Source organism: Nocardia grenadensis NBRC 108939, assembly GCF_001613445.1.
Classification (GTDB): domain Bacteria; phylum Actinomycetota; class Actinomycetes; order Mycobacteriales; family Mycobacteriaceae; genus Nocardia; species Nocardia grenadensis.
Genome location: NZ_BDCJ01000010.1, coordinates 57,672 through 114,637, shown reverse-complemented (window position 1 = coordinate 114,637; position 56,966 = coordinate 57,672). Strand labels below are relative to the sequence as shown.

56 protein-coding genes and 1 tRNA gene (2 of these 57 cut by a window edge) are annotated in these 56,966 nt (G+C 67.9%); 40 read left to right on the top strand and 17 right to left on the bottom strand.

Annotated elements, in window-relative coordinates:
* From trpC to NGR01S_RS12780, 7 genes are all read left to right on the top strand, one after another.
* Positions 1-286, top strand: the 3' end of a protein-coding gene (gene trpC / locus NGR01S_RS12810) for an indole-3-glycerol phosphate synthase TrpC (protein ID WP_030523755.1). Its footprint begins 533 nt before the window's first position; the window shows 286 of its 819 coding nt (coding positions 534-819); the start codon falls outside the window, past its left edge; the stop codon is at positions 284-286.
* Positions 283-1,578 (top strand): tryptophan synthase subunit beta, encoded by a 1,296-nt coding sequence (gene trpB, locus NGR01S_RS12805; protein ID WP_157107240.1) that lies wholly within the window; start codon positions 283-285, stop codon positions 1,576-1,578. Before trpC ends, trpB begins: the two co-directional genes overlap by 4 nt.
* Positions 1,575-2,375 (top strand): tryptophan synthase subunit alpha, encoded by an 801-nt coding sequence (gene trpA / locus NGR01S_RS12800; RefSeq protein WP_063036419.1) that lies wholly within the window; start codon positions 1,575-1,577, stop codon positions 2,373-2,375. The genes trpB and trpA overlap by 4 nt, the downstream gene beginning before the upstream one ends.
* Positions 2,376-2,525: 150 nt before the next feature.
* Positions 2,526-3,752, top strand: coding sequence for a prolipoprotein diacylglyceryl transferase (lgt, locus tag NGR01S_RS12795; RefSeq protein WP_063036577.1), 1,227 nt, complete (start codon positions 2,526-2,528; stop codon positions 3,750-3,752).
* A gap of 103 nt (positions 3,753-3,855) precedes the next feature.
* Positions 3,856-4,377, top strand: coding sequence for a TM2 domain-containing protein (locus NGR01S_RS12790; RefSeq protein WP_063036418.1), 522 nt, complete (start codon positions 3,856-3,858; stop codon positions 4,375-4,377).
* A 288-nt stretch (positions 4,378-4,665) separates the two neighbouring features.
* Positions 4,666-6,084, top strand: a complete 1,419-nt coding sequence (gene pyk, locus NGR01S_RS12785) for a pyruvate kinase (protein WP_084480807.1) — start codon at positions 4,666-4,668, stop codon at positions 6,082-6,084.
* 25 nt (positions 6,085-6,109) lie between these two features.
* Positions 6,110-7,003, top strand: a complete 894-nt coding sequence (locus tag NGR01S_RS12780; RefSeq protein ID WP_063036417.1) for an acyl-CoA thioesterase — start codon at positions 6,110-6,112, stop codon at positions 7,001-7,003.
* 19 nt (positions 7,004-7,022) lie between these two features.
* Here the strand turns inward: NGR01S_RS12780 and NGR01S_RS12775 are convergent, their stop codons facing one another.
* Together NGR01S_RS12775 and NGR01S_RS12770 are read right to left on the bottom strand one after the other, a co-directional pair.
* Complete coding sequence (locus NGR01S_RS12775) at positions 7,023-7,391, bottom strand: type 1 periplasmic-binding domain-containing protein (protein WP_245563973.1); 369 nt, start codon at positions 7,389-7,391, stop codon at positions 7,023-7,025.
* 258 nt (positions 7,392-7,649) lie between these two features.
* The gene (locus NGR01S_RS12770; RefSeq protein ID WP_063036416.1) at positions 7,650-8,279 is read right to left on the bottom strand and encodes an arsenate reductase/protein-tyrosine-phosphatase family protein; all 630 of its coding nucleotides are present in this window, start codon (positions 8,277-8,279) and stop codon (positions 7,650-7,652) included.
* 230 nt (positions 8,280-8,509) lie between these two features.
* On the opposite strand from NGR01S_RS12770, the gene NGR01S_RS12765 reads away from it, so the two are divergent.
* Both NGR01S_RS12765 and NGR01S_RS12760 read left to right on the top strand, forming a co-directional pair.
* Positions 8,510-9,685, top strand: coding sequence for an FAD-binding oxidoreductase (locus tag NGR01S_RS12765; RefSeq protein ID WP_157107239.1), 1,176 nt, complete (start codon positions 8,510-8,512; stop codon positions 9,683-9,685).
* A gap of 175 nt (positions 9,686-9,860) precedes the next feature.
* A complete protein-coding gene (locus NGR01S_RS12760) occupies positions 9,861-11,225 on the top strand; it encodes a DUF1214 domain-containing protein (RefSeq protein WP_063036414.1) in 1,365 nt (454 codons plus the stop codon).
* A gap of 152 nt (positions 11,226-11,377) precedes the next feature.
* On the opposite strand, the gene NGR01S_RS12755 is transcribed toward NGR01S_RS12760, so the two are convergent.
* Positions 11,378-11,464: transfer RNA gene (locus NGR01S_RS12755), tRNA-Leu, on the bottom strand.
* A 221-nt stretch (positions 11,465-11,685) separates the two neighbouring features.
* On the opposite strand from NGR01S_RS12755, the gene NGR01S_RS12750 reads away from it, so the two are divergent.
* From NGR01S_RS12750 to NGR01S_RS12710, 9 genes are all read left to right on the top strand, one after another.
* A complete protein-coding gene (locus NGR01S_RS12750) occupies positions 11,686-12,282 on the top strand; it encodes an ANTAR domain-containing response regulator (RefSeq protein ID WP_030523743.1) in 597 nt (198 codons plus the stop codon).
* 242 nt (positions 12,283-12,524) lie between these two features.
* Positions 12,525-13,715 (top strand): branched-chain amino acid ABC transporter substrate-binding protein, encoded by a 1,191-nt coding sequence (locus tag NGR01S_RS12745; protein ID WP_084480845.1) that lies wholly within the window; start codon positions 12,525-12,527, stop codon positions 13,713-13,715.
* Between the two features lie 93 nt (positions 13,716-13,808).
* Complete coding sequence (locus tag NGR01S_RS12740) at positions 13,809-14,846, top strand: branched-chain amino acid ABC transporter permease (protein ID WP_063036413.1); 1,038 nt, start codon at positions 13,809-13,811, stop codon at positions 14,844-14,846.
* A complete protein-coding gene (locus NGR01S_RS12735; protein WP_063036412.1) occupies positions 14,843-16,237 on the top strand; it encodes a branched-chain amino acid ABC transporter permease in 1,395 nt (464 codons plus the stop codon). Before NGR01S_RS12740 ends, NGR01S_RS12735 begins: the two co-directional genes overlap by 4 nt.
* Positions 16,238-16,332: 95 nt before the next feature.
* Complete coding sequence (locus tag NGR01S_RS12730; protein WP_433493003.1) at positions 16,333-17,280, top strand: ABC transporter ATP-binding protein; 948 nt, start codon at positions 16,333-16,335, stop codon at positions 17,278-17,280.
* Entirely contained in the window at positions 17,277-18,038 is a 762-nt protein-coding gene (locus NGR01S_RS12725) for an ABC transporter ATP-binding protein (protein WP_063036411.1), read from the top strand. The genes NGR01S_RS12730 and NGR01S_RS12725 overlap by 4 nt, the downstream gene beginning before the upstream one ends.
* Before the next feature lie 151 nt (positions 18,039-18,189).
* A complete protein-coding gene (polA, locus tag NGR01S_RS12720) occupies positions 18,190-20,931 on the top strand; it encodes a DNA polymerase I (protein ID WP_063036410.1) in 2,742 nt (913 codons plus the stop codon).
* Positions 20,932-21,448: 517 nt separating this feature from the next.
* On the top strand, positions 21,449-22,165 hold the full coding sequence (locus tag NGR01S_RS12715; protein WP_063036409.1) for an MspA family porin: 717 nt from the start codon (positions 21,449-21,451) through the stop codon (positions 22,163-22,165).
* A gap of 714 nt (positions 22,166-22,879) precedes the next feature.
* Complete coding sequence (locus tag NGR01S_RS12710) at positions 22,880-23,320, top strand: 2-isopropylmalate synthase (protein WP_063036408.1); 441 nt, start codon at positions 22,880-22,882, stop codon at positions 23,318-23,320.
* A gap of 88 nt (positions 23,321-23,408) precedes the next feature.
* Here NGR01S_RS12710 and trxA read toward each other — a convergent pair whose 3' ends face one another.
* The 3 genes from trxA to NGR01S_RS32490 form a co-directional block, all read right to left on the bottom strand.
* Positions 23,409-23,792: a thioredoxin gene (trxA, locus tag NGR01S_RS12705; RefSeq protein ID WP_063036407.1), complete on the bottom strand. Its 384-nt coding sequence runs from the start codon at positions 23,790-23,792 to the stop codon at positions 23,409-23,411.
* A gap of 122 nt (positions 23,793-23,914) precedes the next feature.
* Positions 23,915-24,124 carry a hypothetical protein gene (locus NGR01S_RS32495; protein WP_245664564.1) on the bottom strand — a complete coding sequence of 70 codons (210 nt, stop codon included), beginning with the start codon at positions 24,122-24,124 and terminating at the stop codon, positions 23,915-23,917.
* An 18-nt stretch (positions 24,125-24,142) separates the two neighbouring features.
* Positions 24,143-24,448, bottom strand: a complete 306-nt coding sequence (locus NGR01S_RS32490) for a 2'-5' RNA ligase family protein (RefSeq protein ID WP_245664563.1) — start codon at positions 24,446-24,448, stop codon at positions 24,143-24,145.
* A 205-nt stretch (positions 24,449-24,653) separates the two neighbouring features.
* Here NGR01S_RS32490 and NGR01S_RS12695 point away from each other — a divergent pair, with 205 nt between their 5' ends.
* Genes NGR01S_RS12695 through NGR01S_RS12685 form a run of 3 tightly spaced genes read left to right on the top strand, consistent with a single transcriptional unit; the run spans position 24,654 to position 27,219 of the window.
* A complete protein-coding gene (locus NGR01S_RS12695) occupies positions 24,654-25,535 on the top strand; it encodes an ABC transporter substrate-binding protein (RefSeq protein ID WP_063036406.1) in 882 nt (293 codons plus the stop codon).
* The gene (locus NGR01S_RS12690) at positions 25,532-26,452 is read left to right on the top strand and encodes an amino acid ABC transporter permease (RefSeq protein WP_063036405.1); all 921 of its coding nucleotides are present in this window, start codon (positions 25,532-25,534) and stop codon (positions 26,450-26,452) included. The genes NGR01S_RS12695 and NGR01S_RS12690 overlap by 4 nt, the downstream gene beginning before the upstream one ends.
* Positions 26,449-27,219 carry an amino acid ABC transporter ATP-binding protein gene (locus NGR01S_RS12685; protein WP_063036404.1) on the top strand — a complete coding sequence of 257 codons (771 nt, stop codon included), beginning with the start codon at positions 26,449-26,451 and terminating at the stop codon, positions 27,217-27,219. Before NGR01S_RS12690 ends, NGR01S_RS12685 begins: the two co-directional genes overlap by 4 nt.
* A 29-nt stretch (positions 27,220-27,248) precedes the next feature.
* Here NGR01S_RS12685 and NGR01S_RS12680 read toward each other — a convergent pair whose 3' ends face one another.
* Complete coding sequence (locus tag NGR01S_RS12680) at positions 27,249-28,334, bottom strand: isocitrate/isopropylmalate dehydrogenase family protein (RefSeq protein WP_063036571.1); 1,086 nt, start codon at positions 28,332-28,334, stop codon at positions 27,249-27,251.
* Between the two features lie 131 nt (positions 28,335-28,465).
* Between NGR01S_RS12680 and NGR01S_RS12675 the strand changes: the two genes are divergently transcribed.
* Positions 28,466-29,350, top strand: a complete 885-nt coding sequence (locus NGR01S_RS12675) for an SPFH domain-containing protein (protein WP_063036403.1) — start codon at positions 28,466-28,468, stop codon at positions 29,348-29,350.
* Positions 29,350-29,523, top strand: coding sequence for a type II toxin-antitoxin system antitoxin (locus tag NGR01S_RS31525; protein ID WP_169811905.1), 174 nt, complete (start codon positions 29,350-29,352; stop codon positions 29,521-29,523). The genes NGR01S_RS12675 and NGR01S_RS31525 overlap by 1 nt, the downstream gene beginning before the upstream one ends.
* A gap of 127 nt (positions 29,524-29,650) precedes the next feature.
* On the opposite strand, the gene NGR01S_RS12670 is transcribed toward NGR01S_RS31525, so the two are convergent.
* Positions 29,651-30,520 carry a class I SAM-dependent methyltransferase gene (locus NGR01S_RS12670; protein WP_063036402.1) on the bottom strand — a complete coding sequence of 290 codons (870 nt, stop codon included), beginning with the start codon at positions 30,518-30,520 and terminating at the stop codon, positions 29,651-29,653.
* A gap of 167 nt (positions 30,521-30,687) precedes the next feature.
* Between NGR01S_RS12670 and rpsA the strand changes: the two genes are divergently transcribed.
* Positions 30,688-32,154, top strand: coding sequence for a 30S ribosomal protein S1 (gene rpsA, locus NGR01S_RS12665; protein WP_063036401.1), 1,467 nt, complete (start codon positions 30,688-30,690; stop codon positions 32,152-32,154).
* Positions 32,155-32,327: 173 nt separating this feature from the next.
* On the opposite strand, the gene NGR01S_RS30215 is transcribed toward rpsA, so the two are convergent.
* A complete protein-coding gene (locus tag NGR01S_RS30215; RefSeq protein WP_084480794.1) occupies positions 32,328-32,540 on the bottom strand; it encodes a hypothetical protein in 213 nt (70 codons plus the stop codon).
* A gap of 181 nt (positions 32,541-32,721) precedes the next feature.
* Between NGR01S_RS30215 and coaE the strand changes: the two genes are divergently transcribed.
* On the top strand, positions 32,722-33,924 hold the full coding sequence (gene coaE / locus NGR01S_RS12660; RefSeq protein ID WP_063036400.1) for a dephospho-CoA kinase: 1,203 nt from the start codon (positions 32,722-32,724) through the stop codon (positions 33,922-33,924).
* 83 nt (positions 33,925-34,007) lie between these two features.
* Here coaE and NGR01S_RS12655 read toward each other — a convergent pair whose 3' ends face one another.
* Complete coding sequence (locus tag NGR01S_RS12655; RefSeq protein WP_063036399.1) at positions 34,008-34,532, bottom strand: ribonuclease FAU-1 family protein; 525 nt, start codon at positions 34,530-34,532, stop codon at positions 34,008-34,010.
* Positions 34,533-34,667: 135 nt separating this feature from the next.
* Here NGR01S_RS12655 and uvrB point away from each other — a divergent pair, with 135 nt between their 5' ends.
* A complete protein-coding gene (gene uvrB, locus NGR01S_RS12650; RefSeq protein WP_281179742.1) occupies positions 34,668-36,860 on the top strand; it encodes an excinuclease ABC subunit UvrB in 2,193 nt (730 codons plus the stop codon).
* 29 nt (positions 36,861-36,889) lie between these two features.
* Here the strand turns inward: uvrB and NGR01S_RS12645 are convergent, their stop codons facing one another.
* The gene (locus tag NGR01S_RS12645) at positions 36,890-37,360 is read right to left on the bottom strand and encodes a VOC family protein (RefSeq protein ID WP_063036567.1); all 471 of its coding nucleotides are present in this window, start codon (positions 37,358-37,360) and stop codon (positions 36,890-36,892) included.
* 91 nt (positions 37,361-37,451) lie between these two features.
* On the opposite strand from NGR01S_RS12645, the gene NGR01S_RS12640 reads away from it, so the two are divergent.
* The 3 genes from NGR01S_RS12640 (at position 37,452) to NGR01S_RS12630 (ending at position 39,586) form a co-directional block, all read left to right on the top strand.
* Entirely contained in the window at positions 37,452-38,330 is an 879-nt protein-coding gene (locus NGR01S_RS12640; protein ID WP_245664562.1) for a DUF6597 domain-containing transcriptional factor, read from the top strand.
* Positions 38,331-38,387: 57 nt separating this feature from the next.
* A complete protein-coding gene (locus NGR01S_RS12635) occupies positions 38,388-38,801 on the top strand; it encodes a DoxX family protein (protein ID WP_063036398.1) in 414 nt (137 codons plus the stop codon).
* Positions 38,802-39,133: 332 nt separating this feature from the next.
* Complete coding sequence (locus NGR01S_RS12630; RefSeq protein WP_063036397.1) at positions 39,134-39,586, top strand: universal stress protein; 453 nt, start codon at positions 39,134-39,136, stop codon at positions 39,584-39,586.
* A 79-nt stretch (positions 39,587-39,665) separates the two neighbouring features.
* Here the strand turns inward: NGR01S_RS12630 and NGR01S_RS12625 are convergent, their stop codons facing one another.
* On the bottom strand, positions 39,666-41,996 hold the full coding sequence (locus tag NGR01S_RS12625; RefSeq protein WP_084480792.1) for a HelD family protein: 2,331 nt from the start codon (positions 41,994-41,996) through the stop codon (positions 39,666-39,668).
* 126 nt (positions 41,997-42,122) lie between these two features.
* Positions 42,123-43,454, bottom strand: a complete 1,332-nt coding sequence (locus NGR01S_RS12620; protein WP_063036396.1) for a diguanylate cyclase domain-containing protein — start codon at positions 43,452-43,454, stop codon at positions 42,123-42,125.
* A gap of 155 nt (positions 43,455-43,609) precedes the next feature.
* On the opposite strand from NGR01S_RS12620, the gene NGR01S_RS12615 reads away from it, so the two are divergent.
* Complete coding sequence (locus NGR01S_RS12615) at positions 43,610-44,782, top strand: beta-ketoacyl synthase N-terminal-like domain-containing protein (RefSeq protein WP_245664561.1); 1,173 nt, start codon at positions 43,610-43,612, stop codon at positions 44,780-44,782.
* A gap of 369 nt (positions 44,783-45,151) precedes the next feature.
* Positions 45,152-48,157, top strand: coding sequence for an excinuclease ABC subunit UvrA (gene uvrA / locus NGR01S_RS12610; RefSeq protein WP_063036395.1), 3,006 nt, complete (start codon positions 45,152-45,154; stop codon positions 48,155-48,157).
* A 192-nt stretch (positions 48,158-48,349) separates the two neighbouring features.
* Here the strand turns inward: uvrA and NGR01S_RS12605 are convergent, their stop codons facing one another.
* Positions 48,350-48,691: a DUF1844 domain-containing protein gene (locus tag NGR01S_RS12605; RefSeq protein ID WP_030523712.1), complete on the bottom strand. Its 342-nt coding sequence runs from the start codon at positions 48,689-48,691 to the stop codon at positions 48,350-48,352.
* A 9-nt stretch (positions 48,692-48,700) separates the two neighbouring features.
* Complete coding sequence (locus NGR01S_RS12600; protein WP_063036394.1) at positions 48,701-49,249, bottom strand: DinB family protein; 549 nt, start codon at positions 49,247-49,249, stop codon at positions 48,701-48,703.
* Between the two features lie 336 nt (positions 49,250-49,585).
* Between NGR01S_RS12600 and infC the strand changes: the two genes are divergently transcribed.
* The 8 genes from infC to NGR01S_RS12565 all read left to right on the top strand — a co-directional run bounded on the left by infC (position 49,586) and on the right by NGR01S_RS12565 (position 53,942).
* A complete protein-coding gene (gene infC, locus NGR01S_RS12595) occupies positions 49,586-50,230 on the top strand; it encodes a translation initiation factor IF-3 (protein ID WP_063036558.1) in 645 nt (214 codons plus the stop codon).
* A 143-nt stretch (positions 50,231-50,373) separates the two neighbouring features.
* Complete coding sequence (gene rpmI / locus NGR01S_RS12590) at positions 50,374-50,568, top strand: 50S ribosomal protein L35 (RefSeq protein ID WP_030523709.1); 195 nt, start codon at positions 50,374-50,376, stop codon at positions 50,566-50,568.
* Between the two features lie 113 nt (positions 50,569-50,681).
* Complete coding sequence (gene rplT, locus NGR01S_RS12585) at positions 50,682-51,062, top strand: 50S ribosomal protein L20 (protein WP_039823954.1); 381 nt, start codon at positions 50,682-50,684, stop codon at positions 51,060-51,062.
* A 196-nt stretch (positions 51,063-51,258) separates the two neighbouring features.
* Positions 51,259-51,678, top strand: coding sequence for an ArsR/SmtB family transcription factor (locus tag NGR01S_RS12580; protein ID WP_084480790.1), 420 nt, complete (start codon positions 51,259-51,261; stop codon positions 51,676-51,678).
* Positions 51,593-52,066: an SRPBCC domain-containing protein gene (locus NGR01S_RS12575; RefSeq protein WP_063036393.1), complete on the top strand. Its 474-nt coding sequence runs from the start codon at positions 51,593-51,595 to the stop codon at positions 52,064-52,066. Before NGR01S_RS12580 ends, NGR01S_RS12575 begins: the two co-directional genes overlap by 86 nt.
* On the top strand, positions 52,063-52,689 hold the full coding sequence (locus NGR01S_RS12570; protein ID WP_063036392.1) for a dihydrofolate reductase family protein: 627 nt from the start codon (positions 52,063-52,065) through the stop codon (positions 52,687-52,689). The genes NGR01S_RS12575 and NGR01S_RS12570 overlap by 4 nt, the downstream gene beginning before the upstream one ends.
* Positions 52,690-52,794: 105 nt before the next feature.
* A complete protein-coding gene (locus NGR01S_RS30935; RefSeq protein ID WP_157107238.1) occupies positions 52,795-52,995 on the top strand; it encodes a hypothetical protein in 201 nt (66 codons plus the stop codon).
* A 119-nt stretch (positions 52,996-53,114) separates the two neighbouring features.
* Entirely contained in the window at positions 53,115-53,942 is an 828-nt protein-coding gene (locus tag NGR01S_RS12565; protein WP_063036391.1) for a TrmH family RNA methyltransferase, read from the top strand.
* Positions 53,943-53,982: 40 nt separating this feature from the next.
* On the opposite strand, the gene NGR01S_RS12560 is transcribed toward NGR01S_RS12565, so the two are convergent.
* Positions 53,983-54,552: a TetR/AcrR family transcriptional regulator gene (locus tag NGR01S_RS12560; RefSeq protein ID WP_063036390.1), complete on the bottom strand. Its 570-nt coding sequence runs from the start codon at positions 54,550-54,552 to the stop codon at positions 53,983-53,985.
* A gap of 96 nt (positions 54,553-54,648) precedes the next feature.
* On the opposite strand from NGR01S_RS12560, the gene NGR01S_RS12555 reads away from it, so the two are divergent.
* Positions 54,649-56,100, top strand: a complete 1,452-nt coding sequence (locus NGR01S_RS12555; RefSeq protein ID WP_084480786.1) for an MFS transporter — start codon at positions 54,649-54,651, stop codon at positions 56,098-56,100.
* 78 nt (positions 56,101-56,178) lie between these two features.
* On the opposite strand, the gene NGR01S_RS12550 is transcribed toward NGR01S_RS12555, so the two are convergent.
* Positions 56,179-56,966, bottom strand: partial view of a glycosyltransferase 87 family protein gene (locus tag NGR01S_RS12550; protein ID WP_063036389.1) — the 3' portion only. 499 nt of this gene lie beyond the right edge of the window; only the last 788 of its 1,287 coding nucleotides appear in the window; the start codon falls outside the window, past its right edge — the gene reads right to left on this strand; the stop codon is at positions 56,179-56,181.

Here is a 56,966-nt window from a genome sequence, read left to right as displayed (position 1 = left end):
GGGTGCGACGGTCATCGGGGTCAATGCCCGGAACCTCAAAACTCTCGAGGTCGATCGGGACTGCTTCTCCCGGATCGCCCCCGGCCTGCCCACCGAGGTCATCCGGATCGCCGAATCCGGGGTCCGCGGGACCGCCGATCTGCTCGCCTACGCCGGCGCCGGCGCGGACGCGGTACTGGTCGGGGAGGGGCTGGTCACCAGTGGTGATCCGCGCGCGGCGGTATCCGAACTGGTCACCGCGGGCACGCACCCCTCCTGCCCCAAACCGGCCCGGCGGGGGCGATGATGCCCGCGGGCGGCCCCTCGTCCACCAGTGCTCCGCTGCCCGCCGCCAGCCGGGGGGTCGCACAGCGTAGCGAGCACGAACCCGACGAGGGCGGCCATTTCGGCGTCTACGGCGGCCGGCATGTGCCCGAGGCGCTGATGGCCGTGATCGAGGAGGTCACCGCCGAATACGACAAGGCACGGCTGGACCCGGACTTCCTCGCCGAACTGGACCGGCTGCAGCGCGACTACACCGGCCGGCCCTCGCCGGTCTTCGAATGCGTGAACCTGGCCGAGCATGCCGGGGGTGCGCGGATCCTGCTCAAACGCGAGGATCTGAACCACACCGGCTCCCACAAGATCAACAATGTGCTGGGCCAGGCACTGCTCGCCAAGCGGATGGGCAAGACCCGGATCATCGCCGAAACGGGCGCCGGGCAGCACGGTGTCGCCACCGCTACCGCGTGCGCGCTGCTGGGCCTGAAGTGCATCGTCTATATGGGCGCGGTGGATACCGCGCGGCAGGCGCTCAATGTGGCCCGGATGCGGTTGCTCGGTGCCGAGGTCATCTCGGTGACCCTGGGCTCGAAGACGCTCAAGGACGCTATCAACGAGGCGCTGCGTGACTGGGTCACCAATGCCGACGACACCTACTACTGCTTCGGTACCGCCGCCGGACCCCACCCCTTCCCGGTGATGGTTCGCGATTTTCAGCGGGTCGTCGGACTCGAGGCCCGCGCCCAGGTGCAGTCGCTGACCGGGCGCCTCCCCGATGCGGTGACCGCCTGCGTGGGCGGTGGCTCCAATGCCATCGGGATCTTCCACGCCTTCATCGACGACCCCGGGGTCCGGCTGATCGGCTACGAAGCGGCCGGTGACGGTGTGGAGACCGGACGGCACGCGGCCACTTTCGCCGGCGGCTCGCCAGGTGCCTTCCAGGGCGCCTACTCGTACCTGCTGCAGGACGAGGACGGCCAGACCATCGACTCGCATTCCATCTCCGCCGGGCTGGACTACCCCGGGGTCGGCCCGGAGCACGCCTTCCTGAAGGATATCGGCCGCGCCGAGTATCTCCCGGTCACCGATACCGCCGCGATGGACGCCCTCCTGCTGCTGAGCCGCGCCGAGGGCATCATCCCGGCCATCGAATCGGCGCACGCGGTCGCCGGGGCGATCGAACTCGGCCGGGAACTCGGCGAGGGTGCGATCATCCTGGTGAACCTGTCCGGTCGCGGGGACAAGGATATGGACACCGCCGCCCGCTGGTTCGGGCTTTTCGACGATCCGGATACCGGCAAGGAGAACGGTCAGTGAGTTCCGATTCCCGACTCGGCCCCACCTTCGCCGCCTGCCGGGCCGAAAACCGGGCCGCGCTCATCGGATATCTGCCCGCCGGATACCCGGATCTCGAAGGATCGCGCCGGGTCGTGCGCGCGATGGTCGAATCCGGTTGCGATATCGTCGAAGTCGGCGTCGCCTACTCCGATCCGGTGATGGACGGGCCCACCATCCAGGCCGCGGCCGATCAGGCGCTGCGCGGCGGGGTCCGGGTGCGCGATGTGTTCTCCGTGGTCGAGTCCGTGACGAGCGCGGGCGCGCAGGCCGTGGTGATGACCTACTGGAACCCGGTGCTCAAGTACGGTGTGGACCGTTTCGCCCGCGATCTGGCCGCGGCCGGCGGCGCCGGGCTGATCACCCCGAACCTGATCCCGGAGGAGGCCGGTGACTGGTTCGCCGCCTCCGAGGCCCATCATCTCGACCGGATCTTCCTGGTCGCCCCGTCCTCTACCGAGGAGCGGCTGGCGTCCACTCTCGAGGCCGGCTCCGGTTTCGTCTATGCCGCGTCGACCATGGGTGTCACCGGCGCCCGGGACGCCGTCTCGACGATGGCGCCCGCCCTGTGTGCCCGGATCCGCGAGCACAGCGAGATTCCGATCGGTGTGGGCCTGGGAGTGCGCTCCGGCGCGCAAGCCGCCGAGATCGCCGCGTACGCCGACGGCGTGATCGTCGGGTCCGCCCTCGTCACGGCGGCCGCGCAGGGTCTGGACGCGGTCCGCGCCCTGACCGGCGAGCTGGCCGGCGGGGTCCGCGGGGCGGCTGTCGCGTCCTGATCGGCGTGCGGCCCGGGACACACGGGTGGAGCCCGTACTTGCCTGGATAACCGGCTCGACTACGGTTGCCCCGTGACCGTTATCGCCGCACCGGAAACCGTCGCGACCGCCGGAACCCCCGGCGGCGCCGTACCGCACGCCGCCGATCTACTGGCCTATCTGCCCAGTCCGCCGCAGGGTGTCTGGGAAATCGGACCGTTCCCGCTGCGGGCGTATGCGATCTGCATCATCATCGGCATCATCGTCGCCATCTGGTGGGGCGAGAAACGCTGGCAGGCCCGCGGCGGCGAAGCCGGCACCGTGCTGGATGTCGCGGTCTTCGCCGTCCCGTTCGGGCTGATCGGTGGACGCCTCTACCACGTCGCCACCGACTGGCAGAAGTACTTCGGCGCCGACGGCAACCCGATGGACGCGCTGAAGATCTATCAGGGCGGGCTCGGCATCTGGGGCGCGGTCTTCTTCGGCGCCATCGGTGCGTGGATCGCCTGCCGGATCTACAAGATCCCGTTGCCCGCCCTCGGCGACGCCGTCGCCCCGGCGATTCTGCTGGCACAGGCCATCGGGCGGCTCGGCAACTACTTCAACCAGGAGCTCTACGGCCGGGAAACCGATCTGCCGTGGGGCCTGGAGATCTATCTCCGGTTCGATGATTCCGGCCGGCTCGACATGATGAACGGTGTCTCCTCCGGCGAGGTGTATTCGATCGTGCATCCCACGTTCCTCTACGAGCTGATCTGGAACGTGCTGGTGGTCGTCGCGCTGGTGCTGATCGATCGGCGTTTCCGTATCGGCCACGGCCGGCTGTTCGCTCTGTACGTGGCCGGCTACTGCTTCGGCCGGTTCTTCGTCGAACTCATGCGGGACGACGAGGCCACCCAGATCGCGGGTATCCGGATCAACTCGTTCACCTCTGGTTTGGTGTTCCTCGCCGCGATCGCCTATGTCCTGTTCGCGACCAAGGGCCGTGAAACCCCTGAGCAGCTGAGCCCGGACGCGGCCCCCCGGCCGTGGCCGTGGCAGCTGGGTGCCATGCGGGCGGCGGCAGCCGCCGGCGGGGCGGGTCCGGCGGACGGGCCCATCGACGCGGCGGACGAGGACCGCACGGGTGACGCGGCCGACGCCGTCGCGCCGGAGGAGGCCGCGGATACCGGAACCGCCGGTGCCGCATCGCCTTCCGAGCCGATGGTCGACAACGAAGCGTCCGGCGAGCCCGGGAAGACCGACTCGGGCAGCGCGGACTCCGGTGCGGCGGAGGCGAAGCCCGATTCCGGCGCGACCGCGGCGGAATCGGCGGCGACCGCGACCGAGTCATCCGATGATTCTGTGGCGGAGCAGGACGGCGAAGCGGCCGAATCCGCTGCTCCGCGAGGCAAATAGGACTCCGTTCGGCGGTCGGTGCGGGCGTCTGGCAGCATCTTGTCGCAGGGGAGGCGACATCAGGTTGTCTTCCGCTGCCGGGGGCACCGACCAAGGAGGAACGATGACCGATCCGTACCAGCAGGGCGGGCCGCAGTACGGCCCACCGGGAACCGGGCCGGACCTGAGTAAATCGCCCGGTGCGCCGGGCTACCCGTCGCAGCCACAACCGCAGCCCTACCAGTCCTACCCGTCGCAGCCGCAGCCGTATCCGTCGCAGCCGTACCCGCCGCAGGGCGGCCAGTACGGTGCCCCTCCCGGCTACGGCCAGCCGCCGGCGGGCTACGGCCCTCCGATGGGCCCCGGCGGATACAACCCGATGGACCCCGAGGCGCCCTACGGCCGGGATATGAACGGTGTGCCGTACTCGGACAAGCAGAAACTGACAGCCGGCCTGCTGCAGATCTTCCTGGGCGCGTTCGGTGCGGGCCGCTTCTACATCGGCGATACCGGTATCGCGATCGCCCAGATCGCGGTCACTTGGCTCACCTGCGGTTTCGGCGGGATCTGGCCGCTCATCGACGGCATCATGATGCTCACCGGCAGCGTGCAGGATCCGCAGGGACGCCCGCTGCGCGAGAACTGACCTGTCACACACTTTCCACAGACCCCCGGCACCCCGGGGGTCTGTTCCGTTTCCCGGGCGGCTCGCGTATCGCGATGCGGCGGGGCCGCGGCCCCGCCCGGGACGCGGCCGCGGGCATGCCGATTCCGGGTGCCGTAGCGTGGAGTTCAGCATTGTGTAGCAATGCAGTTAAATCCATATGGCAGACTTAGCTTCGCAGGTCTGCCCGCTGATTCGCCGTATGCTGTTGCCGGCGGATCGCCCGGGGGCGGACGGAACGGGACAACTCGGCAGGATTAGGCTCGACACGTGATGCGACGGACGAAGATTGTGTGCACCCTCGGCCCGGCCACTGCCACCGAGGAACGTATTCGAGAGCTCGTCGAGAGTGGTATGGATGTCGCCCGGCTCAATTTCAGCCACGGTGAGCATTCCGACCACGCCGAAAACTACAAGAAGGTGCGGCAGGCCTGCGACGATCTCGGCCGCGCCGTCGGCATACTCGCCGATCTGCAGGGCCCCAAGATCCGGTTGGGTCGCTTCGCCGAGGACAAGACGGTCTGGGCGACCGGTGAGACGGTGCGTATCACCGTCGACGATATCGTCGGCAGTCACGACCGCGTCTCCACCACCTACAAGCAGCTCGCCGACGACGCCAAATCCGGCGACCGGCTGCTGGTCGACGACGGCAAGGTCGGGCTCGAGGTCATTCGCGTCGAGGGCAACGACGTGGTCTGCGAAGTGACCGAGGGCGGCCCGGTCAGCAACAACAAGGGTGTTTCGCTGCCGGGTATGGACGTCTCGGTGCCCGCGCTGTCCGACAAGGACATCGAAGATCTGGAATTCGCCCTCAACCTGGGCGTGGACTTCATCGCACTGTCGTTCGTGCGCTCGCCCTCCGATATCGAACTCGTCCACGATGTGATGGACCGGGTCGGCCGCCGGGTGCCGGTGATCGGCAAATTGGAGAAGCCCGAGGCCATCGACAATCTCGAGGCCGTGGTTTTGGCGTTCGACGCGGTGATGGTGGCCCGCGGCGATCTCGGTGTGGAACTGCCGCTCGAGCAGGTGCCGATCGTGCAGAAGCGGGCGATCCAGATGGCGCGGGAGAACGCCAAACCGGTCATCGTGGCCACTCAGATGCTCGAATCGATGATCGAGAACTCCCGGCCCACCCGCGCGGAGGCCTCGGATGTGGCCAATGCGGTGCTCGACGGCGCGGATGCGGTCATGCTGTCCGGGGAGACCTCGGTCGGTAAGTACCCGATCGAAACCGTGCGCACCATGGCCCGCATCGTGCACGCGGTGGAGACCGAATCCACCAATGTCCCGCCGCTCACCCACACCCCGCGGACCAAACGCGGAGTGATCTCCTACGCGGCCCGCGATATCGGGGAACGTCTCAACGCCAAGGCGCTGGTGGCCTTCACCCAGTCCGGTGACACGGTGCGCCGGCTGGCCCGGTTGCACACGCCGCTGCCGCTGCTCGCGTTCACCCCCCTTCCGGAAGTGCGCAGCCAGCTGGCGCTGACATGGGGTACCGAAACCTTCATCGTGCCCACCGTGGACAGCACCGACGCCATGATCAAACAGGTCGATCAGGCGCTGCTGAGCATGAACCGATACCGCAAGGGCGACCTCGTGGTCATCGTCGCAGGCTCTCCTCCCGGTACCGTCGGTTCCACCAACCTGATCCATGTGCACCGCATCGGCGAGGAGGACCACTGATGACCGAGGATCGCGGAGCCGCCCGGTGAGCGCGCCGGTCGACGAAACGGAGACGGACAACCACACCGATCTCGACACCCTGCTGGAACTGCTGGATCTCGACGAGGTGTCCGAGGACGTCTTCCTCGGGCACCACCCGGAGAAGGTGTCCAGCCGGACCTTCGGCGGCCAGCTCGTCTCCCAGGCGGTGATCGCGGCGGGCCGGACCGCCGGACATCGCCCGATCCACGCGCTGAACGCTCATTTCGTGCGTGGCGGCGATGTGAAGAAGCCGATCGAGTACCACGTGGAGCGGCATCGCGACGGCCGGGCATTCGCCAACCGCACGGTCACCGCCACCCAGGACGGCCAGGAACTGTTCGTCATGCTGGCCTCGTTCCAGGAATGGGGTAAAGGCCTCGAGCACGCGCACGAGCGGCCCGAGGTGCCCGATCCGGAGACCCTGCCGCGGATCCAGGAGAGTTTCGCCGGCTTCGAGGACAAACTCGAGATGTTCGTGAACGCCCCGCATCCGATCGATATGCGGTACACGAACGATCCGGCCTGGATTCTCAAGGGCACCGGGGCAAAGCTCAACCACAACCGGGTGTGGATGCGTGCCGACGGCACCCTGCCCGACAATCCGCTGATCCATGTCGCGGCACTGAGCTATTCCTCCGACACCACCGTGCTCGATTCGATCCTCACCACGCACGGTCTGTCGTGGGGCCTGGACCGGATCGTGGCCGCCACGGTGAACCATTCCATCTGGTTCCACCGGCCGTTCCGTTTCGACGACTGGGCGCTGTACGCCACCGAGTCCCCGGTCGCCGCGGGATCGCGTGGGCTGGCCACCGGCCGGTTCTACTCCCGCACGGGTGACCTGCTGGCCACCACCGTGCAGGAGGGCGTGATCCGGCACTTCCCGGCCCGCCGCTGAGTGGACGCGAACTGCCGGGTCAGAGTCGCTCCGGCAGCAGCGGCTCCCATTCGAGATCGGTGCGCTGTTCGGCACTGAAGGTGAATGGTGCGCCGGGGCCGTGCGCGTCCAGGCCGCGGAGCAGCCGGTGTTCGAGGGCGGCGAGATAGCCGTCGGTGAGTTCGGCCGGATCGCCGGCCAGACTCAGCGCGATCTCGAAGGTGGCGTGCCCCTGCGGTTGCGCCCCCGGATTCGCGGTGCGCCAGCGATTGTCGAACTCGCGGTGCCGGGAATCGTCCTCGGCGACGGGCAGGGTGAAGCGCCACGCGCAGATATCACCGTCGCCCAGATGCTCGTCCAGTTCCGCTCTGACGGTGTCGACGAGATCGTCCAGGATTTCCGGTGTCACATAAACATGAAGCGAAACATCCGAAATGCGTTTCGGCATGCCTGATTCCTGTCGTGTGTCGAAACTCAGGGATCGGATTCTTCGGATCGGTGGTCCGGTTGGCGAGTGTAGTGCCCGGACCATGGAAAGTCAGGACCCGTGTCGTATTCGTAGCCGTCCGCGGACGGCGGCGGTCCGGCCGGGGCCTCGCGGCGCTCGATATGCCGCTGTCCGGTGGGGGCCCGCGCGCCGCTCAGACCGCTATCCGGGCTCGAGTTCTCATGCGTACCAGCCGGTGTGCTGGGCCGCGACCAGCGGTGAGAGCCGGGGCGTGGCGGCATTCGGCTGGACCACCACCGCCGGCCGACCCCACTGCCGATCTCCGGGCGTGGCGGTGGGGGCCAGGGCGACCAGCAGCGGTACCAGCGCATCGGCGATCCGGTCACCGACCTCGCAGTACGCCTCGGCCGACAGGCCCACGGGGTCGGCGATGTTCTCCCGCCCGACCCGGGACAGGTTGTGCCGGTGGCGATGCAGGTCTGCCACGGTGCGGGCGCCGGTGACGCGGGCGACCCGGTAGGCCTCGAGCAGGGTGAAGGTCCGTGAGTTCGAACCGGCCGCCGTGTCGCCCACCTCGTCGCGAATGTTCTCGGTCATGGTGAGTACGAGATCCGCGCGGTCGATATGCTCGGGCCTGAGTTTGCGAGCACGGAAACCGCCGGGATCCCCACCGAGCCCGGTGATGGCCTCGGCCGCCCGCGGTTCCACCGGAAACCCCACCAGGGCCCGGGTGCCGGCACTTTCAGCGGTGATGTCGGTGAGTCGGTATTCGACCGCGATGGAACGGGTGAGCCGTTCGGCGATCGCCGATCGGCACACGTTTCCATTGCAGACGAACAGGATATGCATAGCGCAAAGGTAATTCGCGCTGCCTGCGTCGGGCACCGGTCTCTGTGCAATATCACAGCACTTCGGGTGTTAATTCATCCGCGTGTAGTGCCGTACACGAATCCCGCCCGAGTTTTCCGTGTGGTACAGAAAATGTTTCAGACGAATCCACCAGCTGCGAGGTTCCCATAGACGAGTTCGCTACCGACTTCGGCGGCAGTCGGCGCATTACCCCGCGCGTCGTGCACCGTATGCCCACCGCGTTCCCCTCCGCCGTGCTCGGGGCCGGTCGCCCATTGACGCTGCGTGGCGCCGGACATTCCTGCGACGGGCAGACCGTCGCCGGAAACGAGCTCCTCGTCACCTACGATCCGGCCGGTACCGAACACCAGGTCCGGGAAGTCGGCGAAGACGCGGTCGAAGTGCCGGCCGGAACCAGCTGGCGTGTGGTGGAGCGATATCTGAATGCCCGCGGACGGACTGTTCCTGTCCTGACCGATCACCTACCGGTGAGTGTGGGCGGAACCCTGTCGGTAGGTGGTCTGGGCGCCACCTCGCTGCGGTACGGCATGCAGGTGGACCAGGTGGAGCGGATCCAGTTGACCGACGGCGCCGGGGTCAGCCGGTGGTGTTCGCGCACCGAACATTCCGAGCTCTTCCGCTTCGCGCTGGGCGGACTGGGCACTCTCGGGTTGATCGAGCGAGCCGTGCTGCGCACAGTGCCCTTGCCGCGGACCCTCCGTCTGCACCGCCGATCGCATCCTCGGCTCGACGACCTCGTCGCGTACACCGAACAGATCGCCGCGCGCGACGATGTCGACAGCTTCTGTGCTTCGCTACGGCGGGGCGAGCTCTCCTCGACCATCGGGCTGCCCGACACCTTTTCTCGATCCGGTGGCGATCGGTGGGTGACGGTCCGCCACACGGCGCGTGCGGAGCTTGCTCATGGGCGTCCGGTCGCGCCACCCGATGGCTGGGTCCGCATGTGGTCGGACTATGTGGTGCCCGCCGGGCGGCTCGCGCCGCTGGTCGGGGTACTACGATCGCGCGTACCGCTGGCTCGCCTTCCCGTCATGCTGTACTTCCTCGTCCTGCGTCGTCCGGCCGATGCGACGGCCTTCGCCTTCGCCCCGATCGGTGCCGCCGAGGTCTCCATCGGAATGGGCGTGTACATGTCGGTGCGCCGGACCCCGGCCGCGGTCGAGTCCGCCCGGCGGGTGTTCGGCGCCCTGCTGGAAGCATGCGCGGAACTGGGTGGGCGGCCCTATCTCTACGGCGTGCACGATTTCGAGGGTTCGCTCGTCGAGCCGCTCTACGGACCGGATCCGGCGCGGCTCGCGCAGTTGCGATCCGCCTACGGCCTGGAGCATGTCAACGCACATCTGCCCCTCGTCCGCGCCGCGGTGTCTGCGGCAGGGCAGCGGTGAGAGTGGCGTGCAAAGCGGTACCAGGTCCGACGGTGAGCCGGCCGGTGCACTTCGAGCGGCGTACGAGCAGTCACCCGGTTCACCCGATCCGGGTGACTCGGGGTTCCCGATCCGCGGCGTACGGTCGGCGCAGTACGCCCGGAGAAACTGCCGACCGAGGGAGAGGAGACCGCTGGTGGCCGATTCCGGCGCCCCGGTTCGTGGTGTGACTCCGGCGTACGCGCGGACGGTGGCGCGGACGGCGTACCTGTGGGGCTGGCCGCTGGTCAATATGCACAATCGCCGCGTCGCGATGAATCAGCTCGCCGAGCCCGGGCTGATGGCCGGGGTTGTGCCCGCCGGCCCGCCCGGCACGCTGAGCATGCTGGGCGATTACCTCCGGCCCGAGGAACGGCTGGTCGCGTGCCCGGATCAGGACGTGGTCCACGGGTTCGGGGTATTGGACGCGCGGCTGGAGCCCGCGGTGGTGCAGGTGCCCGAATTCGGTGACCGGTTCTGGGTGTATCGGGCGGTGGATCAGCGCACCGATTCGTTCGCCCGGCTCGGTGCCGTGTACCGGACCGCGCCCGGGTTCTACCTGCTCGCCCATGAATCGTGGACGGGTACGGTGCCCGCCGGAATCACCGAGGTCTTCCGCTACGACACCCGCTGCGCGGCGGTGCTCCCCCGGGTCTTCCTCGACGACACCGCGCGTGACCGTGCGCTGATCGCGCCGCTGGTGGACCGGATCACCATGTATCCGCTGTCGGAGTTCGACGGGAGGGTTCGAATCGCCGACCGGTCGTCGGCGCCCGCCTTCGGCGCCGGTTCCGTGACCCGCGGCCGGCATGAGCGGCAGTGGGTGGATCCGGAACAGTTCTTCTGCGTCCTCGGTGAGGTGCTCGACGAGGTGCCGGCGCGGCCGGGTGAGCAGGGCCTGTACGCGCGGTTTCGCGCAGTGCTCGCCGCGGCCGCGCACGATCGCGCGATCGCGGAGGTGCTACGCGAGGCGGCGGTCGATACCGATGCCGTGGTGGGAGAGCTGTTCGAATTCCGCAATATCGGGATCCCGGTGGCCGCGCACTGGACCACTCCGCACAACGGCGCGGCGTTCGGGGCCGACTACCTGTCCCGGACCGCGCTGGCGAAAACGGATATCTTCGCCGGCCCCCTGAACGAAACCGCCTATTTCTACCAGGATCTCGATGCCGTCGGCGATCGCCTGCACGGTGGCCGCGCCTACACGGTGCACTTTCCTGCCGGGCAGCTGCCACCGGTCCGGGGTATCTGGTCGTTGACGGTCTACAACAGCCGGCACTTCCTCTACTCGAACGAACTGGACCGGTATTCGCTGGGAACCAGGAATCAGGACCTCACCCACGGCGACGACGGGTCACTCACCCTCATCGTCGGTGGCGCGGGCCCCAGCGATCCGAAACAGCTCGCCAACTGGCTACCCGCGCCTGATGGCCACTTCTCGCTCGTCCTGCGCGCCTACTGGCCCGTATCCGGCATTCTCGATGGCAGCTGGTCGCCGCCCGCGGTCACGCCGCAGATCTGACCGCCCTTCCCGGCACCGGCGGGTCTGCCACCGTGCGATGGCCGCATCTCCCCGCCCCTTATCGCGGTAGCAACCTGGTGGGCAGCTGCGGACCACCGCGGACCGTGCGTGATGGAGGGGAATGAGCCGGACTCGGAATTACCGTCCGACCTTGGTGCCGAGTGTGGGACTCGAACCCACACGTCCTTTCGGACAACGGTTTTTGAGACCGTCGCGTCTGCCAGTTCCGCCAACTCGGCGCACCGGGTGCACATAGTATCCGCTGCTCGCCCGGAACACCCAATCGCGGGGGCCGCGATCACGGCGGAACCCGGTTACGCAGGGTATATGCACCGTCTATGACGGTGAAAGGTAGTCTTTACACCACCCGATCGCGTGACGGCGGATCGACGGCCGTGCCCCGGCCGGGATCCGTCGTCCGTGCTCTCGGGACGAGGCATCGGAACCAGAGGGGTCGTTTATGAGCACTAGTGCGGACGCCGCGGCGAAACGCGTGGTCGTCGCCGAAGACGAGGCGTTGATCCGGATGGATCTGGTCGAGATGCTGACCGAAGAGGGCTACCAGGTGGTGGGGGAGGCCGGGGACGGTCAGCAGGCGGTGGACCTCGCGGTGGAGCATCGGCCGGATCTGGTCATCATGGATGTGAAGATGCCGCGCCGGGACGGTATCGACGCCGCGGCCGAGATCGCCTCCAAACGTGTTGCACCCGTGGTCATCCTGACCGCGTTCAGTCAGCGCGATCTGGTGGAGCGGGCGCGCGACGCCGGTGCGATGGCCTACCTCGTGAAACCGTTCACCAAATCCGATCTCGTTCCGGCGATCGAACTGGCGGCCAGCCGCTTCCACGAGATCACCGCGCTGGAGAGCGAGGTCGCCGGCCTGTCCGAGCGGTTGGAGACACGTAAACTCGTCGAACGGGCCAAGGGCGTGCTCATGCAGACGCAGGGGCTCAGTGAACCGCAGGCCTTCAAGTGGATCCAGCGCACCGCCATGGACCGTCGCACCACGATGAAGGCGGTGGCCGAGGTCGTTCTGGAGAACCTCACCCCGCAGTGAGCCCGCGGCGGGCGCGTACCGGCCTTAACAACCCGGAAACACAAGCCGGAAAATAATTTGCGACGACATCATCCCGATGATCCGAATGTGACACGGGATCAACATGCCGGAGTTATGTTTCTCACGAGTCGGAGTCTTCGGCTCCCTCGGCCGGCCGAGGTTGATGAGGAACATAGGGGTAGATCGTGCTCGGTTCGATATGGCTGTCGGGTGCCCCCCGACGCGGACGCACGGTACGCGGAATACTGAGTGTCGGGGCTGCCGCCGTGCTGGTCCTGACCGGTTGCGGTGACAAGACCACAGACAACACGGAGACGTCGGGAGCGGGGGGACTGTCCATCCAGCCGCTGATGCAGATCGACTCGGCGGGTAGGGAAGTTCCGGCCGCCGATACCGGCGCCGCGGCCGATCCGGCCGGGAACGGGGCGGCGACCTGCCCACCGACCACCACCATCGCCATGGCCGGCGCGCTGACCGGCCCCGACGCGGCGCTGGGCATCAATATCGTCAATGGCGTAAAACTGGCCCTCGACCAGCACAACAAGGCGAATCCGGGCTGCCGGATCAAGCTGAAGGAATACGACACCGAGGGCGATCCGCAGAAGGCCAGCCAGGTGATCCCGCAGATCGTGAACGATCCGTCGGTGCTCGGCGTGGTCGGTCCGGCGTTCTCCGGGGAGACCAAGGCCACCGGTCAGATCCTCAGCGATGCCGGCCTGGTCGCGGTCTCCTCTTCGGCCACCAATGCCACCCTGACCAAGAACGGCTGGAAGACTTTCTTCCGCGGCCTGGCCAATGACGACGTGCAGGGTCCGTCGGTGGCGAAGTACCTGGTCGGCACGGCCGGCTACAAGAAGGTGTGCGTGGTCCGGGACAACACCGATTACGGAGTGGGCCTGGCCCAGAGCATCACCGCCGGCCTGGGCGCGGCCGCCGATCCGGCCTGCGCGGCCAGTATCAAGAAGGGCGACAAGGACTTCTCCGCCACCGTCACCAAGATCTCCGGCGCCCAGCCGGACGCGATCTTCTACTCCGGGTATTACGCCGAGGCGGCACCGCTGGTACAGCAGTTGCGGTCCGGTGGAGTGGACGCGACCTTCGTCTCCGCCGACGGCACCAACGATCCGCAGTTCGTCTCCCAGGCGGGCGGCTCCTCGGAGGGCGCGCTGCTGTCGTGCCCGTGCGGTCCCGGTCCGGACGAGTTCGCGCGGGCCTACGAGGAACTGAACGGCCAGGCGCCGGGCGTGTACTCGGTGGAGGGCTACGACCTGGCCACCATCCTCGCGGCCGGTATCGATGCCGGCAAACTCACCCGCCCCGACCTGCTGGAGTTCGTCCGCGGGTACAGCGGTGACGGCCTGGCCCGGCACTACCAGTGGAATGCCGACGGGGAACTGTCCGCCGCGCTGATCTGGGTCTACAAGGTCGGCTAACGGCCGGCGGGCGGTACGCGCCCCGGCATTCGCCGGGGCGCGCACCGCGCGCTGCTCGGGTGAGGGTCCGATGACGATGAGGGCGGATTTCCAATGACAGCATCCTTGCCGGCCGCCGCGGCCGTTCTCGCGCAGGGATCGATCGACTTCAACTACCAGGGTGTTATCGATCAGTTCTGGCGGCTCACGGTCGACGGTTTGTCCTACGGTGCGATATATGCGCTGGTGGCGGTGGGGTACACCCTGGTCTACGGGGTACTCCGGTTGATCAATTTCGCGCATTCCGAGGTGTTCATGCTCGGTATGTTCGGACAGTACGTGGGCCTGATGTTGCTGGGGTTCGCGCCCAGCGGCAATGTCTACAGCCAGGGCGTGATCCTCACGGTGACCTATATGGGCCTGGCGATGATCTTCGGAATGGCGGTGTCGGGCGCGGCCGCGGTCGGATTGGAGCGCGCGGCCTATCGGCCGCTGCGCCGCCGCGGTGCCAAACCGTTGACCTTCCTGATCACCGCGATCGGAATGTCCTTCGTACTCCAGGAATTCGTGCACTTCGTGCTGCCGAAGCTGTGGCCGGACCTGGGCGGTACCAATGCGCAGCAGCCGATCATGCTGGTCGAACCGACGGTGCAGTTCACCATCGGCGGCGCCGACGTCACCAATGTGACGTTGGTGATCGTGGTGTCGGCGGTGACACTGGCGGTCCTGGCCGAGGTGCTCATCAACCGCACCCGGTTCGGACGCGGTATCCGCGCGGTGGCCCAGGATCCCGATACCGCCACACTGATGGGGGTTTCGCGGGAACGGGTCATCATGTTGACGTTCCTCATCGGCGGTCTGCTGGCCGGTGCCGCCGCGATGCTGTACGTGATGAAGATCCCCAACGCCATCATCTTCTCCGGCGGGTTCGTGCTCGGTATCAAGGCGTTCAGCGCCGCGGTGCTGGGTGGTATCGGGAACCTGCGCGGTGCCCTGCTCGGTGGTCTGCTGCTCGGTCTGGTCGAGAGCTACGGCCAGATGCTGTTCGGCACCGAATGGCGGGATGTGGTGGCGTTCGTGGTGCTGGTGCTGGTGTTGTTCTTCCGGCCCACCGGCATTCTCGGCGAAAGTCTCGGGAGGGCCCGCACATGAGCACGGTGCAGATCGAGAAAACCGCGGGGCACGGCCTGGGCGACGAGATCCGTGCCTGGTGGGCCGGGCTGAGCCGCCCGGCGCAGTGGGCGGTGGGTATCCCCGCCCTCACGGTGCTGGCGCTGCTGCCACTGTTCCCGCCGCCGCTGCTGGACACCCCGGGGACCAGTTTCGGCGGGGTCATGGCACAGTTCGCCATGTACGCCCTGATCGCCATCGGCCTGAACGTGGTGGTCGGCCAGGCCGGGTTGCTGGATCTCGGCTATGTCGGCTTCTACGCGGTCGGCGCCTATACCGTCGGCCTACTGACCAGCCCGAACAGTCCGTGGAACCAGACCGACGGCGGTTGGCTGCACTCCGATTGGGCGTGGCTGGCCTGTGTTCCGCTGGCCATTCTCGTCACCGCGGTCTCCGGGTTGATCCTCGGTTCGCCGACACTGCGGCTGCGCGGGGACTATCTGGCCATCGTGACCCTCGGCTTCGGTGAGATCGTCCGGCTGCTGGCCGACAACCTGGGTGAACTCACCAACGGCAGCCTGGGCCTGTCCGGGATCGCCTATCCGCATATCGGCGAATCGGAAGCCCGGCCCAACGGTGTGTTCTCGGCCGGTAACGTCGGCGATCCGAACAGTTCCGACCTGGTCGACCGCGCCAATTCCGGGACCTGGTGGTACTGGGTCGGCATGCTCGCCGTGGTGGCGGTGCTGCTGCTGGTCGGCAACCTGGAACGCAGCCGGGTCGGCAGGGCGTGGGTGGCGATCCGCGAGGACGAGGATGCCGCGGAGATCATGGGTGTACCCACCTTCAAGTTCAAACTGTGGGCGTTCATGATCGGCGCCGGGATCGGCGGCCTGTCCGGCGCCCTGTTCGCGGGACAGGTGCAGTTCATCAACCCGACCGGCTTCAACATCATCAACTCGATGCTGTTCCTGTGCGCGGTGGTGATCGGCGGCCAGGGCAATAAACTCGGCGTGATCGTCGGGGCCTTCCTGGTGGTGTACCTGCCGAACCGGTTGATGTCGGTGGAGATCACCGATGACGAGACCACCGGATACGTCCAGCTCGTGGTCGCGCTCGTGATGGTCGCGGCACTGCTGGTGGGCTGGCGGCTGCGGGCCCGCGAGCTGGCCGGCCCGTGGCGCTGGGTGTATCTCGCGGTGACCGTGCCGGCGGCGGTGTACGCCGTGCTGCTGCTGAGCAGTGTGCTCATGTTCTATTCCGGCGGCGCGCAGAGTCTCGGCGACCTCAAATATCTCTACTTCGGAATCGCACTGGTGGTGATGATGATCCTGCGACCCCAGGGCCTGTTCCCGGTCCGGCAGAAACTGCTCGCCTACGGCCGGCAGATCGTGCGGGCCGTCCGCCGGCCCATCGCGGAGGTGACGTCGTGACCGGGCCGAACGCGGGGGACGCGCTGTTCGACAACGAGGATCTGGCCGCCGGATACGCGGCCGGGCAACCGGTCGAATCGTCCGGTGAGGTCGACGTGACCGCTGTCGATCCGGCGCTGGCCGACGCCGCGACGGTGGCCGAGGTGGTGGCCGCGCACCGGGAGATCCGGACCGAGGTCGGGGCGCCGCTGCTGCGTACCGAGAACCTCACCGTGAAGTTCGGTGGGCTCACCGCCCTCGAGGCGGTGAGTTTCGAGATCCGGCGCGGCGAGATCCTGGGCCTCATCGGCCCCAACGGTGCCGGGAAGACGACCTGTTTCAACGCGATCACCGGGGTGTACCGGCCCGCGGCCGGCGCGGTGTACTTCGACGGGCAACCGCTCACCAAGAGCAAACGTAACGCGATCACCCGGCTCGGGATCGCCCGGACATTCCAGAACGTGCGGCTCTTCGGCGAGATGACCGCGCTGGAGAACGTGGTGGTGGGCACTGACGCCCGGCATCGGACCTCGGTGCCGGGGGCGATCCTGCGGACGCGGCGGCATCGCCGGGAGGAACGCGACGCGCTCGAACGCGGGATGGCACTGCTGGAATTCGTGGGGATCGCCCCGCGCGCGGTGGAGAAGGCCCGCAATCTCTCCTACGGCGATCAACGGCGCCTCGAGATCGCGCGGGCGCTGGCGACCGAACCGAAACTGCTGTGTCTGGACGAGCCGGCCGCCGGGTTCAATCCGAGCGAGAAATCCGCGCTCATGGACCTGATCCGAAAGATCCGCGATGACGGGTTCACCGTGTTGCTGATCGAGCACGATATGCGGCTGGTGATGGGGGTCACCGATCGGATCGTGGTGCTGGAGTTCGGGCGCAAGATCGCCGACGGCCTGCCCGAGCAGATCCGTACCGATCCCGCAGTCATCGCCGCCTACCTGGGCGTACCGGATGAGGAACTGACGGCGGCTGATCTCGCGACCTCCACGGCGGCGGTACGGGCGGAGCAGGACGCGGCGGGTGACGCCGGGCACGGAGCGGAGGAGCGGGGATGACCACGGCACCGGACCAGTTCACGCCGGATACCGGCACCGAGCCGCTGCTCGAGGTCACCGATATGGTCGTCGGCTATGGCAGAATTCAAGCCCTGCACGGTATTTCGCTGCGGGTCGCCCCCGGGGAACTGGTCACCCTGCTGGGTGCGAACGGCGCCGGGAAGACCACCACCATGCGCGCCCTGTCGGGATTGTTGCCGTTGACCCGGGGGCAGATCAGGTTCGAGGGACGCGATATCAGCCGGTTGAAGGCGCACCACCGGGTGATCGCCGGGCTGGTGCAGGCGCCCGAGGGCCGGGGCGTGTTCCCGGGGATGACCGTGCAGGAGAACCTGGATATGGGGTGCTACGCCCGGCCCTTCGCGAAGAAGACCGAGTACGACGCCGCCCTGGACCGGGTTTTCGAACTGTTCCCGCGCTTGCTGGAACGGCGTAAGCAGGCCGGCGGCACGCTCTCGGGCGGCGAACAGCAGATGCTCGCCATCGGGCGGGCGCTGATGGCCCGGCCGCGGTTGCTGCTGCTGGACGAACCGTCCATGGGCCTGGCGCCGATGGTGATCCAGCAGATCTTCCGGATCATCGCCGAGATCAACGCCACCGGTACCACCGTGCTGCTGGTGGAGCAGAACGCCCGGCAGGCGCTGGCCCGCAGCGATCGTGCCTACATCGTGGAAACGGGAGAGATCACCAAGACCGGGCGCGGCCGCGAGCTGCTCGACGACCCCGCGGTACAGGCCGCTTATCTGGGTGTCGGCTGAGGCCGGCTCGGTAGGGGTGGCGCCGACTCGGGACGGCCCGGTAGTGAGTCGTCGGCGGGGGCCTTCCGCTCCGGGCGGCCCGGGCCCGGGCCGGGGCCGACCTGGTACGGGTGTGGGCGGGTGTCGGTGGGGGTCCCTAGACTCTCGGGGTGTGACCTCACCGACCACTGCGCAGCCGACGACCTCCGCCTCCGCCGCCCCGGGTTCCTCGGGAGAGCGGCCCACGCTGCTGCTACTGGACGGGCATTCGCTGGCCTACCGGGCCTTCTTCGCGCTTCCCGCGGAGAATTTCCAGACGGTCACCGGGCAGACCACCAATGCGGTGTACGGGTTCACCGCCATGCTCATCAATCTGCTGCGCGACGAGAAACCGACCCATGTGGCCGCCGCCTTCGACGTCTCCCGGCAGACCTTCCGGGTGGAGGCCTACCCGGCGTACAAGGCGAACCGGTCGGCGACTCCCGACGAATTCCGCGGGCAGGTCGAGCTCACCAAAGAGGTGCTGGGTGCGCTCGGTATCCCGGTGATGGCGATCGAGGGCTATGAGGCCGACGACATCATCGCCACGCTCACCGCTCAGGCCGTGCCGCAGGGGTACCGGGTGCTGGTGGTCACCGGCGACCGTGACTCGATCCAGCTGGTGTGCGACGACGTGACGGTGCTGTACCCCCGCAAAGGGGTCTCCGATCTCACCCGCTTCACCCCGGAGGAGGTCGAGAAGAAATACGGTCTCACCCCGGCGCAGTACCCGGATTACGCGGCGCTGCGCGGTGACCCCAGCGACAATCTCCCCGGTATCCCGGGCGTGGGGGAGAAGACCGCCGCCAAATGGATCCGCGAGTACGGGGATCTGAACACGCTCGTCGACAAGGTGGACGAGGTGCGCGGCAAGGTCGGTGACGCGTTGCGCGCCAATCTCAGCAGTGTGGTGCTCAACCGGCAGCTCACCGAGATGGTTCGCGACGTCCCGCTGCCCTACACCCCCGATCAGCTGGCCCAGGGGGCCTGGAACCGGGAGCGGATCCACCAGCTGTTCGACGATCTGGAATTCCGGGTACTGCGTGATCGGCTTTTCGAAACCCTGGCCCCGCCCACCGTGGAGGCCGACTCGGGTTTCGAGATCAGCGGGGGCACGCTGGAGCCCGGCAGTGTCGCGGACTGGCTCGCCGAGCACGCGAAATCCGGTGCCCGGCACGGTATTTCGTTGTCCGGTACCAGCACGCCGGCGGCCGGTGACGTGCGAGCCCTCGCCATCGCCGCCGCGGACGGCGAATCCGGCTATATCGATATCACCGCCCTCACCGCCGAGGACGAATCGGCGCTCGGTGCCTGGCTCACCGATACGTCGCATCGCAAGGCCCTGCACGAGGCCAAGGGGGCGCTGCACGCGCTGCGCGGTCGTGGCTGGACCCTGGGCGGTCTGAGCAGCGATACCGCCCTGGCCGCCTATCTGGTCCGGCCGGGGCAGCGCAGCTTCAACCTCGATGATCTGTCGCTGCGGTACCTGCATCGGGAACTGCGCACCGAGACCGAGGCCGCGCCGCAGCTCTCCCTGCTCGACGCCGAGGACGCGGTGGACGCCGAACTCGCGCAGAACGAGATGCTGCGGGCCCGCGCGGTCGCCGATCTGGCCGACGCCCTGGACGAAGAACTCGCCAAGATCGAATCCACGCCGTTGCTCGACGAGATGGAACTGCCGCTGCTCGGGGTACTCGCCGAACTCGAGGACGCCGGTATCGCCGTCGACACCGATCAGCTCGGCGAATTGCAGCGGCAATTCGCGGACAAGGTCGCCGAGGCCGCGAATGCCGCCTACGACGTGATCGGCAAGCAGATCAATCTCGGGTCGCCGAAACAGCTACAGGTGGTGCTGTTCGACGAACTCGATATGCCGAAGACCAAACGCACCAAGACCGGCTATACCACCGACGCGGACGCGCTGGAATCGCTCTACGAGAAGACCGAGCATCCTTTCCTGCAGCATCTGCTCGCCCATCGCGACGCCACCCGCCTCAAGGTCACCGTGGACGGCCTGCTGAAATCCGTGGCCGACGACGGCCGGATTCACACCACCTTCAACCAGACCATCGCCGCCACCGGGCGGCTCTCGTCCACCGAGCCCAATCTGCAGAACATTCCCATCCGCACCGATACCGGCCGGATGATCCGCGACACCTTCGTGGTCGGCCCGGGCTACGAATCGCTGATGACCGCCGACTACAGCCAGATCGAGATGCGGATCATGGCCCATCTCTCCGGCGACGAGGGCCTGATCGAGGCCTTCAACTCCGGCGAGGATCTGCACAGTTTCGTCGCCTCCAAGGCGTTCGACATCCCGATCTCCGAGGTCTCCCCGGAGGTCCGCCGCCGGATCAAGGCGATGTCCTACGGCCTCGCGTACGGCCTCAGCTCCTACGGTCTGTCCGCCCAGCTGAAGATCAGCACCCAGGAGGCGAAGGAGCAGATGGACATCTACTTCGCCCGGTTCGGCGGTATCCGCGACTATCTGCACGCCGTGGTGGAGCAGGCCCGCAAAGTGGGCTATACGCAGACCCTCTTCGGCCGCCGCCGTTACCTGCCCGACCTCGACCACAGCAACCGCCAGCGCCGCGAGGCCGCCGAGCGGATGGCGCTCAACGCCCCGATCCAGGGCACCGCGGCCGATATCATCAAGGTCGCCATGATCAATGTGCACAGCGCGCTCGCCGAGTCGGGGCTGCGTTCGCGGATGCTGCTGCAGATCCACGACGAACTCGTCTTCGAGGTCGCGCCGGGCGAGCGGGAACAGTTGCAGGAGCTGGCCCGGGAGCAGATGGCCTCGGCCATCGAACTCTCTGTCCCGCTCAGTGTTTCGGTCGGTGTCGGGCGCAGCTGGGATGCGGCAGCCCACTGAGTTCACTCCTGGATGAGTGATTCCCGATTGCTGCCCGCCTGCTGGCGGGCAGCAATCGGCTTGGTGGGTGAATCGCGGGATCGGTTGCGCGGGTGTAGAAGCGGAGGGTATCGACGTGACCGAAGACCTCGATCCCTCCCGACCGCACTCCATCTTCTCGTCGATGACCATGTCGTGCCTGCTGGGCGGCGGCATCCGGGTCGCCCGAAGAAGCCGAGCGCGATCCCATTTCTGAGAGCGGATGTCGCATCCGTGATCTCGGCGCGGTGGGATCGCTGCCGATAAGGCGAGTCTTCCGGCGCGTAAACATGTCCGACGATCGCGGACGGGTTTATGATGCTCGGCAGGTACCGCGGTCCACCGAAACGGTGAGTGTTCCAGTGCGGTACGAAACCGTCTTCGACTGCTGTGGTCGATTTCGCGGGATACGAGTCTCTGACCCGCGGACGCGCGGCGCTGACGCTGTGGGTGAGTTCGTGTGTGAAATCCCGATCTGTTCACAACTGACTGGAGCACGATGAACCGCAAGTTTTCGTACGCCGTCGCGGCCCTTGCCGCGGTGGTCACGACTGTGACGGGGGTTCTCTCCGTCGCCGATTCAGCGGCCCGGGCGGCACCGGGGGAGATCACATCCGGCGGCCTGCACATGGTCGCGTCCGCGAATGCCAATACTGTTGTGCCGTCCCCCGATGCAGCGCTGGGGGTGCCGTTCGCCCACGCGGTCAAGGTATCCGGTGACTTCTCGGTGGCCCTCGACGCCGGCTCGCCGGTGCGCGGGGGCGAGATCGTGGCCGGATATCTGATCGGCTGCGCCGTCGAGCTCGCCGGTATCTGGGTCGGAATCTCGCCGAGTGTCGGTACCAACGCCGAGCTCGCGACCTCGTTCGGGATAGACGGCCATGCCGACCTCGGCCTGGCGATAGACGCCCCGCCCACCGTAGGGATCGGTACGGGTGTCAACCTGGCGGTCATACCGGCCGTCGGGGTAGAGAGCGGCCTCGCGGGCGAAGCCGTGGTGAGCCTGGCCCCGGGGATCGTTACGGCGGCGGTGATCGGCGCAGCGGAACTCGACGAGGAATCGACCTTCCCGTACTCCTTCGCCCACACCAATACCCCCCTGAATGTCAACCGTTGCCTGTCGCCCGCTTCGGCCATGCCGTTCGTCACTGTTCGCGCGGATTCCACCGGTGGCAGTGTGCAGACCACGGGCTACGGAGCATCGTTCGCCTTCTGAGCGACACCGGGCACCCGCCGCGGCAACGACGGCGGCCGGTACGGGAACGGCTGTGGCAGATCACCGTCGGCCGGCACCGGCAGCGAGAAGGCCGGCACCGGGGCGCCGCCACACCGGGGGCGGCGACCGGATATCCGGCAAGCGGATTACCGGCCAGAGAACTGCCCGAGCGGTCGAGCCCGCGCCGACGATGCCATGCGCGCACGGCAGGTTGCCGGCGGCGGGGCGGGGCGTCGATCGGACGGACTGGTGCCGCTCGGGCTGTGCGCTCGGCGCCGTACCCGGGTGCACGGGCGTCGCGGGAGCACCGCGGGGTAGTGGCGCGAAACCGGCGCCCGGATCGAGGGCGCGGAGTCCGTTCCGTCACGCCGGCCTGGACAGCGCTCCGGGTTGCCTACCGGTGACCAGGGAGAACAGTCGTCGGCGGTAGGCGAAACGGCGGGCGAAGATGGTTGCCATCTTCCTCGGAAGTCTTTATTCTCGACCCCGTGCAAATCCTTGCCGGCTGCCTGTGCGCCGCGCCGATGTTCGCAGATCGCGACGGTGCGGTGCTCCTCTCGCGTACCGCGGAGTCGGCTCGTCGGCTACTTGCCGTAGTAGTAACCCGCCGTAGCGGGGTCTGATTCGGACCGGCCCCCTCGCTGCGGGCCCCCTTATTCTGCTTTTGCTGGTCCCCCAAACCTGCCGACCATCTCTGGGAAGACCTACGTGCTCATGACCACATTGACTCTGGAAAATAACGCCCTGACCACGGCCGCCCCGCGCAGCCTGCGTACCGAATGCGCGGAACTGACGGCCGACCAATTCCACGACCGTTACGGCGAATGCGCCGGTCCGATCCGGCTCGCGGGCTGGTCGTCCACCGGTGCGCGCGGTGGCGCCTTCACCGCGACCCTCGAATTCGCGGGCTGGTCCCGTTCGGTCGTGGCGGCGGGCAGCCCCATCGCCGCTATGACCTCGGCACTCTACGAAGCCGGCTACCCCGTCGAGATTCTGCGGTTCCATCAGCGTCGCACGGCGGTGGGTACCGCGACCTTCGTGCAATGTGAATGCGACGGCCGCCGCGGCTGGGGCGCCGCTCTCGCCACCGACGGCGCGGAATCCTCGGTGCGGGCGATGATCGCCAGCGTGAACCGCCTGGGGGCGCTGCGCTAGCGGGCTACCGGCCGCATCTTTAGCACAACGCAACGGCGGGCTCCACACCATCCCCGGAAAGTGTGGAGCCCGCCGTCGTTCGTCAATCCTATTCGGCTGCTTCGCCGTTGGCCGCCTGCTGCTCGGCGAGTTGCTTACGAACCTCGTCCATATCCAATGCCTTCACCTGGGAGACCAGATCCTCCAGCGCCGCCGGCGGCAACGCCCCGGGCTGCGCGAAGACGAGCACACCCTCGCGGAAGGCCATGATGGTCGGGATGGACTGGATATTGGCGGCCGCGGCCAGGCCCTGTTCCGCCTCGGTGTCGACCTTGCCGTGCACGACATCGGGATGTTTCTCCGACGACGCATCGTAGGTCGGGGCGAAGCTGCGGCACGGTCCGCACCAGGAAGCCCAGAAATCGACGAGTACGACGTCGTTACTGGTGACTACGTCATCGAAATTCTGCTGCGTCAGTGTCTGGGTGGCCATGACGTCCTCTCGTGGTCGGTTTCAGGCTGTAACGCCGGCCCCGGCCGCGGTGTTCCACGGCGGTGTCGTACGCCACCGGCCCCCACCCTACGTGCCGGGGCCGGGGTGCGCTCCGGCTCCGGTCAGCCGTGTTCGGCGACCGACCATGCCCGGCGCCGGTCGCCGTCCCAGCGCCGGACACCCACCACGGTCGCGGTGGTATCGCGGTCGGCCGCGACGGCGGCCACCGCGTCACCGATCCGCTGCGGGAGGACCCGTCGCGCCAGCGTGACATGCGGTGTCCACTGGTTCGGGCGCAGATTGGCCGGGATATCGGGACACGGCTCGATCACCTGGTGGATGCGGCGATGCTAGGCCAGCAGTTGTTCGGACGGGACCACCGCCCGTACCAGGATCGGTCGTCGTGCCCCGAACACCAGCACTCCGCCGAGACGTACCGGGAAGGGCCGGAACGGCAACCGGTCGAGCTCCTGCTCGATCCGCGGCCAGATCTGCCGGGCCACCGCCACGGTGATATGCGGCCGGTGGTTTTCGGTAGCGCCGTCGTGTCTGCTCTGTCCCAACCCCGGTAGCCCCGCTTCGGCGAGCAGTTCCCACTGCCGCCGGATACGTTGCTCGGCCGCCTCGTCGAGCAGTAATTCCACCGACTGCACCATGATCTGCAGACGGTAGCGGGTCGGGCGCCGGAGTACGGGCGGTGGTCTTCCCGGGCGCCGCGCCCGGAGATCAATCTTGTGTTACTCGGGGTGTGCCGCGAGCCGGGGTCGCCTACTGTGCCTGACAAGGTCGATGAGCGGCCGAGGGTCCGCAATTGTTGGCGAGCGGCAGGTGGTGGCGGTGGTGTATCGATCCGGTGCCCGAGTGCGGCGGATTCTGTGCGGGCTGGCCGGTATCGCGCTGCTGGCCGGGTGCGTGACCAATGTCGAGGACACCGGGCCCGTCCCGCCCAAGATCACGGTGCGAGCGGTGGACGCGCTGGCCGCGCGGGTGCCGGCCGATATCGCCGCCGCCGGGGAGGTGGTGGTCGGGGTCAATGTGCCGTATCAGCCGAACGAGTACCGCGACCGGCACGGCACGATCGTCGGCTTCGATGTGGATCTGATGGACGCGGTGACCGCGGTGCTCGGACTGCGGGCCCGCTACGCCGAATCGGCGTTCGAGAAGATCATTCCCGCCGTTCAGGCCGGTACCTACGATATCGGCATGTCCTCTATCACCGATTCGGTGGAGCGGGAGAAACAGGTCGATTTCGTCACCTACTTCAGCGCGGGGGTGCAGTGGGCACAGCGCACCGGCCGGCACGTCGACCCTACGAACGCCTGTGGTAAGCGCGTCGCGGTCCAGGCGACGACGGTGGAGCACATCGAGGAGGTCCCGGCCAAGAGCGAAGCCTGTGTCGCCGCGGGCCGGGACCCGATCATCATCGACGCGTTCGACGAACAGAGCGCGGTGACCAATGCGCTGGTACTCGGCCAGGTCGACGCCATGTCCGCGGATTCCCCGGTCACCGCGTACGCGATCGAACAGACCGGCGGCAAGATCGAACCGGCCGGCCCGATCTTCGACGCGGCGCCCTACGGGTGGGCCGTCGCGAAAGGGTCGCCGCTGGCGCCGGTACTGCGCGACGCGCTGCAACACCTCATCGACACCGGGCAGTACCGGCAGATCACCCTGAACTGGGGAGTCCAGGAGGGCGCCCTGCGCACCTCCGTGATCAACGGTGCGAGGGAGTCGACGCGATGACCGCAGATCCGAGTGGGACCGCCCGGCCCGAACCCATCGCCGCGGTGCCGTTGCGGCGGCCCGGCCGCTGGGTGGCCGCCGCGCTGATCCTGGCGCTGGCCGGATTGTTCGTCTACGGCGCGGCCACCAATCCCGCGTACCGCTGGGATGTGTACTGGCAGTATCTGCGCGATACCCGGATCGCGGCGGGTGCGGTGGTCACCCTGGAGCTCACCGTGCTCGCGATGGTCATCGCCGTTGTACTCGGTACCACGCTGGCGGTGATGCGGCTGTCGCCGAACCCCGTACTGCGGGCGAGTGCCTGGGTCTACCTGTGGATTTTCCGCGGGACCCCGGTATACGTACAACTGGTCTTCTGGGGGCTGGTCCCGTCGCTGTACCAGAACGTCGCGTTCGGCGCGCCCTTCGGCCCGCGCCTGGTAGAGGTCGATGTGCAGAGCTTGCAGGCCGGGTTCGCGTTCGCGGTGATCGGGCTGGGGCTCAACGAGGCCGCGTATATGGCCGAGATCGTCCGGGCCGGTATCAACTCGGTGGGGGACGGGCAGCGCGAAGCGTCCATCGCCCTGGGTATGTCCTGGTCACAGACCATGCGACGGACCGTGCTGCCGCAGGCCATGCGGGTGATCATCCCGCCGACCGGCAATGAACTCATCAGCATGCTGAAGACCACCGCGCTGGTCACGGCCATACCGCTCAGTACCGACCTGTTCGGCCGGGCCCGCGATATCTACGGGGTGAACTTCCTGCCCATCCCGCTGCTACTGGTCACCGCCACCTGGTACCTGGCGATCACCAGTGTGCTGATGGTCGGCCAGTACTACCTGGAGAAATACTATTCGCGGGGCATATCCCGGCAGCTGACCGCGAAACAACTCCAGGAGCTGGCCGACGCGCGCGGAGAGGTACGGGCGAAATGAGTGGGACGGAACCCATGGTCCGCGCCGACCGGGTCTGCAAGAGTTTCGGGGCGCTACGGGTCCTCGAGGGCATCTCGCTGGACGTGCGGCACGGCGAGGTGCTGTGCCTGATCGGACCCTCGGGCTCGGGAAAATCCACCTTCCTGCGGTGTATCAACCATCTGGAGCAAATCGACGCGGGCCGGTTGTACGTGGACGGTGAACTGGTCGGCTACCGCGAGAAAGGCGGCAAACTCTACGAGCTGCATCCGCGCGACGCGGCCCGCCAGCGGCGGGAGATCGGTATGGTCTTCCAGCATTTCAATCTGTTCCCGCATCGCACTGTGCTCGCCAACATCATCGAGGCACCCGTGCAGGTCAAAAAGGTCCGCCGGGCCGACGCGGTGGCGCGTGCGGAGGAGCTACTGGACCGGGTCGGGCTGGCCGACAAGGCCAATGCCTATCCGGCGCAGCTGTCCGGGGGGCAGCAGCAGCGGGTGGCGATCGCCCGGGCGCTGGCGATGGACCCGAAACTCATGTTGTTCGACGAGCCCACCTCCGCGCTGGATCCGGAGCTGGTCGGTGAGGTTCTCACGGTCATGCGTGAGCTCGCGGCGTCCGGTATGACGATGATCGTGGTGACCCACGAAATGGGGTTCGCCCGCGAGGTGGCCGATCGGCTGGTGTTCATGGACGCGGGAGTCGTGGTCGAGGCCGGCCCGCCCGATGACGTGCTGACGAATCCGGCACAAGACCGCACCAGGGCGTTCCTGTCCCGGTTGCTGTAGCTGCCGTTCGGGCCGAGTGGCCTGCGCGCCTACCGGAAGTGGACCCGCGCGGTGACCTGTTCGGTGAATTCGCCGGTCGAGGCCTGGCCGCCCAGGTCGGCGGTGGCGATACCGGCGGCGAAGGTTGCCGCGACCGCGTGTTCGATCCGTTCCGCGGCCCGGGTGAGGACCGGCCGGTCGTGCCGGTCGGCCAGCCGGCGCAGCAGCATGGCCGCGGACAGTTGCAGGGCCACCGGGTTGGCGCGATTGTGCCCGGCCAGCTCGGGGGCCGCGCCGTGGACGGCCTGCGCCATCGCCCGATCGGCTGAACAGTTCAGGGACGCGGCGGTACCCAGTGATCCGCCGAGCTGCGCGGCCAGATCGGACAGGATATCACCGAACAGGTTCTCGGTGACCAGGACATCGAAATCACCGGGGGACCGGACCAGATGGGCGGCGGCGGCGTCGGCGTGCTCGTCCGTCACCGTCACATCGGGGTACTCGCGCGCCACGGCATAGCAGGTGTCGCGGAACAATCCCATGGTCAGCGGCAGCACATTCGCTTTGTGCACGATGGTCACCCGGCCGCGCCGCGCGGTGGCCAGCCGGAAGGCCTCGTGCGCGATCCGTTCGGATGCCGCCCGGGTCACCAGGCCGACCGACAGGGCGATATCCGGGGTGGGGCAGAACTCCCCGGACCCGACCGCCATGTTCCGGTCGGCATAGAATCCCTCGCTGTTCTCCCGGACGACCACCAGGTCTATATCTGGTGCGATCGCCGCGACACCGGGAAACGCTTTCACGGGCCGGATATTGGCGTGCAGGCCGAAATGGCGCCGGATCGCGCCACCGGGCGCGATGCGGTGCTCCGGGGGATAGGAGGCATTGTCGTGCGGGCCGAGGATCCAGCCGTCGGTGTCGCGCAGGCCGGTCAGGGTGGATTCCGGGAGGGCGGTACCGAATTCGTCGATGGCCCGGCGGCCCATCGGCAACGGGACCCAGTCGACCCCGGCCGCGCCGGCGGCGGACAGCGCCTCGTCCACCACCCGCCGTGCCGAACCCACCACCTCGGGACCGATTCCGTCGCCCTCGATCACGCCGAGGCGTAGCCGCTCACCCTGTGCCGTCTGGTCCATCCGCACATCGTCGCAGGCCATCGGCGGCGTCCGGTCGCGGGGCCGGGCGGTCCGCGATTCTTATCGTGCGGATCCGGCCCGGTCGCCGTCGTGCTATCTTGGTGATATCACTTTGATAGAGGGAGGATGTCATGACATTCCGAAACGCCACGCGGGTCAACGGGTTCGTCGTGCTATTGATCTGGCTGGTGCTCACCATCGCGCTGGCGGCGGTGGCGATAGCGGGATTCGCGGCATTCGCGCAGCATCAGAACGCCGCGGGATTGGCGGGGGCGATCGTCGCGTGTGTGCTGGGGGTGATCCTGCTGCTCGGTATCACCGGCCTGACGGTGGTGAACCCGAACGAGGCCAAGGTCGTCCAGTTCTTCGGCCGCTATATCGGCTCGGTGAGCGAACCCGGATTCTTCTCGGTCCTACCGCTGACCGATCGCCGCAGTATCTCGCTGCGGGTCCGGAACTTCGAGACCCAAAAACTGAAGGTCAACGACGCCGACGGTAACCCGGTGGAGATCGCGGCGGTGGTCGTCTACAAGGTGGTCGACAGTTTCAAGGCCGCCTTCGCCGTGGACGACTACGAGGAATACGTGGAAACCCAGTCCGAGGCCGCGGTCCGGCACCTGGCCACCACCCACCCCTACGACGCCCACGACGTCGACCGCACCAGCCTGCGCGACGGCGCCGAGGTCGCCGAGGAACTCACGGTGGAACTGCGCGACCGCACCGAGACCGCCGGAATCGAGGTGATCGAGGCGCGGATCACCCACCTCGCGTACGCGCCGGAGATCGCGCAGGCGATGCTGGTCCGTCAGCAGGCGGCGCAGGTGGTGGCCGCCCGGACGCAGATCGTCGAGGGCGCGGTGGGGATGGTCGGCCTGGCACTGAACCGGCTCACCGCCGAGGGCATGGTCGAACTGGACGAGGAACGCAAGGCCACCATGGTCTCGAACCTCCTGGTGGTGCTGTGCGGTGACCGGCCGACGCAGCCGGTGGTCAATGCGGGATCGCTGTACAACTGATGGCCGAACGCAAGAAGGTCCTGCTCCGGCTCGACCCCGCGGTCCACGATGCGATCGCCAAATGGGCGGCCGACGATCTGCGCAGCGTCAACGCGCAGATCGAATTCGCCCTCCGGCGCGCGCTGGAGCAGGCCGGGCGCGCGCCGCGGCCGGCCCGCGGCGACGAATCCTGACCGGACCCGACTCCCGGCTCGCCTTCGCGCGAGCCGGGAGATGTTTGTGTCCGTCACCGCTGGAGTGCCCCGCGACGGCAGGACCCCACCCACTCCACTCTTCGAGAGCGGGCTGCTAGGCCGTCGGTCACTGAGGGGTGCCGGGTTTATGGCTCACGAATATCGCCGTCCCCGGAAACAACTGCCCACGCAGCGGGCTCCACTGGCCCCATTCCCGGTCCAGCCATTCCGGCCACTCGGGTTCGACGATATCGTCGAGTACCAATCCGGCCCCGACTATTTCCCGGACCCGGTCACCGATGGTGCGATGGTGTTCCGCGTAGGTGCACCGCCCCTCGCTGTCGATCTCGGTGTACGGCGTGCGGTCGAAGTAGGGGATCACGGCTTCGAGGCCGTCCGGGCCGGGATCGTCGCGGAAGATCCACCGCATCGGATGGTTCACCGCGAATACCCAGCGTCCGCCGGGCCGCAACACCCGGGCGACCTCCCGCATCACCAGGGCCGAGTCGGCGACGAAGGGGACCGCGCCGAAGGCCGAACAGGCCAGGTCGAAGGATTCGTCCGCGAACGGCAGGGCCTCGGCGCCCGCCTGCACCAGCGGCACCCGCGGTCCGCCCCGGGCCATGGCGGCAAGCCCCCGTGACAGCATTCCCCGCGAGATATCGAGTCCGACGGGGTGGGCGCCCTGGCCGGCCAGCCAGCGGGCGCACGGCGCCGACCCGCAGCCCACCTCGAGAATCCGTGTGCCGGTGACCTCGCCGAGGAAGTGCATATCGCCTTCGTGCAGGCCCTCCGGGCACCAGACGAATTCGCCGCCGATGCTCTCGGTACCGAGGAAATCTCCGTGCGTATCGTGGTACTGGCCGGCGTCGGCGTCCCACCAGCGCCGGTTCGCGCGTTCGCTCTCGGCCGAGCCGATCCGGAGGCGTGCCGCACCCGCGGTGCCCAGCAGTTCGGTGGCCTGAGCGTGGCGATCTTGAACGAGGTCGTCGGACACGATACGAAGCCTATAGATCCGCTGCGGGGGGTCGTTTGCCCGCCCGGTTCCGGGTCGCGTACGCTGAACGCGCAAGTGATCACACCTGGAGCCGCTGGGTGTATCGCAGCGTACCGAAAGTCTCAATGTCCGCAACCGATCACAATCCGTCCGGAGCAAACCGCCACATGCCCACCACCGTCACCTCGCCGCAGGTAGCCGTCAACGATATCGGCTCCGCCGAGGATTTCCTCGCCGCCATCGACGCCACGATCAAGTACTTCAACGACGGCGATATCGTCGAAGGAACCATCGTCAAAGTCGACCGCGACGAGGTCCTGCTCGACATCGGTTACAAGACCGAAGGCGTCATTCCGTCTCGCGAGCTCTCCATCAAACACGATGTCGACCCGAACGAGGTCGTTTCCGTGGGCGATGAGGTGGAGGCTCTTGTCCTCACCAAGGAGGACAAAGAGGGTCGCCTGATCCTGTCCAAGAAACGGGCGCAGTACGAGCGCGCCTGGGGCACGATCGAGGAGCTCAAGGAGAAGGACGAGGCCGTTCGCGGCACCGTGATCGAGGTCGTCAAGGGCGGTCTGATCCTCGATATCGGGCTGCGCGGCTTCCTGCCCGCCTCGCTGGTCGAGATGCGCCGGGTCCGTGATCTGCAGCCGTATGTCGGCAAGGAGATCGAGGCCAAGATCATCGAGCTGGACAAGAACCGCAACAACGTGGTCCTGTCCCGCCGTGCCTGGCTGGAGCAGACCCAGTCCGAGGTGCGCAGCGAATTCCTGCACCAGCTGCAGAAGGGCCAGGTCCGCAAGGGTGTGGTCTCCTCCATCGTCAACTTCGGCGCCTTCGTCGATCTCGGCGGTGTCGACGGTCTGGTGCACGTCTCCGAGCTCTCCTGGAAGCACATCGATCACCCGTCCGAGGTGGTCGAGGTGGGCAACGAGGTCACCGTCGAGGTGCTCGACGTCGACCTGGACCGCGAGCGCGTCTCGCTGTCGCTGAAGGCCACCCAGGAAGATCCGTGGCGGCAGTTCGCCCGCACCCACGCCATCGGCCAGATCGTGCCCGGCAAGGTCACCAAGCTGGTGCCGTTCGGTGCGTTCGTGCGCGTCGAAGAGGGCATCGAGGGCCTGGTGCACATCTCCGAGCTGGCCGAGCGCCACGTCGAGGTCCCGGACCAGGTCGTGGTCGTGGGCGACGACGCGATGGTCAAGGTCATCGACATCGACCTGGAGCGTCGCCGGATCTCGCTGAGCCTCAAGCAGGCCAACGAGGACTACAGCTCCGAGTTCGATCCGTCGAAGTACGGCATGGCCGACAGCTACGACGAGCAGGGCAACTACATCTTCCCCGAGGGCTTCGATCCCGAGACCAACGAATGGCTCGAGGGCTTCGACAAGCAGCGCGAAGAGTGGGAAGGCCGCTACGCCGAGGCGGAGCGTCGGCACAAGATGCACACCGCGCAGATGGAGAAGATGGCGGCCGACGCCGCAGCCGAGGCCGCGGGCGGCGGCGGTTCGTCGAACTACTCCTCCGAGAGCGGCGCGCAGTCCAGCGTCAGCCAGCAGGAGTCGGCCGGCGGTTCGCTCGCCAGCGACGCCCAGCTCGCGGCCCTGCGGGAGAAGCTGTCCGGTAACGCCTGAGGCGACTACCGCTAGCGGATAGCCGAACGTAGGAAGACCCCGGCCCCATAAGGGGGCCGGGGTCTTTCGCGTATGCGTCGTCTGTCAGGGGGCCTCAACCCCGTGGCGCCGGAGGCGCCGCATATACAACAGTGGCCCGGTCCGAGGACCGGGCCACCGTTGTCCGTCGGGTACTAACCTGCCGGGACCGGGACCCAGCGCGGCCAGACGATCGACGGACGCGGGCGATGAGCGGCGAGACTGTGGCGGGGCGCGATGGTGAAAAGGCTGAGCCAGGGGCGGCGGTTCTTCGCCAGATACGCCGCCACGGCCGGAATGGTGAGACAGTGCACCCGCCCCGGCGCCCCCAGCCGGTGCCGGCCTGTGCGGTAGTACCTGATGCGCATGCTCGTTCCTTTGCTATCCGTAACAGGAGCGGTGAATCGGGGCGTGCACTCAGGCCGAACACTAACGCAGACACTGGCGTAATCAGGACATTTGCGCCGTTCCGCCACGCCTGGGCGTGTCGAGCGGTAGTGCGCGAAACCTCGTCGCCGGGCCGGCACGGGCGGATGCGAGACTGAGCGAATGCTACGAATCGGCCTCACCGGCGGTATGGGAGCGGGCAAATCTACGGTTGCGCGAGCGCTCGTGGCCCGGGGCGCGGTACTCATCGACTCCGATGTCATCGCCCGGGAAGTGGTCGCGGTCGGCACGCCGGGGCTGGCCGCCCTGGTCGAGGCGTTCGGCTCGGATATTCTGGCCGCCGACGGCAGCCTGGATCGTCCGGCGCTGGCGGCCAGGGCGTTTCGCGACGACGAATCACGCGCCACCCTGAACTCCATCACTCATCCGCTGGTCGGGCAGCGCACGGCCGAACTCTTCGCCGCCGCCGCGCCGGACGCCATTGTGGTCCAGGACGTTCCGCTGCTGGTGGAGAACCATATGGCGCCCTTCATGAACCTGGTGCTGGTGGTGGATGTCGCCGCCGAGACCCGGATCCGCCGCCTGGTCGAATACCGCGGCGTACCCGAGGACGATGCGCGGGCGCGGATCGCGGCGCAGGCGACCGACGAGCAGCGCCGGGCCGCCGCCGATGTGCTGCTGGACAACAACGGCCCGGCCGGAGAGGTCGAAGCCGCGGTGGCGCGGCTGTGGGATGAGCGGTTGGTCCCGTTCGAAGCGAATATGCGTTCCGCTAGCGCGGTACGTCCGGCGCTCCGGCTCGCGGACCCGGATCCGGACTGGGCCGCGCAGGCGCAGCGGCTGATCGCGCGGTTGCGGGTGGCCGCCGGTGCCGCCGCGGTGCGGATCGACCATATCGGTTCCACCGCGGTGCCCGGCCTGCCTGCGAAAGATCTCCTCGACCTGCAGATCACCGTGCCGGATCTCGCCGCGGCCGATGGTATCCGCGACGCGCTGGCCGCCGCGGGCTTCCCGGCGATCCCGCAGCACACCCACGACAGTCCGAAGCCCGGCGCCGGGGCCGCGGCGGATAAGGGGAGCTGGGCGAAACGCGTGCACGGCAGCGCCGACCCCGGGCGCCCCGCATACGTCCATCTACGGGTCGCCGGCGGGCCCGGGCAGGTGTTCGCGCTCGCCTTCCGCGACTGGCTGCGCGCCGAACCGGCCGCGCGGGCGGAATACGCCGAGGTGAAGCAGAAGGCGGCGGCCGCGGCCGATGGGCTCGATCGAGACGAGGCGGCCGCGGCCTACCAGGCGGTCGAGGAACCCTGGTTCGATGCCGTGTACCAGCGGGTGCTCGCCTGGCGGGCCGCGCATCCGGAGTAGCGGTAGCGGACGTGTCCGGATGGGCGCGCCCGCTTCGCGGAAGCGGGCGCCGGCCGGGCTGCCGCGTGGTGCCGACCGGTGGATCACCGCCAGGTGAGCGGCATATCCAGCGAGGCAGTCCAGGCCAGGAAGTCGTGGCCGTGGGCGGCGATACCGTCGATGGCCCGGGTGGCCGTGGCCACAGCACGCTCCGCGGCGTGGGCGTCCAGCAGGCCCACGGCGTGCGCGGCCAGGAGTTCGTCGACGTCGAGGAGTTCGGTCTCCCGTCCGGTGCGGACCACCAGGTCGAGATAATGGTCCTCCGAGCGCCATTTCTTCGGCGCGACCTCACCGAATTCGCCGATATCGAGGTAGTAGTCCTGGTCGCGCCGATGGGCCGGATGGAAATGGAAGACGGTCGCGCGCAGGTTCAGCTCTGGGAGCAGCCACGACTCCATGTAGTGGAATTGCGGGTGGTCGGCGGTCCGCGCCATGTACAGCCCCCAGGGTTCGAGATGGTAACGCTCCACATCGCGGACGAAACCCTTCGGATCGGTATTCGTCAGTTCCGCGATATCGAAGTACTCCACCTTCGGCCGGTGGACGTCCACGGTCGGTGCCTCGGTCACAGCTGTCGAATCTACCCACTGGGCCGCCGGGGCGCGTACAGGCCGCCGCCCGGCCGCCCGGCCCGGCCGCTAGGCGTGGGCTCCGGCACAGGTCGCGGACGGGATTCTGTCGGTGTCCGCGCCTAGTCTTGGGGCATGGCATTCGCAACCGAACTCCGTGCGGCCGGCGTCAGCGGGACCGAGGCCGACGGAGCGACTCCGCTGGCCCGATCGGAGTTCCGTCCGGTCGGGGAGATCGAACGCACCGGTGGGCGGTTCGAGGTGGTCAGCCCGCATCGGCCGGCCGGTGATCAGCCGGCCGCCATCGAGGAACTGGAGCGCCGGATCACCGCGGGTGAGCCCGATGTGGTGCTGCTCGGCGCCACCGGTACCGGTAAATCGGCGACCACGGCGTGGCTCATCGAGCGGCTCCAGCGGCCGACACTGGTGATGGCTCCGAACAAGACACTGGCGGCGCAGCTGGCCAACGAACTACGCGAAATGTTCCCGCATAACGCGGTGGAGTATTTCGTCTCCTATTACGACTACTACCAACCCGAGGCGTATATCGCGCAGACCGATACCTATATCGAGAAGGACAGCTCGATCAACGACGATGTGGAGCGACTGCGCCATTCGGCGACCTCCGCATTGCTGTCGCGCCGGGATGTGGTGGTGGTCGCGTCGGTGTCCTGTATCTACGGTCTGGGCACACCGCAGTCCTATCTGGACCGCTCCGTCCTGCTCGAGGTGGGTTCGGAGGTCGACCGCGACGCCTTTCTGCGGATGCTGGTGGATGTCCAGTACACGCGCAACGATATGTCGTTCACGCGGGGTTCGTTCCGGGTGCGCGGCGATACCGTCGAGATCATTCCCTCCTATGAGGAGCTGGCGGTCCGGATCGAGTTCTTCGGCGACGAGATCGAGGAACTCTACTATCTGCACCCACTCACCGGGGATGTCGTGCGCAAGGTGGATACGGTGCGTATCTTCCCGGCCACGCACTATGTGGCGGGGCCGGAGCGGATGGAACGGGCGGTCGTCGATATCGAGGCCGAACTCGAGGAACGCCTCGCCGAGCTCGAGCGCAAGGGCAAATTGCTCGAGGCGCAGCGCTTGCGGATGCGTACCCAGTACGACCTCGAGATGATCCGGCAGGTCGGATTCTGCTCCGGTATCGAGAACTATTCGCGGCATATCGACGGCCGGCCCGCCGGTTCGGCGCCGGCCACGCTACTGGACTATTTTCCGGACGATTTCCTGCTGGTGATCGACGAATCCCATGTGACCGTGCCGCAGATCGGCGGGATGTACGAGGGGGATATGTCGCGCAAGCGCAACCTCGTGGAATACGGTTTCCGGCTGCCCTCGGCGGTGGACAACCGCCCGCTCACCTGGGAGGAATTCGCAGAACGGATCGGGCAGGCGGTGTATCTGTCGGCGACCCCCGGCGACTACGAACTCGGCCGGACCGGCGGTGAGGTGGTGGAGCAGGTCATCCGTCCCACCGGCCTGGTCGACCCGAAGGTCGAGGTGAAGCCCACCAAGGGGCAGATCGACGATCTGGTGCATGAGATCCGGTTGCGGACCGAGCGCGACGAGCGCGTCCTGGTCACCACGCTCACCAAGAAGATGGCCGAGGACCTGACCGACTATCTGCTCGGTCTCGATGTGCGGGTGCGTTATCTGCATTCCGAGATCGACACCCTGCGCCGGGTCGAGTTGCTGCGGCAGCTCCGGCTGGGTGAATACGACGTGCTGGTCGGGATCAACCTGCTCCGCGAGGGTCTGGATCTGCCCGAAGTGTCCCTGGTCGCGATTCTGGACGCCGACAAGGAAGGCTTCCTGCGCAGTACGAAGAGCTTGATCCAGACCATCGGCCGGGCCGCCCGCAATGTGTCCGGTGAGGTGCACATGTACGCGGACAAGATCACCGACTCGATGCGCGACGCCATCGACGAGACCGAGCGCCGGCGTGCCAAACAGCTCGCCTACAACGCGGAAATGGGTATCGATCCGCAGCCGCTGCGCAAGAAGATCGCCGATATCCTCGACCAGGTCTATTCGGAGGCCGGTGACGAGGTGGAGGTCGGTGGTTCCGGCCGTAACGCCAGCCGTGGCCGGCGGGCCCAGGGCGAACCCGGCCGGGCGGTCAGCGCGGGCATCGTCGAGGGGCGCGATATCAAATCCATGCCGCGCGCCGAGCTGGCCGATCTGGTCGCCGAGCTCACTGATCAGATGATGAACGCGGCCCGCGAGCTGCAGTTCGAGCTCGCGGGCCGGCTTCGCGACGAGATCGCCGACCTGAAGAAGGAGCTGCGCGGTATGGACGCGGCCGGATTGCGATGACCGGCTCCGGACCGCGTCGGCCACCGGGCTCAGGCCTGCGTGGCCATCCATTCGTTCACCCGGCGTTCGGCCTCCTCGCGGGAGACGTCCTCGACCCGGGTCATGACGACCCAGCGATGACCGAAGGGGTCCTTCAGGGCACCGTAGCGGTCGCCGGTGACGAACGTGGCCGGGTCCTCGGCCACCCGGGCGCCGTGCTCGCGGGCGCGGGCGATCACCGCGTCGACATCGGGGCAGTAGTGGACCAGCGAGGTGTGTACCCAGTCGCCGCTGGGCGCGAGCACGTTCTGGTCCGGTACCGGGAGTCCGAGCTGAATGGTGGAATCGCCGATCTTCAGTTCGGCGTGGGCGGGTTGCCCGTCGGGCATATCGTTGCGCGAGATCACCTCGGCACCGAATACCGCGGTATAGAAATCGATGGCGGCGTTGCCGTCGGAGACCGCGATGTAGACGGTGATGGAGTGGTAGCCCGCGGGAATGGGATCGACTGTTTCGCTCATGCCCATGACTCTGCCGCGCCGGGGGCGTGGATTCTTGTAAGAAAGCGACAGCTCACGAGACGGACAGTTCCGTGTGCGGAAGGCCACGACCGTGGCTGACGCGGGGTTACCGGCGACCGCCGTGCCCCCGGCCGGTGACCGCAAGGCGATCCTGCACCCCCATGAACAGGAGCGGTACCGCTCGCTGAACCGGCTCGCGGCGGGCGGTGCCGTATCGGACTATGTGGACTGGTACTGGTCGGTGCGCTGGGATGTGCGTGGCCGGGCGTCCTACCGCGCCCAGGTCCTGCCCTATCCCTGTGTACACATCACCTTCGAATGCGACGGCGACCACCGCGCAGGTTTCGTCAACGGCGTCTGCACCCGGAAGTACGTCCGCGAACTCAGCGGCCGGGGGGAGACCTTCGGTGTCCGGTTCCGGCCCGGCGGGTTCGGGGCGTTCACCGGGCTCGATGTCGGCGCGTTCCGGGATCGCGCCGTACCGCTGGCCGAGGTACTCCCCGGTACCGGCGACCTCGTCGACCGGGTACTCGCCGAACCAGGCGACCCCGGCCGCCGCCACGTGGTCGAGGAATATCTCGGCAGCCGGGCGCGCCGGGACGACCCCAGCTACCGGCTCGTGCTGACGATCGCCGCCGCGATGGCCGGCGATCCCGGATTGACCCGGGTCGATCAGGTCACCGAGCGATTCGGAGTACCGGTGCGCACCCTGCAGCGGCTGTTCCGCCGCTATATCGGTGCGGGTCCGAAATGGGTGTTGCGGCGCTATCGATTACAGGACGGAGCCGATCTACTGGCCCGCGGTCGTATCGCGGATCTCGCCGCGCTGGCGGCCGAACTCGGTTATTTCGATCAGGCGCATTTCACCCGTGAGTTCACCGCCGAAGTCGGAATGGCTCCACTGGAATATGCCAAGAATTCGATACGCTCGCGCGATGAGGTGACCTCCAAGGTCATGCCGGCCTCATAATCGCCGGAGCACCTCTCGGGCGAAACGGTACCGTCGGCGACAGATGAGGAGCTCTGCATGGATGTCGTGGTGTTGATCGGCCGCGTGATGTTCGTCATTCTGTTCCTGAGTTCGGCGCTGGGGCATTTCACCCAGACCAAGGCCATGGCGGGTTACGCGCGTGCCAAGGGGGTACCGGTGCCGGAACTGGCGGTACAGGGATCAGGGGTGCTCATGCTGCTGGGCAGTATCAGCATCCTGTTCGGGATCTGGGCCGACCTGGGTGCCCTGCTGCTGCTGATCATGCTGGTCCCCACCATGATCATGATGCACGCCTTCTGGAAGGAAACCGAAGCAGAGGCCACCCAGGCGGAGACGATCCAGTTCAACAAGGACCTCGCTCTCGCCGGTGCCTGCCTGATGTTGTTCGCGTTTTTCGCGCACACCCAGGAATTGGGTCTGACGATTACCGGTCCGCTGTTCTCCCTCTGATCGAGGCCGAATTGGTGCCGGTGCCCGCCGGACGCGGCGAGCGCCGGTACTGTGAGGAAAGTCCCACGGCGCCAAGGACGTTCGCTTTCTTTGTGAACCCTCACAGGTTTACCCCCGCCGGCGGCAGAAGTACCAGGTAGACGCGGCGGTCATCGTTCGTTCGAGGCGAAATGTGAAACGTCACCGCCGTCGAACACGTCTGTGATGTACAACGAATCGGGATATTCGGGCCGGTGTTCCGGCTATGGTCTACGCAGTCGCTGCGCCGTTGTCCGACATTCCACGAGGAATCGGTGCAGCCGCGTTTATACCCCGCACAGTTGGAGGAGAGAATGACCGCCTACCGGACCATTGTCGTCGGTACCGACGGCTCGGACTCGTCGTACGTCGCCGTGGAAAAGGCCGCGTCACTGGCCGGAGCCGCGGGCTCGACGTTGATCGTGGCCTGCGCCTACTACCCGACCGACGACCGTGACGTCGCCGCCGCGAGCGATATGCTCAAGGACGAGGCGTACCAGGTGCGTGGTTCGGCGCCCACCAACGAGATCCTGCGCACGGCCCGCGACAAGGCCGTTGCCGCCGGGGCCAAGGAGATCGTCGAGAAGGCCATTGTCGGCGAACCGGTCGACTCCCTGCTCGACCTGGTCAAAGAGACCCAGGCCGATCTGCTCGTTGTCGGTAACCGCGGCCTGAACACCCTGGCCGGCCGGCTGCTGGGCTCTGTGCCCTCCGATGTGGCGCGTAAATCGAAGTCCGATGTGCTGATCGTGCACACCGTCCGCTGATACCGCGATCACGGATCGCCCGCCCCGCCCAGAACTCGGTTTCCGGGCGGGGCGGCCGCGTTCCGGCGGCCGGTCGGCGTCACTCGGCCAGCCGGCGCAGTTCCGGGGGAAGGTCGGCGCTGTGCACCACGGTGAGCCGCTGGGTGGCGCGGGTGATCGCGACGTACAGATCGTTACGGCCGCGCGGTGATTCGGCGATCACCGCACCCGGTTCCACCAGATACACCGCGTCGAACTCCAGGCCCTTCGCTTCGGTCACTGTCAGTACGCGCACGTATTCGCTTGCCAGCCCGGATAATTCGTCGACCAGGGCGGCGGGTGTCAGCACCGCGGCGGTGCCCGGTCCTTGTTCGGCGGCGAGCAGGCCGGCCAGGTTCGCCGACAGGTGCGCCGCCGGTAACCGGTGCGCCCGCGGCGGCACCCCCGAATCGCGGACCGAGCGCGGCACCTCGGCGGTGGGGTCGATCGTGGCCAGTACATCCGCCGCCACCGCCATGATCTCCGACGGTGTCCGGTAGTTGACGGTGAGCTCGGTGCGTTTCCACCGTTTGGCCACATACGGTTCCAGCATGTCCGCCCAGGAGCTCGCGCCCGCCGGATCACCGGTCTGCGCGATATCGCCGACCACGGTGATCCACCGGTTCGGGATCCGGCGCATCACCATGCGCCAGGCCATCTCCGACAGTTCCTGTGCTTCGTCCACGATCACATGGCCGTAGGTCCAGGTGCGATCACCCGCGGCGCGTTCGGCGGTGGTCTGGCGGTTGCGCACCTGCTGGCGTTCGGCGAGCTGGCTCGCGTCGATGAGGTCGTAGGCCATCAGGATCTCGGGGTCGAGTTCGTCCTCGAGGTCCTGCGGGGCCGAGCCGGTCAGGATGTCCAGGGCGTCCTGCGCTTCGGCGAGCTGGGCGCGCCAGCGCCGCCGGGCGCGTTCGCGTTCCTCGGCGTCGTCGGTGCCCAGGAGTTCGGCGAGTTCGTCCAGCAGCGGGGCGTCGGCGGCGCTGAACTCGCCGGTACCGGTGCGCAGCAGTTCGGCCCGGTCGGCCGGCTCCAGCACCTTGCCGGCGGCACGCTCCAGGCGGTCCGGGTCGCTGAACAGATCGCCCAGCACCTGCTGCGGAGTGAGCATCGGCCACAACTCGGCGAGCACACGCCCGACCTTCGGGTCGGCGCGCAACTCGTCGCTGATCTCGGACAGGTCCGCCGCGCTGAGCAGGCTGCGGCCGTTACCGGACGGATCGGCGCCCATGGTCTGCGCTAGCTGGTCGGTGAGTGCCTCGATCACCATCGACGCGAAGATGGGCCGCGCCAGGTTGTGCGGGCGACGCGAGGAACGGGCCCGGCCGCGGGCCCGGGTGACGATCTTGCGGTCCAGGGTCACCGGATAGCCGTCGAAGCTCAGGGTGATCGGTTCACTCGGCACCTGCTGGCGATCCCGTACGGCGTTCTTCAGGATGTCCAGCACACTCGTCGAGCCCTTCAGCTCGCCGGCGCGCAGTGAGTCGGCGAGCGTGGCCTGCACCCCCGGGTACAGATCGCCGATGGTGGACAGCAGCACCCCGGTCTCACCGAGCGACGGCAGCACCTGACCGATGTAGTCCAGGAAGGTGGCGTTGGGGCCGATGATGAGGACGCCGCTCTTGGCCAGTTGCTGGCGATAGGTGTACAGGAGGTAGGCGGCGCGGTGCAGGGCGACCGCGGTCTTACCGGTACCCGGGCCACCCTGTACGACGAGCACACTCTTGTGCTCGGCGCGGATGATCGCGTCCTGTTCGCTCTGGATCGTCTCCACGATGTCGGCCATCTGGCCGGTGCGGGCGGCGTTCAGCGCGGCCAGCAGCGCGCTCTCGCTGCCGACGCCGCCGTCGGAGGTCGTGACCCCGGCCCGGTGTGCGGCCGTGAGATCGAGGTATTCGTCGTTGACCGCGGTCACCCGGCGGTTGCGGGAGCGGATGTGGCGGCGCCGCAGCACCCCGTCCGGTGCCGCGGTGGTGGCCAGGTAGAACGGCCGGGCCAGCGGAGCCCGCCAATCGAGTAGCAGGGGTTCGTAGTCGTTGTCCTCGTCGAGGATGCCCAGCCGGCCGACATAGCGCTGTTCCGGATCGTCGTCCGCGGCGGTGAGATCGATGCGGCCGAAACACAGGCCGTGCTCGGCGGCATCGTATTTGGCCAGGTCCTCGGTATAGAGCTGGGTGAACGACTCGCGTTCGGTGCGGGCCTGTGGGGTCCCGCCGGTCTCCAGCAGGACGGTGCGCAGCCGATTGTCGGCGTAGGCGCGCATACCGTCGAGCCGCTCGTACAGCACCGACAGGTACGCCTGTTCGTGGTCGAGGTCCCGCGTCGCCGTATCCGGGGGCGCCTCGTCGGGAGCCGGTTCGATGGGGCGTTCCTCGGTGCGGTTGTCGGGCAAGTCCTGACTCCTTCTCACCCACGGCGGGACGGGCTCGGCGGGGCACGGCGGGATGGCGTGCACAGAGTTGTCGAGTCTACTGCGGGTTCGTATTGGATGTTGTTCCCGCAGGTCACCTCGGCGCGATCACGAGACGTGCGAGTTGTCGCCGCGCAATCCGCGGCCGCGTGTGCCGTCGCGCCGGCTCGGCGGTTTGGCTTCGTACATGGCCACATCGGCATCGTGCAGGACCCCTTCCGGGGTGCGCGTATCGCCGGGTTCCAGGGTGGTCACCCCGATGGACGCGTTCACCGCGATCCGGTGTCCCCGCGCGACGATCGGTTCGGCCATAGCCGCCCGCAAGCGCCGGACCAGCGGCTCCAACTCGTCGTCGCCGGGACGTCCGGCCAGCAGGACCAGGAATTCGTCACCGCCGAGCCGGCCCACCAGATCGTCGCTGCGCAGGGCGCGCTGTAGCCGATGCGCGACGATCCGCAGCACCGTGTCGCCGATGGCGTGGCCCATTGTGTCGTTGATCGATTTGAAGCCGTCGAGGTCGATGAACATCACCGTGGACACCTGATGCGTGCTGCTGGCCGCGAGCGCGCCGGACAGCTGGGACAGGATCAGCGACCGGTTGGCCAGCCCGGTGAGCGGATCATGGGTGGCCTGGTATTCGAGCTGCCGGCGGCTGGCGAGGTATTCGGTGATATCGGCGAACGAGCACACCGCGGCCGTGCCCTGCTCGTCGGGATTCAGCAGCCGGCTCGACACCGCCAGCCAGCGGCGCTGACCGTCGGGGCGGACCACCGCGAACACGTACGCGGTGACGGTTTCGCCGGTGGCGAGGGTGCGCGCCACCGGATGCCGCTCCTTGGGCATGGGCCGGCCGTTCGAGTCCAGCAGTTCCAAGGGCAGCGTGGTGATATTGGAGCCCACCAGCGGTATCCGGTCGTCGATTCCGAAGATGCGGCGGGTGGCGGGGTTGGCCGAGGCGATGGTGCCGTCCCGGTAGATGACCGCTACCCCTTCCTCGAGCTGGGAGACCACCGTGGTGAAGTGCTGTTCGGCCCGCCGCTGGGCGCGTTCGGCCGCTTTCTGGGCCGTCAGGTCGTGGATCACCACCTGGTAGGCGAGGCGATCGTGCCAGGCGGTGAGCACCGAGACGGTCTCCACCGGAACCTCGCGCCCGTCCAGTGCCAGTAACACCATCTCGGTGGGTTCGGACGCGTTACCCGTCGCGGTCAGGCCGGCGATGCGCTCGTACATGGGCTGGCGGAAATCGGGGTGTACGAAACGGGCGATGTGCTGCCCGAGGACCTCGGCCAGGTTCTTGGCGCCCATGATCCGCAGGCACGCCGGATTGGCGTAGACGACGATGCCGCGTTCGTGCACACAGATGCCGTCGGGGGAGTGCTCGACCAAGGAGCGGTACCGATGCGCGAGTTGCTCGGCGGCGGACGCCCTGCGCTCTCCCATACCAACCCCCATCGTCGGCGGACCCGGACATTCAAACACGGCTCTACTCCGGTATCCACACGCATAAAATCGGACATAGTGGACGTGATCTCGATTGATCACGCCAAGACGTGTTCCCGGCGGTGCCGAGGGCGGGAACCGGCGAGGAGATTGTCATGGCGGGGACCGGATTCAGCAACGATCTTATGTCGATTACCGGGATCGGTGCGGTCACCGGATACGGCTGGGGGCGGGAAACGTTCTGGGAGGGAATCCTGAGCGGGCGCTCCGCGGCCCGGTTCGAACCCGGCTACGGAATCGACCCCGCGAACGGGGGCTGGGCCGCGCTGGTACCCGAGGGCGGCGACCCCGCCTACGGCACCCGGTACGGACGCGCGGTGTTCGCGGCGGTCGACGAGGCGGTGGCCGATGCCCGGGCCCGCGGCTGGGAACCCGGTGCGCGAGTCGGGCTGGTGCACGCGGCCGTGCTCGGCGACGTCCGGCATCACCGGGACTTCGTGGGTCCCGCCGGCGCCGGATTCCGCGGCCGGGACTTTCTGCGGCTGCTGCCGTCCACCCCGATCTCCGTGGTGACGCAGGCGTTCGGGTTCACCGGCCCGGTGATGGGAGTGTCGGCGGCGTGCAGCTCGGCCAATGTCGCGATACTGCAGGCGCGGCTGTGGCTGGCCGCCCGCCTGGTGGACGATGTGGTCTGCGTGGCCTCGGATCTGTCGGCCACCCCGGAACTGGTACGGCAGTTCGCGAAACTCGGTGCCGCCGTGGTCGATGTCGAATCGCTGCAGGGCTGCCGGCCGTTCCAAGAGGACAGCCGGGGATTCAGCGTGGGGGAGGCCGCGGTGGGGTACGTCCTGAGCCGCGGATCCGGCCGGGCCTACGCCCAGGTGCTCGGCGGAGCGATGAACAGCGAAGCCCACCACGTGGTCTCGGTGGAACCGAGCCACGACCGAATCGTGGACTGCGTGCGGGACGCACTGTTCGACGCGGGTGTCGCCGCGGCCGATATCGGGTACCTCAACGCGCACGGTACGGGGACCGCCCAGTGCGACCTGGCCGAACGTGATGTGCTCGCCCGCGTCTTCGACGACCGGCCCGCGGTGTACTCGATGAAGCCACTCGTCGGGCATTGCCAGTCCGCGTCGGGTGCCGTGGAGCTCGCGGCCGCGGCGCTGGGGTACGAGCGCGGGATCGTCCCGGCACCGCCCGCGGTGGCGCCGGCGCATCCCCGGCTGTTGACGGGGCCGGCCCCGGCGGGTCCGGGCCTCACCGCGAAGCTGTCGCTCGGAATGGGCGGGAACAACTCCACGGTGATCCTGGGTCCGGCCGCCTGACGGCCGGGCCGGGGTGGGAGTGGCCGGTGCCACGCCCCCTGGACACCGGGGGTTGGCCTACTCTGGATTGGTGAGCCCGGCCGGCGCGTGCCGCCGGTTGCCGGCCGCCCCGAAATCATGCCGGGGGCGCCCTCGAGCGAGGCACGGCGGTCGGGTCACGTCCCGTGAACTGCCCGGGACGGCCGTCCGGCGAAACTTGTCGGTGGCCGGTCCTACCATCACCCGCGGGCCCGCCCTGCGGCCCGGGCCGCGGATACCGGCCGGGCGGATCGGGCCGTTCACCGCGCTGTCGCGGACACGGTGTGACCCACACGGTGCGACGGGCGCGGCATCAGCAACGACGAACGATGACGAGAAGGGACCGACCTGGTGGCGGAACGCCTGACTGTGCGCGGAGCTCGGGAGCACAACCTCAAGGGGGTCGACCTCGATCTGCCCCGCGACAGTCTCATCGTCTTCACCGGTTTGTCCGGGTCGGGGAAGTCCAGTCTGGCGTTCGACACGATCTTCGCGGAGGGGCAGCGCCGCTACGTGGAATCATTGTCGGCCTACGCCCGGCAGTTCCTCGGCCAGATGGACAAACCCGATGTGGACTTCATCGAGGGGCTCTCGCCCGCCGTCTCGATCGACCAGAAATCCACCAACCGCAACCCCCGGTCCACGGTCGGCACCATCACCGAGGTCCACGACTATCTGCGGCTGCTGTACGCCCGTGCCGGAGTCCCGCACTGCCCGGTGTGTTCGGAGCTGATCGCCAAACAGACCCCACAGCAGATCGTCGACCAGGTCCTTGCGATGGAACCGGGCGTCCGGTTCCAGGTGCTGGCGCCGGTGGTGCGTACCCGCAAGGGTGAGTTCGTCGACCTCTTCGACCAGTTGCACGCGCAGGGCTACGCCCGGGTCCGGGTGGACGGGGTGGTCTATCCGCTCACCGATCCGCCGAAGCTCAAGAAGCAGGAGAAGCACGATGTCGAGGTGGTGGTGGATCGCCTCGCCGTGAAACCGACGGCCAAACAGCGGCTCACCGATTCCATCGAAACGGCGCTACGTCTCGCCGACGGCATCGTGGTGCTCGATTTCGTGGACCGCGACGAGCACGCGCACGATCGGGAGCGCCGCTTCTCCGAGAAACTGGCCTGCCCGAACGGCCACCCCCTCGATATCGAGGACCTCGAACCGCGCTCGTTCTCCTTCAACTCGCCCTATGGCGCCTGCCCCGACTGCACCGGCCTGGGTATCCGCAAAGAGGTCGACCCCGAACTGGTGGTGCCCGATCCAGAGCTGAGCCTGGCCGACGGGGCGATCGCGCCGTGGTCGCGCGGGCAGAGTGCCGAATACTTCCTGCGGCTGCTGTCCGGGCTGGCGGCGGCCCAGGGCTTCGATCTGGACACCCCCTGGCGGGAGTTGCCGCCGCGAGCACGTAAGGCGGTCCTCGAGGGCAGTTCCGATCAGGTGCATATCGTCTACACCAACCGCTACGGCCGGAAGCGCTCCTACTACGCCGATTTCGAAGGGGTCATGCCGTTCCTGCAGCGGCGGCTGGACTCCACCGAATCCGAGCAGATGAAGGAGCACTACGAGGGCTATATGCGCGATGTGCCGTGCCCGGTCTGCAACGGGGCACGATTGCGCCCGGAGATCCTGGCGGTCACCCTCACCGCGGATGCGGAGCGGAAGTCGATCGCCGAGGTCAGTGAACTGTCCATCCGCGACTGCTCGCGGTTCCTCAACGCGCTGACCCTGGGCGGACGGCAGGCGGCCATCGCCGGCCAGGTGCTCAAAGAGGTGCAGGCGCGGCTGGGCTTCCTGCTCGACGTCGGTCTGGACTATCTGACCCTGTCCCGGGCCGCGGCCACCCTCTCCGGTGGTGAGGCGCAGCGCATCCGGCTGGCGACCCAGATCGGATCGGGTCTGGTCGGGGTGCTCTATGTGCTGGACGAGCCGTCCATCGGTCTGCACCAGCGCGATAACCGGCGCCTCATCGAGACACTCACCCGGTTGAAGAACCTCGGCAACACCCTGATCGTGGTCGAGCACGACGAGGACACCATCCGGGCCTCGGACTGGGTGGTCGATATCGGCCCGCTGGCCGGCGAACACGGCGGCCGGGTGGTGCACAGCGGCACCTACGCCGATCTGCTCACCGACGAGAACTCCCTGACCGGCGCCTATCTGTCCGGCCGGGAGCGGATCGAGATCCCGCTGATGCGGCGCCCGGTGAACAAAAAACGACGGGTCACCGTGGTCGGGGCCACCGAGAACAATCTCCGGGGGATCGATGTGGCTTTCCCACTGGGTGTGCTCACCGCGGTCACCGGCGTTTCCGGTTCCGGGAAGTCCACGCTGGTCAACGACATCCTGGCGACAGTGATGGCCAATAAACTCAACGGCGCCCGGCAGGTGCCGGGCCGGCACACCCGGGTCAACGGGCTCGATCAACTGGACAAGCTGGTGCGGGTGGACCAGTCGCCGATCGGGCGTACGCCGCGGTCCAATCCGGCCACCTACACCGGGGTGTTCGACAAGATCCGCAGCCTGTTCGCCTCCACCACCGAGGCCAAGGTGCGCGGGTACCAACCGGGACGGTTCTCCTTCAATGTGAAGGGCGGCCGGTGCGAGGCTTGCTCCGGCGACGGCACGCTCAAGATCGAGATGAACTTCCTGCCCGATGTGTACGTGCCGTGCGAGGTCTGCCACGGCGCCCGCTACAACCGGGAAACCCTCGAGGTGCACTACAAGGGCAAGACCATTGCCGAGGTTCTCGATATGCCCATCGAGGAGGCCGCCGAGTTCTTCGAGCCGGTCACCTCCATCCACCGCTACCTGTCGACCCTGGTCGATGTGGGGCTGGGGTACGTGCGGCTCGGGCAGAGCGCCACGACGCTGTCCGGTGGTGAGGCGCAGCGCGTGAAACTGGCCGCCGAACTGCAGAAACGCTCCAACGGGCGGACTGTCTACATTCTCGACGAGCCGACCACCGGCCTGCACTTCGAGGACATCCGGAAACTGCTCGCGGTGATCAACGGCCTGGTGGAGAAGGGCAACACGGTGATCGTCATCGAGCACAACCTGGATGTGATCAAGACCGCGGACTGGGTGATCGATATGGGTCCCGAGGGCGGTTCCGGCGGCGGCACAGTGGTCGGTGACGGGACACCCGAGGACATCGCGGCCAACCCGGACAGCTACACCGGCCAGTTCCTGAAGGAGATCCTGGCCGAGCCGTCCGCTCCGGCGAAGAAGGCGGCTCCGGCGGCGCGAAAGGCCGCCTCGTCGGGGAAGAAGAAGGCCGCCGCGACCGAGGAGCCGGTCGCGAAGGTCCCGGACCCGCAGAAAGCCAAACGGCTGGCGCGTAAGGCCGCCGCCCTGCGCTGACCGGGGTGCCCCGCTCGGAGTGCTACCGGGCGGGGCCGAAGCGGTGGATCGGCCCGGTGCGCGGCCCGCACGCATGGGTGTTTCGGGGCCCACGCCGCGGCGTGCGGCCGGATCGGCAGCGCGCGTGCCGCGAAGACGGGAGCTTCGTCACCGATCGTGTCGACGAGGTGGTGCCGGGCGCCGTGTTCGGGGTCAGTAGACGGGGCCGGTGTACTTTTCACCCGGGCCGGCGCCGGGTGCGTCGGGTACGGCCGAACTCTCCCGGAACGCCTTCTGCAGCGACTGCAGCCCCTCCCGTAACGGTCCCGCGTGCGGACCGAGGTATTCCACCGAGGCGGTGATCAGCCCGGCCAGCGCGGTGATCACCCGCCGGGCTTCGTCCATATCACGGCGCGGGCTGTTGTCCGGGTCGTCGTCGCCGAGCCCGAGTTTTTCCGCCGCCGAGCTCATCAGCATCACGGCGGCCCGGCTGATCACCTCCACAGCCGGGATCTCGGCCAGTTCGCGCACATCGCCTTCGGGCTGTTCGGTCATGGTCCCAGGCTAGAGAACCGCCGTCGGGGGCCGGTGCACCGGTCCGGCGGCGCGCAGCATGCGCAACTGGCCGATCTCGGTCACGTTCTTCATCAGTTCGGCGTCGACCCACGCGGCCAGGTGCGCGACGGTCAGCCCGGCCTCCGCCGGCCAGGGATAGGAAGTGGCGGCGTCGAGCTCCGTGTCGCCGGCGCGATCGAGCACCGTGAGCCATTGCTCGCGCAAGGTGTGCAGACGGGCCAGTGCCGCGGCGATATCGCCCGCCCAGTACACCTCGGTGTGCTCGGGTACCGGCCTGCCCTCGGCGTGCGCGACGGCCGAACTCCACCACCAGTCGATATGCCAGGTGAGCCAGCCGATGGTCGGCACCGGCACGGGATCGGGTTCGGTCTCGGCGAAATCCGGTCGCCAGCGGCCGTCGGCGCCGCGGTGTACGGTCCAGCTCACCGCGGCGGATGTCCAGTGCGTATCGTCGTCGGTCAGGGCCTCGAAATGCAGCTGGGCCAACGACCAGACGAAGTCGAATTGCCAGCGCAGCAGGTCACGTCGGCTGCTCATGGCCGTCGAGCCTGGCAGGCCGCCGGCGGCGGGGCAAGCGGTTTACGGTCGGGGGTCCGGGACACGATTCGTCGGATCGGAACCTCGGCTGTTAGAATTTTCGGCGACGACCGCCCCGGTCCTGTCCGGGGCATGAAAGTGGAGCCCGACTCCCACCGTTGCCGGCGAGTGATCGCCTGGTCAAACGGTCCGGTCCTCCGCCCTTCCCGGGTGGGTTGGCGATACCGCTCCGGCGTGATCGCGGCGCAGGCGTGTATGTCCTGCGTGGACCGGTCGACATCGGGCCTCGTGGCGGTGAAATACCGCACCGGGGCCTTTGTGTTGAACAAGGGGTTCATTGCGAGCGGTCGTCGGACGACACCGCTAGACCTAGGAGGCCCCATCAGCACTGAGACCCGCATCAACGATCGCATCCGTGTTCCCGAGGTCCGGCTCATCGGACCCGGCGGTGAACAGGTTGGGATCGTGCGTGTTGAAGATGCACTACGCGTCGCCCTGGAAGCAGACCTCGACCTCGTGGAGGTCGCGCCGGACGCACGTCCGCCGGTCTGCAAGATCATGGACTACGGCAAGTTCAAGTACGAGACCGCGCAGAAGGCGCGCGAGTCCCGGAAGAACCAGGTCCAGACCGTGATCAAGGAACAGAAGCTGCGGCCCAAGATCGACGATCACGACTACGAGACCAAGAAGCGCAATGTGGTGCGCTTCCTCGAGGCGGGGTCGAAGGTCAAGGTCACCATCATGTTCCGGGGGCGCGAACAGTCCCGGCCCGAACTCGGATTCCGGCTGTTGCAACGGCTGGCCTCCGACGTGGCGGAATTGGGTTTCGTCGAGACCTCGGCCAAGCAGGACGGCCGCAACATGACGATGGTCCTCGCCCCACACAAGGGCGCGAAGACGCGGGCCAAGGCCGCCGAGGATTCGGTCCGGTCGCAGCCCGGCGGCGCGGCGCCGAATGCCGGTCGGCCGGTCGCGCAATAACAACGGCGTCTGCCGTGCACACTGCGGCGCGGTGCCGCACAGAACGCGGCGAACGCCGCAGCGGTATTGCGTCGAGCCCGCAATAACGCTGATCAGTACACCTGGTCCGCCCCTGCGCGGGCACGACACAGATTGAGGTTGCCATGCCGAAGATGAAGAGCCACAGCGGCGCTTCGAAGCGTTTCAAGGTGACCGGTAAGGGCAAGCTGCGCCGTCAGCAGGCCAACCGCCGGCACCTGCTCGAGCACAAGCCCACCCGCCGGACTCGTCGTCTGGACGGCACGGAGTCGGTCGCCGCGTCCGACGTCCGCCGTGTGAAGAAGCTGCTGGGTATCTGATCCCCTTCCCGGGACCGATACCGTCCGGTACCGCATCCGCGACCGGACGCCGAAGAACCGACCCACTCGGGTGCGCTCGACCGGGCACCCCCAAGATCGATTAGGACTGACCAGTGGCACGCGTCAAAAGGGCCGTCAACGCTCAGAAGAAGCGCCGTTCCATCCTCGAGGCCTCCAAGGGCTATCGCGGGCAGCGCTCGCGCCTGTACCGCAAGGCCAAGGAACAGCAGCTGCACTCGCTCACCTACGCCTACCGGGACCGCCGGGCCCGCAAGGGTGATTTCCGCAAGCTGTGGATCGCCCGGATCAACGCCGCGGCCCGCGCCAACGACATCACCTACAACCGTTTCGTGCAGGGCCTGAAGGCCGCCGGTGTGGAGGTCGACCGCAAGATCCTCGCCGAACTGGCCGTCTCCGATGCCGAGGCGTTCGCCGGCCTGGTCGCCGTCGCCAAGGCCGCGCTGCCCGAGGATGTCAACGCCCCGGCTGCCTGAGTCGTCGTTCGGGGTCCGGGCCGGTGTGCCCGACCCGCTGGTGTAGAAGGCCCCCTCCTTCCGAGGAGGGGGCCTTTCGCGTTTTCCGGGCTGCCGGTGGGGTCGGTGTGGTGGTGTCCGGCGCCGAGGGGTCCGCGGACTTCGGTGGCGTGGCCGGACTTGCGGTGGGCGGGGGCAGTCGCTAATACTTAGCCATATGGCAAAGTATTTGGAATCGCTGGACGGTGTGTTCGCCGCACTGTCGGACCCTTCGCGGCGCGCGGTCGTCCAGCGACTCGGCGCCGGTCCGGCCAGTGTCGGCGAACTGGCCCGGGATCTGCCGATCACCTTGCCGTCCTTCATGAAGCATCTGCGCGTGCTGGAGAACAGCGGGCTGATCCGGACGATCAAAACCGGACGGGTGCGCCGGTGCGAACTCGATCGCGACCGGTTCGCGCTGATCGACGGCTGGCTGGCCGAACAGCGGCAGGTGTGGGAAGCGCGCACAGATCGACTCGAACAATTCCTGCTGACAACCGAGGAGCCCACCGATGAATCCCGATCTCGACCTCTCCCTGCACCGGGTGATCCGCGCACCGCGTCGCAGCGTGTGGAACGCCTGGACCGACGCCGATGATCTCGCCCGCTGGTGGCTGCCCGCCCCGGCCCGCTGCCGCGTCGAACGGCTGGAGGTCCGCCCGGGCGGCGCCTTCGTGACCAGGATGAGCACCGACGACGGCGAATTCGTCCCGCATCTGGACGCCTGCTTCCTCGTGGCCGAGGAACGGGAACGCCTGGTCTTCACCACCGCGCTCGACAGCGGCTGGCGTCCGGCCACCGGGGAGATCGTGATGACCGCCGAGATCACCCTGCGGGATCATCCGGACGGTACCGATTATCACGTGCTGGTCCGGCACGGTGATCCGGCCACCCGGGCCCGGCACGAAGAACTCGGCTTCGAATACGGCTGGGGCACGGTTACCGGTCAGCTCGCCGAACTCGTCGAGAGCGAGGTCCGGGCATGAAACTCGTCCTGACCGAGTTCCTCACCCTCGACGGCGTCGCGCAAGGGCCGGGCTCGCCCACCGGGGACAGCAGCGACGGTTTCGATCGGGGCGGCTGGCTGGTCCCGTATCTGGACGAGGTCTTCGTCCGGCGGACCTCCGAATGGCTCGACGCCGCCGACGGGTTGCTGTTCGGCCGTCGCACCTACCAGGCTTTCGCCCGGGACTGGCCCGCCATCACCGATCCCGGCGACCCGTTCGCGGAGCGGATGAACACCCTGCCCAAATATGTGGTCTCCGACACTCTGTCCGACGCGGAGTGGAACCCGACCATCGTGCTACCGGGTGATCCGGTTGCCACGGTCGCGGAACTCTTGCGCCGGCCCGGCCGGGAACTGCAGATTCACGGCAGCTCCCGGTTGGGTGACGCCCTGCTCGCCGCCGGCCTGGTCGATACCGTCCGGTTGGTCGTCGCGCCCACCGTACTGCGGACGGGCCGGCGGCTGCTCGCCGGCGCCGGGCCGGCCACGGGGTTGCGCCTGGCCGGGCACGAGGCCACCCCTCGCGGCCTGCTCCTGCTCGAATACGAGGTCACCGGTCCCGCGCCGCTCGCCGAATTCGACGGTGTCGCCCAGTACGCCTGAGATGATTCCGGTCCGGTCGTGTCCGGACCCCGGATTCGGGGTATGGGCGCGGCCGGACCGGGTTGATACGGTGATTGCTCGCGACGATGAGGCCGAGGAGCGACTGTGAAACGTAGGGCGTTGAGTATTGTTGCCGCGGGCGTGGTTTCGCTGGCGATCGGCCTGCCGCCTGCCTCGGCGGCCGCGGAGGGGATCGCGGTGCGTTCCGCCCCGCCCACCGAGCGGATCGAAACGACCACGGCACCGTTCGATCCGATCTGCCCGCTGTGCTTCGTCCGCGAATTCCTGGAGACCTTCTCCTCGTAAGGTTTGCGGCGACGCGGTGGCTCGTTGCTCGTTCCGGGACCGGTAACGGGCCTCGGCGGAACGAGGGCCGGTCTCGGTGGGTAGCGGCTCCGGGCATCGGCACCCTCTACGATCTCTTGGTGCCCGACCGATATGAACCCATCGATGTGCGGAATCCCCGTGTGGTCGCCGCCGTCAAGCTCCACCGTGGCGTAGCGCGTAAGCGGGCCGGTAGATTTCTTGCCGAAGGCGCGAATTCCGTCGGTGCCGCGCTCGCGGCCGGTCGGGTCCGCGAACTCTTCTATTCCGCCGAGGGTGCCACCCGGGAGCATGCGCTGATCGCCGGCGCCGAAGCCGACGGGGTACGCACCACCCTGGTCTCCGACCGGGCCGCGCAGGCGCTCGGGGAGACGGTCACGCCGCCCGGTCTGGTGGCCGTCTGTGATCTGGTCGATGTGCCGCTGGACCGGATCGTGTCCACGGCTTCCGGGGCGAGCGTTCCACGCATACTTGCGGTGCCGGTGGCGATCGCCGACCCGGGCAATGCCGGCACCCTCATCCGGGTGGCGGACGCGGTCGGCGTGGACGCCGTGGTGCTGGCCGGTGACAGTGTGGATCCGCACAACGGCAAATGCGTCCGGTCCTGCGCGGGCAGCCTCTTCCACGTCCCGATCGTGCGCGCCCGCGATACCGCCGCGGTGCTGGACCGTATCGAGGCCGCGGGTATTACCACCGTGGCGACCACCGCCGCCGGTGAGGTCGATCTCGAAGACGCCGGTGAACTCTTCACCCGGCCGGTCGCCTGGTTGTTCGGCAACGAGGCACACGGCCTGGACCCGGAAATCGCGCGCCGGGCCCGGCACCGTATCCGGATCCCGATCCGGGGGCGGGCCGAAAGCCTGAACCTGGCCACGGCCGCCGCGATCTGTCTCTACGCGAACTCGCGTACCCGCTTCGGACGCGGCTGATCACGGAGCCGGCCGGTCCGGACCCTCGGGCGGCGAGGATTCACATCCCGTGCTCGTACAGATCGGCGAGGATCTCCTGGGCCCAGTCGGCCGCGATCGCCTCCGGGCCGGTGACCCGCAGCGCGGACATCACGGTGAGCAACATCCCGGTCGAGAGGAATCGCCGGGTGTCGGCGGTCGGAGCGCCGGTGAGTTCCCGGACGAGCCGGTAGATGCGGCCGTACCGGTCGCGTACGACCGGGCCGATATCGGGATCGCCGGCCGCCGCGAAGGCGTGTAGCAGGACCTGGAGCAGGGTGCGCTCGGCGAGGAAGTGGTCGTAGGCCTCCGACAGCGAGTCGAGGGAGGCTTCGGGCCCGGCGCCCGCCGCCGCCTCGGTGAAGACCTCTTCGATACGGTCGCAGACCCGGGCGACCGCGGCGAGGAACAGGCGCTGTTTGGAACCGAAGAGGCGGATTACGTACGGCTGGGAGACTCCCGCCCGGCGGGCGATCTCGTCGGTGCGGGTGGCCGCGTAACCGGATTCCGCGAAGGCATCGACCGCCGCGGTCAGTACCTGGGCCCCCCGTTCGCCGGCGGTCATCCTGGTCCGGCTCGTCGATTCCGGCATGGTCCTCCTCGTCGTCTCGTGCGCTCTTGACATGTTATCAGTCGATGCATACCGTCATGGAAATTAGTTATCAGTCGATTACAACAAGGACGGGATATGATCGAGATACTGAGCTCACCAGCTCCGACACCACCCACCGCCCCGGTGCTCACCTCGCCGGCCGATACCGGCCGACGGCCGCTCGCCGCGGTGCTGGCCGCGGTCGGTATCCCGATGTTCATGGTCACGCTGGACAACCTGGTGGTCACCAACGCGCTCCCCGTGATCCGCACCGAACTGAACGCCTCGCTCGGCGACCTGCAGTGGTTCGTCAACGCCTACACCCTGTCGTTCGCCGCCCTGCTGCTCACCGCCTCCGCCCTCGGCGACCGGTTGGGGCGCCGGCGCGTATTCCTCGTGGGTATCGCGGTGTTCACCGCCGCCTCGGCGGCCTGCGCACTCGCCACCGATCCGGCGACGCTGGTCGCCGCGCGGGTGGTGCAGGGCTTCGGCGGGGCCGCGGTGATGCCACTGTCGCTGACCCTGCTCTCCGACGCAGTACCGGAGCGGCTGCGCAGCGCGGCCATCGGGATATGGGGCGGCATCGCGGGGCTCGGTGTAGCCGCCGGGCCACTGCTGGGCGGCGCCGTGGTCGACGGATTGAGCTGGCAGTGGATCTTCTGGGTCAATGTGCCCATCGGCGTCCTGGTGCTGCCGCTGGTGGTCTGGACATTGCGTGAATCGCGGGGCGGCGGCGGCCGCCTGGACCCGGTGGGCCTGCTGCTGGCTTCGGCGGGAGTGCTGGCGGTCGTCTGGGGCATCGTGCACGGCGCCGACGACGGCTGGACCTCACGCGGCGTGCTCACCGCGCTGCTCGGCGGCGCGGTGCTGTCGGCCGCGCTCATCGCCTGGGAGCAGCGGGCTGCGGCGCCCATGCTGGCGCCCCGGCTGTTCCGGATCCGGGCCTTCGGCGTCGCCAATGTGGTGGCCTTCGCCTTCTCGATCGGCGTTTTCGGGTCGATCTTCCTGCTCGCCCAGTTCTTCCAGGTGGTACAGGGTTACAGCCCGTTCGAATCCGGTATCCGGACCATGCCGTGGACCATGGCGCCGATGGTGGTGGCCCCGCTCGCGGGGCTGGTGATCGACCGCGTCGGCGCCCGGGTCCTGCTGGTCACCGGGCAGACGCTGCTGGCCGTGGCGCTGGCCTGGATGGCCGCGATCACCTCGGTGGACGTCGGCTACGGCATATTCGTGGCGCCCCTGCTGCTCGCGGGAGTCGGGATGGGCCTGACCTTCGCGCCGCTGGCGACCGTGGTGATGGGGGCGGTACCGGAGGCGGACCGCTCGGTGGCCTCGGGCACCAACAACACAGTGCGGGAGGTCGGCGTGGCGGTGGGCATCGCGGTACTTGCCTCGGTGTTCGCCTCGTACGGCGAGTACACCGATCCGCAGAGCTATGTGGACGGCCTGGTACCGGCGGTCTGGGTCGGGGCGGGGATCGTCGCGGCCGGGGTGCTGGCCGCCGCCCTGCTCCCGGGCCGGGTGCGCGAGGCGGAACCGGTGCGCTGAACGCGGACGGTCCGCCGCGGCGGTCGGGTCCGGTACCGGCCGGATCGTCCGGCGGCGCGCGGGCCGGCGCGCCGACGATCAGCGTTCGCGGACCGAGACCAGCGATTCCGTGGCGCCGGCGGGCGCGGCCGGGGCCGGCGTGCGCTGCCGCCGGCTCGCGGTCGCGTACAGCACGACCAGTAGCAGGCTGAACCAGACGTAGCCGTTGCCGATCACCTTGTCCCAGGCCGACCAGTCCAGCTCCCGGCCGTCGTTACCGGGCAGGTCGCTGTGTTTGGCCAGTACGAAGACCACCGCGGTGGCAACTGCCGCGGCATACCAGCCGCGCACCTGCGACCAGGGCCGGGTCGTGGCATAGCCGATCATCGTCAGCAGGGCGGGCGCCACCCACACCCAGTGGTGCGACCAGGAAATCGGCGAGACGAGCAGCGCCACCACCGCGTTGACCGCCAGCGCGATCATCGGGGGTGTCCCGGTGCGCCGGATGGCCGCCACCGCCACGGCCACCAGAGCGACCGCGGCGAGCAGCCACAGGGCCGTGGCCAGGGTGCCGGTGACCTCGAAGCGGGCCAGCACGGCCTGGATCGACTGGTTGGTCTGGAACTCCGACCCGCTCAGCCCACCGACATTGCCGAATCCGCCGAACCAGTACCGCACCGATTCGTCGGGCATCACCGCGAAACCGATCGCGGTGGCGACGGCACCGCTGATCGCGGCCGTCGCGGCGGCCTTGTAATCCTTGCGGATCAGGAAGAACAGGACGAAGGCCGCCGGGGTCAGTTTGATCGCGGCGGCGATACCGAGCAGCACCCCGCGTGGCCAGCGCGGATTGCGGGTCAGGCAGTCGGCGGCGACCAGCCCCATCA

Coding starts and splice junctions, on each gene's coding strand:
- rpmI (WP_030523709.1), top strand. CDS start 50,374: ATGCCGAAGATGAAGAGCCACAGCGGCGCTTCGAAGCGTTTCAAGGTG.
- NGR01S_RS12605 (WP_030523712.1), bottom strand. CDS start 48,691: ATGACCGAACAGCCCGAAGGCGATGTGCGCGAACTGGCCGAGATCCCG.
- trpB (WP_157107240.1), top strand. CDS start 283: ATGATGCCCGCGGGCGGCCCCTCGTCCACCAGTGCTCCGCTGCCCGCC.
- NGR01S_RS12750 (WP_030523743.1), top strand. CDS start 11,686: ATGAGCACTAGTGCGGACGCCGCGGCGAAACGCGTGGTCGTCGCCGAA.
- NGR01S_RS12575 (WP_063036393.1), top strand. CDS start 51,593: ATGAATCCCGATCTCGACCTCTCCCTGCACCGGGTGATCCGCGCACCG.
- NGR01S_RS12790 (WP_063036418.1), top strand. CDS start 3,856: ATGACCGATCCGTACCAGCAGGGCGGGCCGCAGTACGGCCCACCGGGA.
- NGR01S_RS12600 (WP_063036394.1), bottom strand. CDS start 49,249: ATGAGCAGCCGACGTGACCTGCTGCGCTGGCAATTCGACTTCGTCTGG.
- NGR01S_RS12630 (WP_063036397.1), top strand. CDS start 39,134: ATGACCGCCTACCGGACCATTGTCGTCGGTACCGACGGCTCGGACTCG.
- NGR01S_RS12685 (WP_063036404.1), top strand. CDS start 26,449: ATGAGTGGGACGGAACCCATGGTCCGCGCCGACCGGGTCTGCAAGAGT.
- NGR01S_RS32490 (WP_245664563.1), bottom strand. CDS start 24,448: ATGGTGCAGTCGGTGGAATTACTGCTCGACGAGGCGGCCGAGCAACGT.
- NGR01S_RS12620 (WP_063036396.1), bottom strand. CDS start 43,454: ATGGGAGAGCGCAGGGCGTCCGCCGCCGAGCAACTCGCGCATCGGTAC.
- NGR01S_RS12675 (WP_063036403.1), top strand. CDS start 28,466: ATGACATTCCGAAACGCCACGCGGGTCAACGGGTTCGTCGTGCTATTG.
- NGR01S_RS12635 (WP_063036398.1), top strand. CDS start 38,388: ATGGATGTCGTGGTGTTGATCGGCCGCGTGATGTTCGTCATTCTGTTC.
- rpsA (WP_063036401.1), top strand. CDS start 30,688: ATGCCCACCACCGTCACCTCGCCGCAGGTAGCCGTCAACGATATCGGC.
- NGR01S_RS12615 (WP_245664561.1), top strand. CDS start 43,610: ATGGCGGGGACCGGATTCAGCAACGATCTTATGTCGATTACCGGGATC.
- NGR01S_RS12725 (WP_063036411.1), top strand. CDS start 17,277: ATGACCACGGCACCGGACCAGTTCACGCCGGATACCGGCACCGAGCCG.
- NGR01S_RS12690 (WP_063036405.1), top strand. CDS start 25,532: ATGACCGCAGATCCGAGTGGGACCGCCCGGCCCGAACCCATCGCCGCG.
- NGR01S_RS12765 (WP_157107239.1), top strand. CDS start 8,510: ATGCCCACCGCGTTCCCCTCCGCCGTGCTCGGGGCCGGTCGCCCATTG.
- NGR01S_RS12710 (WP_063036408.1), top strand. CDS start 22,880: ATGACCACATTGACTCTGGAAAATAACGCCCTGACCACGGCCGCCCCG.
- NGR01S_RS12645 (WP_063036567.1), bottom strand. CDS start 37,360: ATGAGCGAAACAGTCGATCCCATTCCCGCGGGCTACCACTCCATCACC.
- NGR01S_RS31525 (WP_169811905.1), top strand. CDS start 29,350: ATGGCCGAACGCAAGAAGGTCCTGCTCCGGCTCGACCCCGCGGTCCAC.
- NGR01S_RS12570 (WP_063036392.1), top strand. CDS start 52,063: ATGAAACTCGTCCTGACCGAGTTCCTCACCCTCGACGGCGTCGCGCAA.
- NGR01S_RS12680 (WP_063036571.1), bottom strand. CDS start 28,334: ATGGACCAGACGGCACAGGGTGAGCGGCTACGCCTCGGCGTGATCGAG.
- NGR01S_RS12580 (WP_084480790.1), top strand. CDS start 51,259: ATGGCAAAGTATTTGGAATCGCTGGACGGTGTGTTCGCCGCACTGTCG.
- trxA (WP_063036407.1), bottom strand. CDS start 23,792: ATGGCCACCCAGACACTGACGCAGCAGAATTTCGATGACGTAGTCACC.
- NGR01S_RS12555 (WP_084480786.1), top strand. CDS start 54,649: ATGATCGAGATACTGAGCTCACCAGCTCCGACACCACCCACCGCCCCG.
- coaE (WP_063036400.1), top strand. CDS start 32,722: ATGCTACGAATCGGCCTCACCGGCGGTATGGGAGCGGGCAAATCTACG.
- uvrB (WP_281179742.1), top strand. CDS start 34,668: ATGGCATTCGCAACCGAACTCCGTGCGGCCGGCGTCAGCGGGACCGAG.
- NGR01S_RS12560 (WP_063036390.1), bottom strand. CDS start 54,552: ATGCCGGAATCGACGAGCCGGACCAGGATGACCGCCGGCGAACGGGGG.
- NGR01S_RS12735 (WP_063036412.1), top strand. CDS start 14,843: ATGAGCACGGTGCAGATCGAGAAAACCGCGGGGCACGGCCTGGGCGAC.
- NGR01S_RS12770 (WP_063036416.1), bottom strand. CDS start 8,279: ATGCATATCCTGTTCGTCTGCAATGGAAACGTGTGCCGATCGGCGATC.
- NGR01S_RS12715 (WP_063036409.1), top strand. CDS start 21,449: ATGAACCGCAAGTTTTCGTACGCCGTCGCGGCCCTTGCCGCGGTGGTC.
- NGR01S_RS30215 (WP_084480794.1), bottom strand. CDS start 32,540: ATGCGCATCAGGTACTACCGCACAGGCCGGCACCGGCTGGGGGCGCCG.
- NGR01S_RS12740 (WP_063036413.1), top strand. CDS start 13,809: ATGACAGCATCCTTGCCGGCCGCCGCGGCCGTTCTCGCGCAGGGATCG.